Raw genomic sequence first — 57246 nt, 5'->3', positions numbered from 1 at the left:
GTTGACGACGCTGCCCGCGAGTCCGCTCGCGGCGCCGGAGATCGGCCCGCCGGGGTCGGTCACCGAGTCGAGCAGGCGGTCGCCGGAGAGGTCGACGTCGAACCGGGACGATGCGCCGTCCTTGAGGTCGTGCACGTATCCGGGCAGGGCTTTCAGCAGTGCCCCCAACTGCGCGACCAGGATGCGCCCCACGCCGAACACCAGCACCGTCGCGAGCAGCAGCAGCGCCGCCATGGCCGACGCGGTCGCCAATGGCCGCGGCCAGCGCCGCCGGGTCAGCCATTCAACGGGGGGTTCCAGGATGATGGCGACGAACACCGCGACGACGAGCATCGCGATGATGGTCCACGCGGTGTAGACCGCCCACGCCGCCAGTGCGGCCACCGCGAGGACCCCGACCACGGCGGCCGCCGCATGGACGACCGTGCGCTGGAGCAGCGGGTCGGGTGCCGCGAACCGGCCGCGGCGCGCTTCACCCGCATGCGAGGGGTCCGCCTTCGGCGGCCGCGCCGGGCTCACCGGTGCTCCCCAGGCGCAGAGCCGCTGTGCGCGCCGCGCCGCGAGTCCCGGGCCGCGCGCACGGCGTCCTCCACCGAGGGGTGCAGCAGGTCGGTCCGCCGCAACTGGTCGCGGACCTGGCCGAGGTCGCGGGCCAGCAGGAGCCGGCTCCCGTGGCGGTCGACCGACTCGGCGAGGCGGTCGACCATCCGGGCCGCTGTCGCGTCGACGAACGGGACGGCCCGCACGTCCAGCACCACGTCCCGCACGTGCCCGGGCAGGGCCGCGTCCACCACCCGGTCGTGCACGTACTCGGAGTTGGCGAAGTACAGCCCGCCTTCCACCCGAAGGACGCTCACCCCCGGTTCGGGCCGGGCGTGCTCGTCGCGTTCCCTATCGACCCACCGCGCAAGCCCGTCGTCGCCGGTCACCCGGCCGAGTTCGGCGATGTGCGGGCGTGAGGAGCGGCTCACCAGCAGCAGCAGGGATACACCGACCCCGATGAGCAGCCCTTTCAGCGTTCCCAAGAGCAGCACTCCGGCCAGCGCGGCCAGTGCGCCGAGGAAGTCGGAGCGCGCGGCCACCCCGTAGACACGCGTCGACGCCGGTGTCGCCAGCCGGTACAGGTCCCGAAGGGCCCTCAGGTCCACGAGGTCGAGCACCGCGGCGATCACCACGGCCGCCAGCACCGCCTCGGGCAGCTTCTCGAACAGCCCGGTGAGGAACAGCAGGGTGAGGACGGTCAGCAGGGCGGCGGTCAGACCCGAGACCTGGGACCGCGCTCCGGCCGCGCCGTTGACGGCGGTCTTGGACAGGCTGCCGTTGACGACCATCCCCGAGCACAGTCCGGAGGCCAGGTTCGCCCCGCCCAGGCCCAAGAGTTCCCGGTCGGAGTCGATGCGCGCCCCGGATTTCGCCGCGTAGGTGCGGGCGGCCCCCAGCCCTTCGGCGAAGCCGACCAGGGCGATACCGGCGCCCCCCGCGATCAGGGATGCGTACCCGGCCCGGTCGAGAGTGGGGAGGCCGAGGTCCGGCAGCCCGCTCGGCAGCGTGCCGACGATGTCCACACCGTGGCGGTCCAGGCCCAACACCCAGGTGGCGGTCACCGCGAGCACCACGACCACGAGGGACGCGGGCACCACCGGCAGCAGCCGCCGGAACAGCAGCAGCAGGACCAGGGCGGTCCCGCCCACAGCGAGCGTGATGGCGTCGGTCCCCCCGAGTCCGCTGAGGAACCCCCACACCTTTCCGAGGAACTCGCCGTCGCCCCCCGGGCCGCCCGTGAGCTTCGGCAGCTGGCCGACGATGATCGTCAGTGCCAGACCGACGACGAAGCCCTTGAGCACGGGCTCGGAGATGAACGACGCGACGAACCCGAGCCGGAGGAGCCCTGCCACCAGGGCGATCGTCCCGGCGACCAGGGCGAGCCCGGTGGTGAGCGCGGCGGTTTCGTGCGCGCCGCCCGCGAGGCCCGCGACGACGGCGGCCGACAGCAGGGCCGTGGACGACATGGGCCCCACCACCAGCTGCCGGGACGATCCCAGCAGCGCGTACAGCAGGAGGGCGGCGGGGGCCGCGTACAGGCCGACGATGGGCGGTACCCCCGCGATGGTGGCGTAGGCGATCGACTCGGGCACCAGCACCGCCCACACCGTCACTCCGGCGATGACGTCGCCGCGCAGCCACCGCGTCAGATCGCCGCGCAGGCCCGGCGGGGTCCACCGCGCGGAGGCGGGAGAACCGGCCGAGTGTGAGCTGCCGCGGCCCTGTACACGCCCGTCCACCGGTACCTCCATGGGTCGAGCCCTCGCGTGGCCGTCGGACTCCACACGACCACCCGGGCGTCCCGGGGACGAGGTCCGGGACCCCTCGTGTCGGAATGAAAAGGGCAAAGATTCGCTTGGCGGACAGCGGCGCCGACCCGAGAGGCGGTCTGAGCGGCGGTCCGGCGCGCGCAGAGCCGGAGTCCTGCTGAGGACGCCGCCGGCCGTCGACGGCGACGGTCGTGGTGCGAGGACGGCGATCCCGCTCGCGGCTCGCGCTTGCGCGTGGCCGCGCCTGTCGAGTCCTGGTGCGGAGTTGGCCATTCCCTGCCCAGGTGGAGCCGGGATCGGGGAAGAGGCGGTACAGCGTGCGCCCGGCCCGCGCGGAGGCGGGGTGACCGGCACGTCGGGCCCGGAGCGGTGCGTACACGGGGGGGGCGGGACCGGAGGGTCCGTCGTCCGAGACGGCCTGTTCCGCCGAGCGGACCGACCGCCCCGCTCCGGCGCACGATTCGGCGAACCGCGGTTCAGCGACGGCAGGAGGCAGTGGTGAACGGAGACAGGGCACCGGAGAAGGGCTCGTCCGCAGGGTCGTTCCCGCCGCGCATGTGGGTGGCGTTGATCCTGCTGGTCGTCGCCGTCGTCTTCGTGGCGCAGAACCGGGACGCCACGGAGATCCAGATCCTCTTCTTCGCGGTGGAGGCGCCGTTGTGGGCCGTCCTGACCGGCGCCGTCGCGCTCGGCCTGGTCATCGGGCTGCTCTTGCTGCCGTCGCGTGGCGGAAAGGACCGGAAGGCGCCGAAGAGGTGACGCGGTCGGGGCCGGCGATGCCGAAGAGGTGGTCGGCGGGTCCCGGAGTGCGTGCCGGCCGGGCCCTCGCCGCGCGCGGCCGACGCCTGCTCCCGCGCCGGCCGAACCTCGCGCGGTCCTCTGCGTGCGAAGGCCGCATCGGAGCACGGTGACCTCCGGTGCGTGCTCCGCGCTGCCGGGGCATGGGAAGGGTGGTCAGCCGCCGACCGGGCCGACGTCGAGGCGCTCGCCGTGCGTCGTCTTCACCACGACCACGATCTGGTCGGGGACCCGCCCCTCCAGGTCCGACCGGAGCGTGTCCACAGGGGGCGGGGACCCGTCGATGCGAACGTCGATGTGCATGGTCCGCGACGCCATGTACACACGGGTGACCGACGCGTCGGGCCGACCGGAGATCCACCGGTCGGCCGCCTCCTCCGCCCGATCGGTCCACGTACTGATCAGCACCGTGACCACGGTGTTGGCGGCCAAAGGCACGAGCACGAGCGTGAAGAGCACGCCCAGAACGACGCGCGCCTTGCGGGTGGAGCGCGTGTCCTCGTGCTCCGGAACGATGTGGTGCCCGGACGCGGCGAACACCACCATCCCCGCGAACACCAGAGCGAGCAGATTGGACAGGAAGAGCACCAGCGCCCCGGCGGCCGGCCACACCGCGCCCTGCCCCAGACACACCCCCGCCACCACCAGAGGCGGAACCAGCGAAATGGCGATGGCCACGCCGGGCAGGACCGCGGCCACATCGCGCCGGGCCAGGCCGACCGCGCCCGCCATACCGGTGGCCAGCGCGGCGACCAGGTCCATGAGGCCCGGCGACGTCCGCCCCGCGATCTGGCCGTTCCCGAGCAGTTCGTAGTTCCCGGGGACGACGAGGGAGAACACCGCACCGATGGCGACCACCAGCAGGCAGCCGAGGACGACCGTGCCGACCGCCCCGGTTCCGCGCTGCCGCACGATGCCCATGGCGATGTCCATGATGGGTGTGGAGAGCGGGGCGATGATCATCGCTCCGATCACCGTGGCCGTCGAGTCCGTCAGCACACCGCCGGACGCGACGACCGCGGAAAGGGCCAGCATCGTCCAGAACGCCGACTTCTTGCCCGCGCTGTCGCCCGACGACAGGTCCAGGTCGCGGGTGAGCTCGTCCGATGACCGAAGCTGCGCGGCCGGCAGGACGCGTTCGAGGACTCCACTGAGCATGGAACGAGTATCACCGTTGCCGCCCCGCGGACACCGGAGGCACAACGCGCGAGGTGCACACGAACGCGCCGGTACCGGCAGGTCCACGCTGGACCGGTTCGATACTCGGTGGCACGCCCGGTCGCCGCGAGGGCGGCATCGGCGCGCTGCCCGTGCGGGGGCGCGGCTCATTCCGTGTCGGTGTCGCTTGGTGCGGCGACCAGTTCGCAGCCTGCTCCGTCCGCATCCTCCACGCGGTCCGATGGTGCGTTCCCGACGGTGACGGACTGTTCGCGGCCGGTGCCGAGGTCCTTCGCCGTGACGGTGATGTTCTCGTGGGCGGGGATGTCGAAGGTGACCTCGATCCGCGGGACGCCGCGCGGCGACGGCGGCAGACCGGTCAGGTCGAAGACGCCCAGTTCCTCGTTGTGCCGAGCGGTGCGGCGCTCGCCTTGCAGGATCCGTATTCGGGCACGGTCCTGGTCATCCCTGGTGGTCGTGAAGGTCTCGGAGCGCTTGGTCGGGATGGTGGTGTTGCGCTCGATGACCTTGGTGGACACGCCGCCCTTGGTCTCGATGCCCAGCGACAGCGGGGTGACGTCGAGCAGCAGGACGTCCTTGACCTCGCCCTTGAGCACACCGGCCTGGAGCGCGGCACCGATGGCCGCGACCTCGTCGGGGTTGACGCCCTTGTTGGGCTCCTTGCCGCCGGTGAGCTCCTTGACCAGGTCGACCACCGCGGGCATGCGGGTGGACCCGCCGACCAGGACGACGTGGTCGATCTCGCCGACCCGGATCCCGGCGTCCTTGATGACCTGCTGGTACAGGGCCTTGGTGCGCTCGACCAGGCCGGCGGTCAGGCGCTGGAACTCGGCGCGGCTAAGCTTCTCGTCCAGGTGCAGCGGGCCCTCGGCCGATGCCGTGATGTAGGGCAGGTCGATGGCCGACTCGCCGGAGCTCGACAGGTCGACCTTGGCCTTCTCGGCGGCCTCGCGCAGGCGCTGCAACGCCGTCGTGTCTGTGGCGAGGTCGACGCCGTTGCTGTTCTTGAAGCGCTCCACCAGCCAGTCGACGACGGCCTGGTCCCAGTCGTCGCCGCCGAGGCGGTTGTCGCCGCCGGTCGCCCTCACCTCCACGACGCCGTCTTCGACCACCGCAAGGGAGGTACTGAGCGTGCCGCCACCGAGGTCGTAGACGAGGATCGTCGCCTCCTCCTCCTTGCCGAGGTGGTAGACGAGCGCGGCCGCGGAGGGCTCGTTGATGAGGCGCAGGACGTTCAGGCCGGCGATCGTCCCGGCCTCCTTGGTGGCCCGGCGCTGGGCGTCGCTGAAGTGGACCGGGACGGTGATGACCGCGTCGACGACCTCTTCGCCGAGGTAGGCCTCTGCGTCGCGCTTGAGCTTTTGCAGGATGAATGCGCTGATCTGCTGCGGGTTGAAGGTCTTGCCGTCGATCTCGGTCTTCCAGTCGAGACCGATGCGGCGCTTCACCGAGCGGATGGTCCGGTCGGCGTTGGTGACGGACTGGCGCTTGGCCGCCTCCCCGACGAGCACCGCACCGTTCTCGGCGAAGGCCACGACGGACGGGGTGGTGCGGGAGCCCTCGGCGTTGGCGACGACCGTGGGCTCGCCGCCCTCCAGGACCGCGACACACGAGTTCGTGGTACCGAGATCGATTCCGACCGGCCTCGATGAGCGCTCCCGCACGCCGTCCTGGACACGCCGGAGCCGTTCGGCGACCCGCCGGGCATCCTGCGGGCGCTCATCGGGGTCCTTGGCGAGAAGGCCGAGCAGGACGAGTTCGAGCTGTTCGGGGACATCGTCGCGGACCGAGGAGAGCGGCGGAGGGGATCCGGTCAGGTGCCCGTGGATGATGGCGGGCACCTCACCGGTGAATGGCGGCCGCAACGCCAGGAGCTCGTACAGGGTGCAGCCGAGGGCGTAGAGATCGATCCGGGAGTCCACCGGTCGTGGACCGAACCGCTCGGGTGCCATGTAGGGCAGGCTGCCGATCAATCCCCGAGTGAGTCCATGGGTGGCGTTCTCCAGCCACGCGATGCCGAAGTCGCAGATCTTCACCCGCCCATCCGGCAGTTCGACGATGTTGGCGGGCTTGATGTCGCGGTGGACGACACCCACCCGGTGTGCGGCGGCCAGCCCTTCGGCGACCTGGACACCGATGTTCACAACGGAGGCGACCCCCAGGCCGCGCGTGCGAAAGGTGAGTCTTCGGCCGAGGTCCTCCCCTTCGAGCAGCTCCAGCACCAGGTACACGTGCCCGTTGTGGCTACCGAAGTCGAACACCGTGGCGATCGACGGGTGGTCCAGGCGCGCGGCGGCGCGGCCCTCGCGCCGCAGGCGGGGCTCCAGGTTCTCGGGGTCGTCGTCGAGAACGAGTTTGACCGCCACGAACCGGTCCAGGACGAGGTCCAGGGCGCGCCACACCTGCCCCATACCGCCATGGCCGAGTCGGAAATCGAGCCGGTACCTGCCGTTGAGTACTACACCCTGCCGCATGCCCACCCCGTCCTGATCATGGGACCGATTGTGGTGCGGGAAGCGCCGTCAGGTAAGGGGGCGACGGGCTGAGGGCGGACGGGTGGGGCGCGCGACCGGACGCGGGCGGGCCGTGCGGCCGCGCTGCCGTGCGGCGTCCGCGGCGGCCCGCGCCCCATGTCATCGCGACGGCGGTCGGCAGGTCCAGGTGACGGGGAAGGCGGTGCCGCCGGAGTCGGTGGAGGTCCCCGCGACGACCTCGCCGTCGCGGCTGACCTCCGTCGCCAGCCCCACCTGGAGGGAGGCGTCCGAGGGGCGCGGCGCGATCGCCGGCAGCTCCGTGACCTCCTCGCCGTCCGCCATCGCCGGCATGTCGCCCTTGATCCCGTAGACCCGGCCGCCGCCGTCCGCGGCGCGCGCCTGGTCGAGGACCGTGCCGCCGGTTTCGTCGGCGTCGCGGTCGAACACCGGCCAGCGCGTCGACTCCGTCGCCTTCCAGTGAGGGCCGGACTCGACGTCCGGGGTGGCGTACTCACCGGGGGAGTCGACGTGCCACACCAGCGGTTCGAGGTCCTTCTGCTCGATGCCGTCGTCGAAAGCGACGGCGCCCAGGATGTGGCCGTCGTCGTTGATGGCGCTGACGGCCACGAGTTCGTGCCGACCGAGTTCCGGCACCCGGAGGTAGGTGAGCTCGCCGTCGTCGTACATCCAGGGCCGGTCGTCCCCGGTGCCCAGTTCGGTTCCGACGACGACCCCGGCGGAGTTGACGTCCTCGGGGTGGTTGAGACCGGGGATGCTGGCCAGGCTCCGGTACCTGCCGTCGTGCCACAGCACATCGTCGCGGCCGGCGTTGCCCACGACGTACTCGCCCGAGGCGCTCATCCCGGTCACCTCGCCGCCTTTGTCCGGGTCGCGGCTGTACTCCGCAGGGCCGGGCAAGGTGGCGAGCCGGCAGCCGGAGCGCGGCTTGGCAGCGGGCGGCCGCCAGTCCTGCGGGGGCCGGTGCCATTGCCCGTCCACGCGCCGGCTCTCGGCCGACTCAGATGCCGGCTCCGGGGACGACGGTGCGCAGCCCGATGCGGCCGCCGCGGCGACCAGGGTCGCCACCGCGCCCAGCGCGAGCGCGGGGACGGCCGACCGCCGTCCGCGCCATCGGAGCGCGCGCCCCGAAGGGGGCCGCCGGGGAGAGGGACCGCTGCCGCGAGATCGCCGTGTTTCCATGGTGACGCGTTGGACTCCAGTACGGGGGTGGCCGACCCGCCGACCCTACTTTCACGGCACCACCGGCACACCGCGCGCCGCACGATCAAGGCGCGGCCTCGCGGCCGCGAGGCCGTCAACCCCCGTCAGGTCCCTTGCCTCTCACGTCGCGGGCGAGCCGCCTGAGTTCACGCTTGTAGTACGGGGTACGGACCGCTTTGCGCACCCGGTCCAGTGTCGCCTGCTCCCCGTAGGCCGGCCACAGGGCGAACAGTTCGCCGTCGCGCCAGCGCATCGTGTCCTTGTCCGTCGCGGGGTCGACGGCGACGATGCGGTCCACGATCGCGCCGAGGAGCGGGGGGTCGCGTTCCGGGGCGTCCCCGGTCGCCGCGCGTACCGCCCGGGCGAGCAGGCTGAGCTCGTCCTGCTCCGGGAGGACGCCCGCCGCCTCGCCCTCCAGCAGGCGTTGCAGCCCTTCGACATCGTCCTCCGGAAGCGCGCTGAAGGAGTACCGCGCGAATTGGGGGCCGAGGCGCCTGTCGCGGGTGACGGCCAGGGCGGCTCGCCACCCCTCGTTCCGGGCGACGCCGATGACGAGCCTCCTCTTGAGGTCGGTCATCCAATCGCGCGACCGAACGGCGGCGTAGCGCTTCCAATCGGCGAAGAACCCCCGGACGTCTCCGCCGTCGGCGAGCACGGCCGCGATGTCGCGGTAGCCGGTCCACGAATACGCGCCGATCAGGTCGGCTTCGGCGCGCGCTCCCTCCAGATCGCCTGCCTGGGCCCGGTTCAGGACGAGTTGGCCGAGTGCACCCCTGTATTGTTTACCACTTAACCGTTCAGTGTTGTACATTAATGGTCGATGCCGGACGGTTGAGAGAGGCGCTGGAGAGATGTCCGCTGCACCGAAACGCCTGTTGTTCGTGGCCCTTGCCGGGCATGGGCATATCACCCCCACGTTGCCGCTGGTGGCGGAGCTCCGGCGGCGCGGATTCCGGGTCGACTACGCCACCGGGCCGGAGCACGCCGACGCGGTCGCGGCCGCCGGCGCCACGTGGGTGGCGCTGCCGCCGCTGGAACCGTTCACGCCGCCGGCCGAGATCGGCCCCGATGCCATCGCGGCGTGGTTGCGGCACTACTTCGCCGCGATGCGCGCCGCCTACCCGGTCCTGCGCGAGCGCTGCGCCGCCGAGCCGCCCGACGCCGTGTGCTACGACGAGACGAACTGGCCGGCCCGGGTCGCGGCCGCCGAACTGGGCATCCCGGCCGTGCGGTGCGTCCCCAACCTGGCCTCGAACGGGACCTACTCGGTGGACGACCGGTTGACCGCCGGAATCGCCGCCGACCACCCGGAGATGGCGGCGCTGCGTGAGGACTGCGCGCGGTTCTCCGCCGAGTACGGCGTCCACGTCGACTTCGCGGCCACGATGGACGTGACCGAGGCGCTGAACCTCGTCTTCGTCCCACGGGAGTTCCAGTTCGCGGGCGAGTCCTTCGACGAGCGCTTCCACTTCCTCGGGCCGCTGCTCGGCGACCGGGAGCAGGAGCAGCCGTGGTCCCCGCCCGGTCCGGCGGGCCCGGCGGACCCCGTCCTCTACATCTCGCTCGGCACGATCCTCACCGACCGGCCCGAGTTCTACCGCGCGTGCGTCGACGCCTTCGGGGACGGCCCGTGGCGGGTGGCGATGACCGTCGGCGGGCTCGACCCCGCCGCCCTCGGCCCCATTCCGCCCGCCGTGGACGTCCGGCCGTGGTTCCCGCAGCCGGCGGTCCTGCGCCACGCCGCCGCGTTCGTCTCGCACGCCGGGATGAACTCCACGATGGAGGCGCTGTACTACGGGGTCCCGCTGGTCACCGTCCCGCAGACGCCCGAGCAGGAGGCGAACGCCGACCGGGTGCGGGAGCTGGGACTCGGCGAGCGCCTGGACGCCGACGCCGCGACGGCCGACGCGCTGCGCGCCGCAGTGGAACGGGTCGTGTCCGACCCGGCGGTGCGCGCCAACGTCGAGAGCATGCGCCGTGCCGTGCGCGGCGCCGGCGGGGCCGCCCGCGGCGCGGACCTGATCGAGGCCCACCTCCGCTAGCGCACACCGCCTCCCGGGCCGGGGCGGCCGGGGGCGATCGGGGCCGGGAGTGGGCGGCCGGGGACGGCCGGGGGTGATCGGGGCACGCCGCGGCACCGTGAGACGGTGAGAGCATGGATCTGGAGACTGCTCAGCGTGCCACGCGTCGGGTCGGTGCGATCACCGCGGCCATCGGCGCGACCCTGGTGATCGCACCGACGCAGGCCGGCCGCGTGCTCCGCCTCGACGGCCACGACAACGCGCTGCGGGCCATCGGGGTCGCGGACCTCGTCCTGGTCCCCGGGTTGCTGGCCGGTCGGCACCAGAAGCGGTGGATGGCCGCCAGGGCAGGTCTCAACCTCGGGATCGCCGCATACTGCCTGCGCCTGGCGCGCCAGGAGGGGTCCACCACCGCCAAGGTCGCCGTGCTCGCCATGGTGGCCGCCACTGTTGCGGACGGCCGGACGTTCGCCGCCCTGCACCGCGCCGACTCGCACCGCGCCGCCTAAGCAGCGCTCCGCCGCGCGGACGGCCGTGGTTCCACGCCCGTCCCCATGGCCGCCGGCCGGTCGCGGGGCGCGACCGTGATCGGGGCCCGCCTCCGCCGGCGCGCACCGCCTCCTGCCCCGCGGGAGGACGGCGGCCCGCTCTTCCCGCTCCCGTCCCGGCTTGTGCGGTTCGCCCGACCGGGCTCCCCCTCTGCGGCCCCTGCCATCGGCAGGGGCCGCACCGCGTCATCGGGGAGCGGTCGGTACCGGCGGATCGTCCGGGCCCGGCCGTCGCCGTCCCGGCCCGGACGCCCCGCCCGCCGCGCTCCGCCGGGAGGCACCGCGCCGGAGCGGACGTGACGCCGATTCCTTGACTACCCCCCGGGGGTATGTTATTTCTATTCATATACCCCACAGGGGTATATGAATTCGGCGCAGAAAGGGACACGACCATGGGCGACTCCTGTCACCGCGAATCCGCTCCCGCGCCCGGCACGGCGGCAGCCGACCGAGCCGACGCCTAGGCGCAGCCCGCGCGATCCGCCACGGACACCCGTGGTGGGCGCGGCGCGGACAGCGCGCCCACCACGGGCCTCCCCGCCCGTGCGAATACCCCCTCCCCCTTTTACTTCTCGTGTGCCACGGGCACACACATCAAGGAGACGCAGCCATGTCCGCGATCAACCACCGCCGCTGGTGGGCACTCATCCTGCTCGCCGGGGCCCAGTTCATGGTCATCATGGACACGTCGATCATCGGGGTCGCCCTCCCCGAAATGCAGCGCGACCTCGGGTTCTCCCAGGGCTCCCTGCAATGGGTGTTCAACGCCTACGTCGTCGCCTTCGGCGGCCTGCTGCTCCTCGGCGGCAGGCTCTCCGACCTCTTCGGTGCCAGGCGCGTGTTCGTCACCGGCTGGCTCATCCTCATCGCCGGGTCCGCCGTCGCGGCCGCCGCCGGCACAGCGGACGTCGAACTGCTGGGGCGCGCGGTCCAAGGCGCCGGCGGAGCGCTCATCGCACCGGCGGCCATGACCCTGCTGATGATGCTGTTCGGCCACGACTCCCGCGAACTCACCAAGGCGCTCGCCGTCTACGGTGCCGCCGCACCGGCCGGCGGGACGGCGGGCGTCTTCCTCGGCGGCGCCATTACCGAATGGCTGAGCTGGCCGTGGCTGTTCATCCTCTACATCCCGATCGGCGTCGCCTCACTGGCGGCGGTCCCCGCGCTGCTGCCCTCCGTGAAGGGGCGCGGCGGCTCCGTCGACCTCATCGGCGCCGGGACGGCAACGGCCGGGCTCGCCCTTGCCGTCTACGCCGTGGTCCAGGCCCCGGAGCTGGGCTGGGCAGCGCCGCAGACCCTCGCAGCGCTCGCAGGAGCGGCCGCGCTGCTGACCGCCTTCGTCATCAGCCAGCGCCTGCTGCGCACACCGCTGATGCCCCTCGGCGTCTGGCGCACCCCCGGCCTGGCAGCGGGCAACCTCGCGATCACCCTGCTCGGCGCCGCGTGGATCCCCATGTGGTACTTCCTCAACCTCTACCTCCAGCAGGTCCTGGGCTACGGGGCGTTCGCGAGCGGAGCCGCGCTGCTGCCGATGACGCTGCTGATGATGGTCTTCATGACGACCATCACCGGCCGCCTCATCGCCCGGTTCGGCACCAAGCCGCTGATCGTCACGGGACTGGTCGTGCTCGCGGCCGGACTCGGCCAACTCTCGCTTATCGGCCCCGAGGGGACCTTCACCGCCGACGTCCTGCCGGGCTCGCTCGTCGCCGCGCTCGGCATGTCACTGGTGTTCATCCCCGCCACGATGGCCTCCATCGGCGGCGCCCGCCCCGAGCAGGCCGGTCTCGCCTCCGGCATCGTCAACACCACCTACCAGGTCGGCTCCGCGCTGGGGCTGGCCGTCATGACGGCGGTCGCCACCTCCCAGGGCGCCGACCGGATCGGCGACCTGCCCGCGCTGACCAGCGGATTCCAGGCGGCCTTCATCGGCGCCGGCACCGTCGCACTGGCGGGCGCGGCGCTCGGCCTGGCCACCATGCGGTCCCCGAAGCGGGCCGCGCCGGAGTCCGCCCCCGAACCGGCGGAAAGGACCGGAGTCTGACCCCCGTCCCCAGTCGGCCACCGGCGGCCGCGCCCCGAGAGGGCGCGGCCGCCCCGCGTCGCGCGCCGGTCCCGGACGCCGCGCCGGTGGACCACCGGTGTCTCACGACCCCGGAGCAGCGCGCGGCGGCCGGCGCCGTCCCGCAGGAATGGCCGAAGGCGGCCCCAGTGGCGGCCCGTTCCCGCCGCCAGGCGGCCGTTCCCGCCGGAGAGGAGGCCCGGCGGCGGTCGGGGTTCCGGTCGGCCATCTGGACGCACGGCGACACGCCGATAGAGTCTCCGGTGTTTCGCAGCATCCACCGGGAGGCGCCGTGCTCTGGATCGGTCTCATTCTGCTCGTCGTGGCGGGGATACTCGCTTGGCGGATCCGCCGGTCGAACGCGCGGCTCGAATCCTTGCAGCGCACCGAGACCGTCACCATCGGCGACCTCCGTGCGATGCAGCAGGCCGCTGCCGCCGCTGCCGGTCCCGGCCACTTCCGCCACACCTGCGAGGTGATCGGCACCGCCCAGCCGCACCGGAACGGCCTGCTGACGTCGCAGCTCAACAAGGTCGAGTGCGTCTGGCACCGCCACAAGATCACGCGGCGGTACGAGGAGAGGCGGCGCGACGGCAACGGCCGCACCAGACGCACCACCAGGAACGAGACGGTCGCGCAGCACCGGAGCAACACCGCGTTCTTCGTCGAGGGCGACGGCGGCAAGGTCGTGATCCGCCCGGAGGGCGCGGAGATCGTCGGCGCCGCCAAGCCGCTCGACGTGTTCCGGCCGCACGAGGGCGGGCGGAAGACCGTCTCGATCGGCCCGATCTCGTTCACCGGCGGCGGCGACGGCACCATCGGCTACAAGCACGAGGAATGGGTCCTGCGCGCCGGCACCAGGCTCTTCGTCCACGGCGAGGCGAACGACGCCAACGGCTACCTGGAGATCGGCCGCCCCGCCGAGAACGGCGAGTTCATCGTCTCCGGCAAGCAGGAGCAGGAACTCGTCCGGAGCGGCAACCGGGAACTCAAGATCACCGCCGTGGCATGCGGGCTGTGCGCGCTGGGCGGCGTGGCCCTGACCATCGCCGGACTCGTCCTCTGACGGCCCCGTAGGTACGGCGCACGTCAACCGATCCAGACGACGCGAACGATGAAGTTCATTCGCATCCGCTCCGGGGCGGGGTACATGAAGAACCCGCGTCCGCCGAAGATGTCGAACGTGCGGAGGCCGCCACCGTGCGACGGGCCCCGTCCGGCGGCTGCGGCATCATAGCCGAGGATCGTCGTGCCGGTTTAGGTGTTCGGCGAACGCCTCCGGGGGTCACTTCACGAGGGGTTCGCTGAATCCCGGGCGTATCGACAGGCGGCGGGGAGCGGAGGGGGCGTCCTAGCGGCGCGGGGGCAATGGGACGAATCCGCTGGTCCGCCGGGCGTACTCGGACCAGCCGGGGCGGTCGGCCATGCGGGCCTCCAGCAGCCGCTTGCCCGAGCCGACCGTGAGGAGCAGGGTCATCACGACCGGCGCGGGGACGGTGAGGACCGCCGGCCACGCCTCGGCGGCGACGAGGAAGAGGCCCCACCACACGCAGGCGTCACCGAAGTAGTTGGGGTGGCGGGTCCACGCCCACAGGCCGCGGTCCATGATGCGGCCCCGGTTCGCGGGATCGGCCTTGAACCGGGCGAGTTGGGCGTCGCCGACCGCCTCGAACAGCATCCCGACCGCCCACACCGCGGCCCCCGCCGCGGCGACCGGGCCGAGCGGCGCGGCGGAGTAGGCGGCCACCTGCACCGGCAGCGAGATCAGCCAGATCAGCAGCCCTTGGGGCAGGTAGACGACGCGCAGCGCGTAGGCGGTGCGGTCGCCCGGCGCCTTGGCGAGCAGCGCACGGTAGCGGGGGTCCTCCCCTTCTCCGCGGGAGCGCACGGCGATGTGCGCGGCGAGCCGCAGCCCCCACACCGCTGTCAGCGCACACAGCAGCCAGGTGCGGGCGGGGTCGCCGTGACCGGCGGACAGCACCGCTGTCACGGCCGCGACCAGGGCGAACCCCGCCCCCCACGCGACGTCGATGACGGAGTGGCGGCCCAGGCGCAGGGCGACGGCGAGCGTGGCGGCGAGAAGCGCGGCGACCGCCAGCGCGCTCACTCCGAGGTTCACCGCGACCATGGCCCCGGCCCCCTCTGCCGCGGTCACCGCCACTCCCCCGCCCCTGTGCCGCGCACCGGCGCCATGCCGCTGCCGCCGCCGGGATCCGGCCGGACGGCGAGGATCTGGTCGACGCCCATGCGGCCCTCCTCGAACGCGAGCGAGCCGCCGACGAAGTACAGCCGCCACACCCGCGCGGTCTCCTCGCCCACCAGCCGCACCGCGTCGTCCCAGCGCCGCTCGAACTCGGCGTGCCAGGCGGCGACGGTGCGGACGTAGTGCTCGCGCAGCGCGTGCACGTCGCGGACCTCCAGCCCGGCGTCCTCCAGCAGGGCGATGGTGTCGCCGACCGGCCGCATGTGCATGTCCGGCGCGATGTAGGACTCGATGAACGGACCCCCGCCGGGGCTCGCGCCGCGGCCGCGCGACATCTGCTGGAGCAGCAGCCGCCCGCGCGGGCGCAGCAGCGCGTGCAGCCGGGACGCGAACACGGGGAAGTTGCGCGCGCCGACGTGTTCGCCCATCTCCACCGAGGCGACGGCGTCGAACGGTGCGTCGCCGATCGCGCGGTAGTCCTGGCGGCGCACCTCCACCAGGTGGGACAGCCCGCGTTCGGCGATGCGCTTGCGGACGTGGTCGCGCTGCTGTTCCGAGAGGGTCACCGCTGTGACCCGGGCGCCGTGGTGCTCGGCGGCGTACAGCGCCAGCGACCCCCATCCGCAGCCGACGTCGAGCAGCCGGGTCCCCTCGGTCAGCGCGAGCTTGCGGCAGATGAGGGCGAGCTTGTCGGCCTGGGCGTCCGCGAGCGTGTAGCCGGGTCCATCGCCGGTCCAGTAGGCGCACGAGTACGCCATGGACGGGTCCATGAACAGGGCGTAGAGCGCGTTGGACAGGTCGTAGTGGTGGGCGATGGCGTCGGCGTCGCGGCCGGGGGTGTTGACCCCGCCGCGCAGCCGCGCCTCACTGGCGGGCGGGGACGGCGGCCGACCCACCGCGCGCAGCGACACGGCGATCCGCGCGGCGGCGGCCCAGTCCGCCGCGGTCAGTCGGCCGGTGCCCCGTTCCCGGACCGCCGCCCGCACGCGGCGGAATCCGTCGCCGAGGTCGCCGGCCACGTCGATGTCGCCGGTGATGTAGGCGCGGGCCAGGCCGAGTTCGCCCGGGCGTGCCAGGAACCGGCGCAGCGCCTCAGGGCGGCGCAGGACGAGCGCCGGGGCGTCGGCGGGGCCTGCCTCGCTGCCGTCCCAGGCGCGCAGCCGTACCGGCAGCGCGCCGTTGAAGAACCGTTCGGCGAGGGGGGCGAGGAAGTGCGCGGCTCCGCGCGGGTACGCGTGGTGGGTCATCAGGCACGCTCCAGAACGATCTGTTCGACGTCGATGAGGCCCGAGCGGAACCCGGCCTCGGAGTAGGCGAGGTAGAACGACCACATGCGGTGGAACACCCCGTCGAAGCCGAGCGCGGCGGCCTGCTCCCGCCCCGCGTCGAAGGCGGCGCGCCACAGGCGCAGGGTCTCGGCGTAGTCGCCGCCGAACCGGAGGCGGTCGGCGACCCGCAGGGCGGTGCGGGCGCGCACCTGCTCCTCGATCGCGCGCACGGACGGGATCAGCCCGCCGGGGAACACGTACTTGTGCATCCACGTGTACGCCGAACGGGAGGCGCGCATCCGCGCGTGGTCCATGGTGATGGCCTGGAGGCCGACCCGGCCGCCGGGCGCGGTGAGGCGGTCGAGCGCGGTGAAGTACACGGGCCAGTAGCGCTCGCCGACCGCCTCGACCATCTCCACGCTGGCGATCGCGTCGTAGCTCCCGCGGAGTTCGCGGTAGTCGGCGACGCGCACGTCGGCGCGGTCGGCCGCGCCCGCCGCTGCGACCCGGGCCCGGGCGAGGTCGCACTGCTCCCGGGACAGGGTCACCGAGTCCACGCGGGCGCCCCGCTGCGCGGCGCGGATCGCCAGGGCGCCCCACCCCGTGCCGATCTCCAGCAGCCGGGTGCCGGGGCCGACGCGGGTGCGGTCGAGCAGCCGGTCGATCTTGCGGTGCTGCGCGGCCGCCAGGTCGGCCCGGTCGGCGGCGGGGCCGCCGTCGAACAGCGCGGCGGAGTAGGTCATCGTCTCGTCGAGGAAGAGCGCGAACAGCTCGTTCGACAGGTCGTAGTGGCGGCGGATGTTGCTGCGCGCGCCGCTGCGGGTGTTGCGCTCGGCGCGCGGCTGGGTCGGCAGTGCCAGTGCGCGCAGCGGCCGCAGCGGGCGCGGCACGAGGTCGGCGAAGCCGCCGCCGAACGCGGTGAGCAGCGCGACCAGGTCGGGCGCGTCCCAGTCCCCGGCCATGTAGGACTCGCCGAAGCCGATCAGCCCACCGGCGGCGAGCCGCCGGTAGAACGCGTCGGGCCGGTGCAGCTCCAGCACCGGTGTGCCGGGCCCGCCACCGGACGGGAGCGGCCCGCCGGGTGTGCGCACCCGGATCGGCAACCGGGCGAACGCCCGCAGGGAGATGGCCCGGGCGACCGTCCCGCGCACGCGGGAGGGCGGCACGCGCGCGACGTCGGGCCAACGGGCCGCGTCCACGGCGGTGGTACCAACAGGTTCGGCAGTGGCGGTCATGACAGGCTCCTCGTCTCCTCTCCTCGGGCCCCGGCATCGGGCGGGCGGCCGCACGGTGCGGGTGGCCGCGGAACCAGCGGCAGGCCGCGCAGCAGCAGCCGGACGCCCTGCCACCGGATCCGCGCGGCCCCCACCAGTGGTGTCACCGGGTGCCGGGCCGCCAGCCGCAGCAGCGCGCCGAGTGTGGCCGGCCGACGGCGCCCCCGGACGCTCGCGGCGAACGGCGCGCACCCCGGCCGGTGCAGGGTGATGGCGAGGTCCAGCCGCTCCCCCGGCTCGGGCAGCGCCAGCCGGTACTCGCCGTCGACGGCGTTGAACGGGGAGACGTAGAGCGCCTTCGGCACCCGCGCACGGCCGCGCGCGTCCACGTCCAGCAGGTAGCGGTGGCCGTCCCCGTAGGTGTTGTGGACCTCGGCGACCACGGCCCGCAGGGTCCCGTCGGGGCTGTGGCACCAGGAGACCGTGAGCGGGTTGAACACGTGGCCGAGGACGCGGCCGTGCGCCAGCGTCAGGATGCGGCCGCCGCGGAGGTCGATGCCGCTGCCGCGCAGGAACGCGTCGATCGGCGCGCGCATCGCGTCGCCCCTGCCGCCGCCCATGTCGCGCGGGTCGAACCGGGTGAGCCAGCCCAGTCCGCGCGGCAGGCGGGGCGGGTCGTCGAGGTCGATGAGCCAGTAGTAGCCGCCGTAGGCGAACGTGTTGCGCACGGGTTCGGAGCGCGCGTGCCGGACGGTCGCCTCGTACAGCGCCGCGGTCGGCCAGGACGTCGCTCCCCTCACCAGTCGGCCCCCAGCGCCCTGGCCGCCGCGACGCCGGACCGGCAGCCGTCCTCGTGGAACCCCCAGCCGTGGTGGGCGCCCGCGAAGGCGAGCACGCCGTCGCCCAGTTCCGGCAGCCGCCGCTGCGCCGACAGCGACTCGGCCGTGTACACCGGGTGCTCGTAGGTCATGGCGGCGAGGACGTGCTCGGGGCGCACCTCGTCGGCGGCGTTGAGGCTGACCACGAAGTCGCGCCGCGCGTCCAGGCCCTGGAGGCGGTTCATGTCGTAGCTCACGCGCACCGCGTCGGCGGTGTCGGAGCAGCGCGCCATCCGGTAGTTCCACGCCGCCCGCGCCGAGCGCGCGCGGGGCAGGCCGCCGGGGTCGGTGTGCAGCACGGCGGTGTTGCGCGAGTAGCGGAACGCGCCGAGGACCTCCCGCTCGGCCGTCGTGGGGCGGTGGAGCAGGCGGAGCGCCTGGTCGGCGTGGGTGGCGACCACGGCGCCGTCGAAGCGGTGGCGCGCGCCGCCCGCGTCGATGCGCACCCCGCCGGCGGCGCGCCGGAGGGACTCGACCGGCGTGCCGGTGCGCACCGCTGTCAGGTTCTTCGCGACGCGGTCGACGTAGGACCGCGACCCGCCGGCCACCGTGTACCACTGGGGGGAGCCGCCGACGGACAGCATCCCGTGGTTGGCGAGGAAGGCGAAGAGCGAGCGGGCGGGGTAGGCCATGGCGGTCTCGGGCGGGCAGGACCACACCGCCGCGACGAGCGGGGTGATGAAGTGCGCGGTGAAGTAGGCCGAGTACCCGCCGTCGCGCACGAACGTGCCGAGCGCGACGGCACCGGCGCCCGGCGCGGCGTCGGCGAGCAGCGCGCGGGCGGCCCGGTGGAAGCGCGGGATCTCCGAGAGCATGCGCAGGTAGGCGGGTTTGGCGAGGTTCCGCGGCGTTGCGAACAGGCCGCGGACGCCGCGGGCGCCGGCGTACTCCAGTCCGCATCCGGCGCAGCTCACCGACAGGCTCATGCCGCAGGGCCGGGTCTCCACACCGAGCTCGTCGAACAGCCGGACGAGCAGCGGGTAGGTCCGCCTGTTGTGCACGATGAACCCGCTGTCGACGCCCAGCGGCGCGCCGTCGGTGTCGGCGACGTCGTGGGTGTGCGCGTGCCCGCCGAGCCGGGTGTCGGCCTCGAACAGCGTGACGTCGTCCCCCGCGCGTTGCAGGACGTGCGCCGCCGCCAGGCCGGACACTCCGCTGCCGACAACCGCGATCGAGCGCCCGCCGGGCCGCGCTCTTGTGCCCCTCATCCGGCTCCTCCCGGTCTCCGTGCGCTCCGCACACCCGTGATTCGGCACCGGCGCGCGCCCGGATTGGTGCGGATGCCGGACGGCGTGCGCAATGCCCGCCGCGGTGCGGTGCCCGCCGCGGGTGCGCGGCAATGGGCGGCCGGGGCGGCGGTTCCCTGCGGAGTCTTCCGGGAGGCGCTGGCGGATCCAGCACAGGCGGCTGTCAGCCGGCGGCCGACGACCGCCCGCCACCCCCGCCGCCTCGAAGGCCGCCGCTCCGCGCGAAGCGCGAGCGGGCACGGAGCACCGCGCCCCGCTTCGACCACCGGATCCCGGAACCGGCACAACCGGTCGCGGCGCACAGGACCGGCGGGAACACTCCAGCGTGGTGCTTCGCGCCGCCGGGTGCTCCGCGACCGCGGCGGCGGCCGACCCGCGGTCGCCCGGGTCACCTGGACCATGCGGACGTCGGCGCGGCCGGTGCCCCGGGGGACGGGCACCGGCCGCGCGTCTCCTCCGCAGTGGTCAGGCGTTCAGGGGCATCGCCATGATGGGGTCGGCGGTGGGCGCGGGCGAGCCCCCGGCGGGTTCGATGGTCACCGCGACGTCCTCGGCGTCGCCGAGCCCCGTCGCGAGCAGCGGGGTCGTCGCGCCGTCGGCGCGCAGCCGGACCAGCCCGCCGGACCGCGGGTCGCCCTCGCCGTCGAGCAGCCAGAGCTGGTAGTCCCTGCCCTCGACGGGCCGCAGCCCTTCGGCGCTGAACACCAGTTCACCCCGCTGTCCCGAGGACACCACGGTCGCCGAGACCCCGTTGTCGAGTTCGGCCCCGTTGAACTCCGCGTCGGGCGCCGCCATGACGGCGGCGACGGCGCTCTGGTCCCGCCGCAGCTCCTCGACCTGCTGGGCGAGGCGGTAGGCGAAGCCGCCGAGCGCGAGCGCGGCGACGACGCTCGCCGCGAGCGCGACGACCAGGGCCTTCTGCCGCCATCCGGAACGGGTGATGAACACGGGTTCGGGTGCCGGTGTGAGCTGCCGGGTGCGCGCGACCTCGGCGAGAATTCGGCGCCGCATCTCCTCGGGCGGGGTGGTCGCCGCCGCGGACCCCAGCACCGCCGTGGTCTCGACGAGGCCCCGCACCTCCTGGACGCAGGCGTCGCAGTGGGCGAGGTGCTCCTCGAACCGCCGCAGTTCATCCTCCGGCAGTGCGTTGAGCGCGTAGGGACCCGCAAGCGTGTGCAGATCCTGGCGGAGTCTCCGCTTCACCACTCCACCCCCAGGCAATCGCGCAGGCGGATGAGGCCATCGCGCATACGGGTCTTCACGGTTCCCAGCGGCACGGTGAGCAGCCGGGCGACGTCGCGATAGGTGTATCCACCGTAGTAGGCGAGCTTGACCGACTGCCGTTGCAGTTCGGTGAGCGATTCGAGGCAGCGCCGGACCCGTTCCCGTTCCAGCCGGTCCGTCGCCTCCTCCGCCACCTCGTCATAGGGCGTCGTGGCCTCGGCCGCCGCCGCGCGCGCCTCGCGGTCCGTTCCCGCCTGCTCGGAGCGGACCCGGTCGACGGCGCGCCGGTGCGCGAGGGTCAGGACCCAGGCGTGCGCGCTGCCGCGGTCCGGATCGTAGCGGCACGCGCTGCGCCAGACCTCGACCAGCACCTCCTGCGCGACCTCCTCGGACTGGGCGGGGTCGCGCAGGACCCTGCGGACCAGGCCGAACACCGACGGGCTCACCTGCCCGTAGACGTCCTCGAAGGCGCGCTCGTCGCCACGCGCGACCTGCCGCAGCAGATCCGCGAGCGCCGGCGGCGGCGCCGGCTCCGCTGCGGGCACATCGGCCCGGCGTTCGGCGAATCGATCGTCCATCCCACTCTTCTCCCCAGCCACAGCACCATGAGTCCGGACGGGCCCGCATCATCGGCAGGGCCCGCCCGGACGCCCTGTGGAGCCGGCGTCCCCGCGCGGACGCGGGGACGCGCCGGCGCCCTGCCGTCACTTCTCCGGCGGCATCAGCACGGAGTCGATGATGTACACAGTGGCGTTCGAGGTCTGGACGTTGCCGCAGGCGACGGACGCCTCGTCGTTGACCTTGAAGTCCTCGCCGGACCCCGACGTCGCCACCTTCTCACCCTGGAGGCTGGTGAAGTCGCCCTTCTCCAGGTCGGCCGGGGTCTGCTTGCCCTCCACCACGTGGTAGGTGAGGACCTCGGTGAGCATTTCCTTGTCGTCGAGCAGCGCGTTCAGGTCCTTCTCCGGGACCTTCTCGAACGCGGCGTTCGCGGGCGCGAACACGGTGATGTCCTCGGCGCTGTTCAGCGTGTCGCCGAGCTCGGCCTTGCCCACCGCGTCGACCAGTGTCGACAGTTCGGGGTTGTTCCCCGCTGCGGTCGCCACCGGGTCCTGCGCCATGCCGTCGAAGCTCCCGGCGCCGTCGGCGGGGACATCGGCGCAGGCGGGGCCGAACGGCTCGTCCATCGCCGCCTTGCCGCCGTCGGCCTCCGAGCTCTTGTCGGCGGCAGGGGAGGCGTCCTTCTCCCCGCCGCCTTCGGAACCGCCGCCACCACAGGCGGCGAGCCCGAATGCGAGGGTCGCGGCGGCCGGGATCAGCATCAGTTTCTGCGCGGTGCTTGCGGTCATGGCAATCGCTCCTTGTGTCGTCGTACTTCCGGGTCGTCCGGCGGCCCCAGGGCGGGGACGCCGCGGTTCGGTCAGGTCACTCGACGAGGACCTGCACGGAGTGGTGGCCGCTCGCCCCGTTGGGGATCGGCTCGGCGCGCCCGGCGGTCTGGGTGCGGCCGGACGCGTCGGTGGCGCGGACCCGCAGGGTGTGGCGGCCCGGTTCGGCCCGCCAGTCCCAGGTCCACTGCCGCCACGTGTCGATGCCGGGGACCTCGGCGAGCGCCGCCTCGCGCCACTCCCCGTCGTCGACCCGGACCTCGACCGCGTCGATGCCGCGGTGCTGGGCCCAGGCGACCCCGGCCACGGTCCGGGCGCCGGGCTCGACGCGCTCCAACGGGCCGGGGACGTCGATGCGGGCCATGGTCTTGATGGGCGCCTCGACGGCCCAGTCACGCTGCGCCCAATAGGCGCGCTCGTCGGCGAACCGGGTCAGCTTGATGTCGGTGACCCACTTGGTGGCGCTGACGAAGCCGTAGAGGCCGGGCACGACCATGCGCACGGGGAAACCGTGGACGCCGGTCAGCGGCTCGCCGCCCATGGCGACGGCGAGGATCGCGTCGCGGCCGTCCATGGTGATCTCGGTGGGGGTGCCGCACGTCCAGCCGTCGGCCGAGGTGCTGAGGATCTGGTTCGCTCCCCGTTGCACGCCCGCCTCGCTCAGGAGGGTGTCCAGCCGCACGCCGAGCCAGCGGGTGTTGCCGGCGAGCTCGCCGCCCACCTGGTTGGAGACGCAGGTCAGGGTGATGTCGGCTTCGACCATGGGGCGCTTCAGCAGCTCCTCGAAGTCGAGCTCGACGGGGCGGTCGACCAGCCCGTGGACGCGCAGCAGCCACTCGTCGGGCCGGACTCGGGGGACCGACAGCGCGGTGTCGATGCGGTAGAAGTCCTTCGCGGGCGTGCTGAAGGGGGTGAGCCCGGGGAGCTTCAGGTCGGACCCCTTCGGCAGCGGCGGCAGCGGTTTCGCCGCGGCGGGCAGCCGCACTCCGGCGCGGCCGTCCGACGATCCGGCGAGCGACCACCGGCCGATCCCGCCCCCGGCCGCGGCCGCCGCGAGCACTCCGGCCCCCATCAGCAGGAGTGGGCGGCGCGCCGGGCCGGAGGGGGGCGCGGTGCCTGAGGCGGCCGAATCGCTGCCGTCCTCGGGCCCGGGGCCGGGGGCCCGCGGCACCGCGCTGTCCTTGCGGGCCTCCGCCGCGGCGAGGGCCGGGGCCGCCCTGGCGGCGAGCAGCGCCAGCGCGCCGGCTCCGGCGGCGGCGCCGATCAGCACCGGGAGCACCGCGAGCGGGGCGAAGTCGCGCCGCAGGAACACGGCGAGCACCCCGGCTGCGGCGAACACGGCGAGGCCGATATGGCCCAGCGCGGGCCTGCGCAGCGCGACCGAGCCCAGCAGCACCGCCGAGAGGGCCAGGACGGCGACGATGCCGCCGACCAGGACCGCCTTGTCGTACAGCCCGAATGCCGCGATGGCGAACTCCTTGAGCGGAGCCGGGCTGTAGTCGACCGCTGCGTCGCCGACCACGATCACCGGCGACGCCTGCGGCGAGTCGAGCAGCCCGGCCACCGCCTCGGCCACGCCGAGGGCGAGCGCCGTCACCGGCAGCCCGACAGCGGCCCCGAGCAGCAGGCGGCGCGTCGCGCGGCGGATCCTCGTCTCTGTACTCACACCGGGCATTCGCCGCCGCGGGCCCGCCGGATTGGTGCCGGATCCGGGAAGTTTCCGGGCGGGCCGGGCGGCTCGCGGTGCAGCGGGCGGACGGCGGGGGGCCGCGCCCGGGCCGCGGGCCGCCCTCGGCGCGCGGAAGCCGGGCCGCGCCCTTGGTCAGGGGCGCGGCCCGGGCCCGGCGTTCAGAGGGTCAGGGGGCCGGCGAGACCCATTCGGCGGCGGGGGTGGTCAGGTCGCGGCCGCGGGTCTCGCGGGACGCCCACACCGCGACCACCGTGAGCGCGCCCGCGGCGGTGACGTACACGGCGATCGGGACGCTGCTGCCGAAGCCCGCCAGCAGCCAGGTGGCGATGAGCGGCGCGAGGCCGCCCGCGACGATCGACGCGAGCTGGTAGCCGATCGACGCGCCCGAATAGCGCGCCCTCGTGCTGAACAGTTCGGAGAAGAACGCCGCCTGCGGGCCGTACATCGCGCCGTGCAGCACCAGCCCGACCGTCGCCGCCGTCGCCACCGAGCCGAACGTTCCGATGTCGATCAGCGGGAAGAACGCGAACGACCAGGCGGAGACCCCGATCGCGCCGATCGCGATGACGGGGCGCCGGCCCCACCGGTCCGACAGCGCGCCCCACAGCGGGATCACCACCAGATGCACCGCCGAGGCGAGCAGGACGGCGTTGAGCACGGCCCCTTGGTCCATGTCCGCCTGCTGCGTGGCGTAGACCAGGATGAACGCGGTGATCACGTAGTAGGAGATGTTCTCGGCCATCCGCACGCCCATGGCAACGAGCACCTCGCGCCAGTGGTGGATGATCACGTCGATGATCGGGATGGTCTCGCTGCGCGGGTTCGCCGCGGCGCGCGCCGCCGCGTCCTTGAACACCTGCGACTCGTGCACGGCGAGGCGGATGTACAGCCCCACCAGGACGAGCACACCGGACAGCAGGAACGGGATGCGCCACCCCCACGCCACGAAGTCCGCGTCGGACTGGACCACCGACAGGACGGCGAGGACCGCTGTCGCGAGGAGGTTGCCGCAGGGGACCCCGGCCTGCGGCCACGACGCCCAGAAGCCGCGGTGCCGGTCGCTGCCGTGCTCGGAGACGAGCAGCACGGCACCGCCCCATTCGCCGCCCAGCGCGAAGCCCTGGATCAGCCGCAGCGTGGTGAGCAGGATCGGGGCCGCCGTCCCGATGGCGGCGTAGGTAGGCAGCAGCCCGATGGCGAACGTCGCGATGCCCATCATCAGCAGGCTGATGATCAGCAGCTGCTTGCGGCCCACCCGGTCGCCGAAGTGGCCGAACACCAGGCCGCCGATGGGACGCGCGATGAAGCCGATCGCGTAGGTGCCGAACGCGAGCAGGGTGCCGACGAGCGGGTCGGACTCGGGGAAGAACACCGCGTTGAACACCAGGGCCGCGGCGGAGCCGTACAGGAAGAAGTCGTACCACTCGATCGTGGTGCCGATGAGGCTCGACAGCACGACCCGGAAGAACGGGGTGCGGGGCTCAGGGGCTGCCATGTGGGTCACCGTTTCGTCGGGGGGACGCGGAGCAGGCCGTTGTTGCCGCACACGCTAGGCAGCGAAGGTGATCCGGGCCATGTCCGACGGACCCATGCACGCGGCCGCCCCTGTGGGCATCCGGCACATGGGGGCGGCCGGCGGCGCGGAGCACGGCCGACCGGGCACCGCCAGCGGGCGGCCCGGGCCCGGCGGCGGGCGCGGCCCGGCCCTGATGCGGCCGCCGGTCGGCGGGCATGGGAGCGCGGCACATGACGCGGGCCGCGGTTATGGGGGGCGGCGCCATCCGGCCGCGCCGGGCGCCGATCGTAGATTGGGCGCATGACGACGCGCGACGCACCGCCCGGCCCGCCGGTCCCCGCCAACGGTTCGCTGACCGGCCGGACCGCCGTGGTCACCGGTGCGGGGAGCGGGATCGGCCGGGCGTGCGCGCACACGCTGAGCGCCGCGGGGGCCGACGTCCTCCTGGTCGACCGCGACGGCGGCGCGGTGCGCGCGCTCGCCGCCGCCGGGACCGGGCGCGCGCACGTCGTGGACCTCACCGACCTCGACGCCGCGGCCGAGGTCGCCGTGCACGCCGACATCATCGTGAACAACGCGGGCGTCCAGACCGTCGCCCCGGTGCAGGACTTCCCGCCCGAACGGTTCTCGCTGATCTTGCGGCTGATGGTCGAGGCGCCGTTCCGCATCGTGCGCGGCGCGCTGCCGCACATGTACGCCCAGGGCTGGGGCCGCATCGTCAACGTGTCCTCGGTGCACGGGCTGCGCGCCTCGCCGTACAAGTCGGCCTACGTCACCGCCAAGCACGGCCTTGAGGGGTTCTCCAAGGTCGTGGCGGTCGAGGGCGCACCGCACGGGGTGACCTCCAACTGCGTCAACCCCGGCTACGTCCGGACCCCGCTGGTCGAGCGCCAGATCGCCGAGCAGGCCGACACGCACGGCATCGGCCCCGAGGAGGTCGAGGAGCGCGTGCTGCTGGCCCGCAGCCCCATCAAGCGGCTGATCGAGCCCCGCGAGGTCGCCGCCATGGTGGCCTACCTCTGCGGGCCCGACGCCTCCTTCATCAACGGGGCCTCACTGACGATCGACGGGGCGTGGAACGCGAGTTGACCGGACCGGACCCCGCCGACGCGGGCCACGCGCAACGGCAGTTCCTGGAACTGCTGCTGCGCGACGCGCCCGCGGTCGAGTACGAGCGTCCGCTGGTGGAGGCCAGGGCGGGCGGCGGCGACCCGGCGGCGCTCGCCGCGCTGGAGCAGGCGAAGGTGCTGGCCCTGCGGGTGCGCACCGTCCTGGCGGACCGGCGGCGCCGCGAGTCCGAGCTCAGCGCGCTGTTCGAGACGGCCAACGACCTCGCCGGGATGCGCAACCTCGACCAGGTGCTGCACGCCATTGTCGACCGCGCCCGCAACCTGCTGGGCACCGACACCGCGTACCTGTCCCTGAGCGACCCGGCGTCCGGGCGGGGCGACACCGTCATGCGGGTGACATCAGGCTCGGTGTCGGCGCGCTTCCAGCAGCTGCGCCTCGGCGCGGGTGAAGGGCTGGGCGGCCTGGTCGCGCAGACCGTGCACCCCTATGTCACCTCCAACTACCTGACGGACACCCGTTTCACGCACACCGAGAACATCGACGGCGGGGTGCGGGAGGAGGGCCTGGTGGCGATCCTCGGCGTCCCGTTGCAGTTGAACGGGCAGGTCATCGGCGTGCTCTTCGCCGCCGACCGGCGCGAGCGCCCGTTCGCCCGCACCGAGATCGCGCTGCTGGGCTCCCTCGCGACGCACGCGGCGATCGCCATCGACAGCGCGAACCTCATCGACGACACCCGTACCGCGCTCAGCGAGCTCAACAGCGTCAACCGGCGGCTGACCGAGCACAGCTCCGCCGTCGAGCGCGCGGCAGAGGCCCACGACCGGCTCACCGACCTGGTGCTGCGCGGGGGCGGGATCGAGGAGGTCGCAGCGGCCGTGAGCGGCGTGCTCGGCGGAACGGTCGACATCGTCGAGGGCGGTGTCCCCGCTGCCGAGCCCGAGCGGGCCGCGGCGGTGCGCGCCGCTCTGGCGCGGGGGCGCGCCGTGCGGACGGACGGCGGCTGGATCGCCGCCGCTGCCGCGGGGCCCGAACCGCTGGGGACGCTCACGCACACCGGCGCCGAACTGGACGACGCCGACCAGCGAATCCTGGAACGCGCGGCGATGGTGACGGCCCTGCTGCTGCTGATGCGCCGGTCGGCGAACGAGGCCGAGCACCGGGTCCGCGGCGACCTGCTGGACGAGCTGATCGACTACCCCGACCGGGCCCCCGCGTCGCTGCGGCGGCGCGCCGCCCGGCTGAGCGCCGACCTCGACATCGCGAACGTCGTCGTTGTCGCCGAAGCGGGCGACGGCGACGCGGCGCGGCTGCGCTCGGCGGCGATGCACATCGCGGAGACGTCCGGCGGGCTGGCCGGCACGCGGGCCGGCTCGACCGTGCTGATCCTGCCGGGTTCGGCGCCGGCCCCGATCGCCCGCAGGGCGGCGGCCGACCTCGCGGCCGCGGCGAACGGGCCGGTGACGGCGGGCGCGGCCGGTCCCAGCGACGGTCTGGCGTCGTTCCGCCGCTGCTTCGCCGAGGCGCGCCGCTGCCTCCAGACCCTGCGCTCACTGGGCCGCGCGGGCGAGGTCGCGGCACCCGGCGACCTCGGCTTCCTCGGCCTGCTGCTGGGCGAGGACCGCGACGTCGACGGGTTCGTCACCGCGACCCTGGGTCCCCTGCTCGACTACGACGCCCGGCGCGACACCGCCCTGGTGCGGACTCTGCGCGCCTACTTCGCGTGCGGCGCCAGCCCGGCCCGCGCGAAGGACGCGCTGCACGTCCACGTGAACACGGTGGCGCAGCGGCTGGACCGCATCGGCCTGCTGCTCGGCCCCGACTGGCAGGAGCCGGCGCGGGCGCTGGAGCTGCAATTGGCCCTGCGCCTGCACGGGCTCCTGACCGGCGGGGTCGACCTCGGCGGCCCGGGCGACCGCCCCGCCGCGGCGCCGCGCCCGCGCGACGACAACGGCGGCCTCGACTCGACGGCCGCCCCGGACTAGGTCGTGTTTAAAAAGTCATTTCGGGCTCGCGGCCACCAGACACCGCCTCGCGGCACCGATGTCACTCGAACAGCCAACCAGGCTGAACTTCGTGAATCGGCTTGCGACGCGGCGCCTGGACGGCCGCTCGCTGACCCGAAAGCACTTTCTAAACACTCCCTAGCGGATCGGCGCGCCGGTGGCTAGTACAGCTTCTCGGCGTAGGCCGGGCCGTAGTACTCCTCCAGCTGCTCCAGGGGGACCTCGGGTGCGTCGAGGCTCTTGGCGATGCGGGCCCGCGACGGGATGCCGCCGGGGTTCCACGTCTCGGGCCGCCACAGCTCGGAACGGAGGAACGCCTTCGCGCAGTGGTGGAACACCTCGTCGATCTCGATGACCATGGCGAGGATCGGCCGGTGCCCCTTCACGATCATCGCGTCGAAGAACGGGGCGTCGCGGACCAGCCGCGCCCTGCCGTTGACGCGGAGGGTGTCGCCCCGCCCCGGGATCATGTACAGCAGCCCGACGTGCGGGTTGGCGAGGATGTTGCGGTAGCCGTCGGCGCGCCGGTTGCCGGGGCGCTCGGGGACCGCGATCGTGGCGTCGTCCAGCACCATGGTGAAGCCGGCGGGGTCGCCCTTGGGCGACACATCGCAGTTGCCGTCGGCGTCGGACGTCGCCACCAGGCAGAACGGCGACTGTGCCAGCCACTGCCGGTCGAGGTCGGTGAGCGCGGGGCGGGCCTTCGCGGCGACCCGCGGCAGCGGTTCACCGATGAGTTCGCGCAGGTCCGCCTCGCTGTCGATCCCCACCTGCTCCGTCGTCCCCATGGGCACTCCTTCGTGTCGGTATCGCGGTGTCCAGCGTGCCGTGCCCGTTCGGTCGGCGCCATAGCGGGGCCACCCGGGGACGCGGCACCGTTGGCGTCGGGCCGCGCCGGGCGCGCCGCGCTCCTAAGGCCGGCGGGATGGCGCGGCGACGGTCTCAGGCGCCGGACCGTTTCGGATGCACGGGAACGTCCACGTCGAACCGGACGTCGTGGGCCGCGTCCGGGGCGATGAAGCGCAGCAGCGCGGCGCCTTCCGCGGCGACCGCATCAGCGTCGCGCGCCGGCAGGAGGGCGTCCGGCGTGATGACGTTCAGGACAGCGGTGCCGCGGGCACGCTCGACCGTCCACACGGCTCCGGTGAACCCGTCGATCAGCACGGTGCCCGGCACCGGGCCGTGCTTGGTGAAGAAGCGGGCGACCCGGTTGTCGCCCTGGACCCGGGTGCGGTCGGCGTGGGAGAGCAGCAGGTTGTCGTAGTCGTAGAGGAAGCGCACGGGGGCGGGGGTGTCGGCGCCGGGACGGGGCGCCTCGGGCAGGTCGAACAGTTCGCGGCCGTTCTCGTCGGCGAACACGGCCAGTTCCGGCCGCAGGCGCTCGAACACCGCCGAAAGCCGGGTCAGGCCCGACCACACCTGTGCGTCCTTGACGCTCGCCGGTCCGAACGCGCCGAGGTAGCGACGGACCAGGTCGGCCAGGTCGAAAGGGTCCTCGTCCGGCCGCCCGAGCCAGTGCTCGGCGGGGACGTGGGCGGCGGGCCCGCTGCGCCCCCAGAGTCCGCGCGGCGGCACCTGGACGAGTGGGATCCAGGTGCGCGCGGCCTGGGAGAGGGAGTGGGCGTCGTTGTCGGGCCACGTCTCGGCGAGGCGACCGCCCAGCGCGTTGAAGGTCAGCGGCTCCGCTTCGAGCAGGGCGCGCCCCGCCGCGACGAGCTCCGCCCGGTCCACCCCCGAGAGGTTGCGGCCGAAGTTGCCGGCGAGGCTGCGCTCGTGGACCGGCTCCACCAGCGGGCGCAACCGGTGGCAGTCGCGCGCGGTGACCAGGTGGATCGTGGAGCGCATGAGCGCGATGCGCACGAGTTCGCGGCCGCTGAGCCGGGCCGCGATCCCCTCGGTGGTGACCCCGTTGAGCCTGCCGAACAGTCCGGCGTACCAGGAGTGCGGGGTCTGCGCCTGAAGGCCGCCGAGGTGTTCGACCGCCGCCGCCACCGGCATCGAAGAGCGCTCGAGCAGCAGCTGCCGCGCCAGCACGGCACGGTTCAACGCGCGGCGGTCGAGCGTGGTTCGCGCCTCTGCTGCCATCGGGACTCCTCATCAGCGATCCGGTGCGTCACACGCACTCTAGGCAGCAATTAGGAAGAGACCGCTCCTATTCGAGCGCGCGGGCGCAGGTTTCCAGGCCCCGCCGGTGGCGCCCGCGGCGACACCGCCACTACCCATGGGTCGGGGTCGAGGTCGGGATGGCGGTCTTCGCCTGGGCCGGGACTCGGGCGCGGCGGGGAGGCGCGTGCCGAGGCGCCGGCTCGGCACCGGCCGGGTGGGGACCGCTGTGGTGCCGGACGTCGCGGCGCCCGCGGCCGGCGGCCGTGCCGAGGGCGGCCGTGATCTGCCGCCGGGACTGCTCGATCCCGTCGGCGGGGGTGCCGAACCGCACGGCCACCGGGGAGCGGCGCAGCCCGCCGCCGACGGGCAGCAGGGTCCGCGTCCCGGTGATGGCGGCGGGCACCAGCGGCACCCCCGCCTGCGCCGCGAGCCGCGCCGCGCCGGAGTGGAAGCGGCCGACCGCGCCATCGCGCGACCGGGTGCCTTCGGGGTAGACGATCACGGCGTGCCCGGCGCCGAGGAGGTCGGCGGCGCTCAGCAGATCGGCGCTGCCGCCCCCGCCCCTGCGCACGGGGAAGACCCCCACGAGCGACCGGCCGGCCCATTCGCGCAGCGGGGCGCCGAACCAGTAGTCGGCCGCAGCGGCGGCCTTGGGCCGCGAGCGGGCGGGCAGCGCCGCGAGCAGCGCCACCGTGTCGGCGTGCGAGGAGTGGTTGGCGACCACGACGCACGGGCCGTCCGGGATCCCGCCTTCGACCCGGAAGCCGCCGGTCGACCGGAGGACCGCGCGCCAGAGCGCGCGCCGCACACGCGCCCCGATCATGGCGTCGCCCCGTGCGCCGCCCCGCCCGCGCGGGGGGTCCTGATGGCCTTCCGTACGCATATCGCGCACATCTCCTGCTCCTTTCGTCGGTGTCCCGGCTCCGTCCCGGCCCGGCCGCCGCATCCCGCTGCCGTCCCGGCCCCGCCGCGGCGCCCCCGCCCGCTCACGACAGCACCATGGCCACGGGCAGCGCGAGCAGCAGCGAGTCCAGCCGGTCCAAAAGGCCGCCGAACCCCGGCAGCCACGTCCCCGTGTCCTTCACCCCGGCGCCGCGCTTGAGCATGGACTCCAGCAGGTCGCCGAGCGGCACCGCGACCGCGACCGCGATCACCAGGCCGGGGGTGAATGCGCCGAGCAGGGCCAGCGCCGCCGTCCCGGCGATGGCCCCGCCCAGCACGCCGCCCCACCGTTTGGCGGGCGACAGCGGTGACAGCGGCGGCCCGCCGAGGAACCGTCCGCCGCACCACGCTCCGACGTCCGCGACGGCGACCGCCACGCACAGCGCGAACGCGTGCTCGCCGAGCAGGACGAGGCCGCTGAGCCCGCCCAGCCAGGCGACGCCGAAGACGCCGGCCGCCGCCCGCCGGGCCCCGCCCTCGGTGTCGCCCGCCAGAACGGGGACGATCGCCGCGGCCAGCACCGCCGCCGCGGCAAGCCGCCACATGCCGCCCGGCGCGAGCCATGCCGCGAGCGGCAGCCCGGCGGCCGCCGCGGCGACGACCGCCTTCTGCGCGGCGGAAAGGCCGAACAGCCTGCCGTACTCGGCGGCGGCGACGATCCCGAGCGCCGCGGCGAGCAGCGCGGCACCGGCCGCGCCGAAGTACAGCGCCCCGCCCACGACCGGCGCGATCAGCGCCCAGGTGCACCAGCGCCGGACGAGTTCGCGGCGCCGCGACACCCACACGCCGATACCGCCGGCGCCCAGGGCCCCGGCGACGAACGGGGCGGCGTCCACGATCGCGCTCATGCCGCACCGCCGTGGCCGGTACCGGCCGATCGCGCCGCCTGCTCCCCCGCGTCCCGCCGGCCGGCGCACTGGTCGAGGACGCGCAGCGCGCGCGTGACCCGCACCAGCCGCCACCCCGCCGTGAGCACCGACCCGGCCGCGATCGCGGCGAGCACCGGCACCGCTGCCCCCGGCACCGCGGCGAGGACCACCAGGAGCAGGCACCGCTCGGTCTTGCCGACCGGGCCGCCCTGCGGGCGCGGCGCCCCCGCTGCCGCGCCCGCCAGGGCGATCCAGGACGGCAGGGTCGCCGCCGCGGCGGCGCCCAGCACCCACCCCGCGGGGGCGACCGCCAGGCACCCCGCGAGGACGGCGAACTCGGCGAGGCGGTCGCCGAGCTCATTGCGCACGGCGCCGTTGCGGGTCATCCGCCCGCTGTCCCGCGCGACCCCGCCGTCGAGGTTCGCGCAGGCCAGCCGCGCGGCGAGCAGCACGGCGACGGCGGCCCCCGCGAATGGCCCGGCGGGCAGCAGCGCGACGGCGCCGCCCGCAGCAGCGCCGAACAGCACACCGGACCAGGTCAGGGCGTCGGGCGAGACGCCGTGGGCGACGAGCACCCGGCGCAGTCCCGCCAACCGCGCCGCGTACCAGGGCTTGAGTGCGTAGAGGCCTTTCATGCCCGCCAGCATCGCCGCGGCACAGGGGGCGGCACATCCGTACGGATACTCGCCCCGGCTGAGTATCCGGTCCCGGCCACATCGGCCCTGCGGGCCCCGGCATGCCCGTTTCCGACCTAGACTTGCCATATACGCCCGCTTCCTCCCCAAAAGCGGAACGCACAGGTTTCCAGCGGTCTCGCTCAGGATCAGCACGGTGCCCGCCCCGTCCCGCCGCACCGGTCGCGGCCTGAGCCTTCGGAGGTACACCATGCCGAGCAAGCCCCCCAGACCCACGTCGGCGTTGCGGATCGCGGTCCTCGCCGGGGCCGTCGTGCTCCTCGCGAGCGCATGCACCGGTGGCGGCGGGGGCGGGGGTACCGGCGGCGGCGAGGACGCGCCCGCCGCCGTCATCGCACCGAAGGACGGCGCCACCGAGGTCCGGCCCGACCTGCCCATCACGGTCAAGGCCGCCGACGGCACGGTCAAGGACGTCGAGGTCGAGGTGGTCCCCCCTGAGGACGCCGAGGACGGCTCCGGCGAGGAGAAGAAGAAGGACAACCCCGCCGACGAGATCACCGGTTCCCTGAACAAGGACAAGACCACCTGGACCAGCGACTGGACGCTCACCCCCGGCGCCAAGGTCACGGTCCGGGCCGACATCGCCACCGGCGGCGGCGCCGAGAAGGTCGAGAGCTCCTTCTCGACCCTGCCCGCCACCGAGGGCAAGCGCCTGGAACTGGAGTCGAACTTCCCGTCGAGCGGCGACGAGGTCGGCGTGGGCATGCCGGTCATCGTGAACTTCGACCTCCCCGTGGAGAACAAGGAGAAGGTCGAGGCCGCGATGAACGTGACCTCGGAGAAGCCCGCCGTCGGCGCCTGGAACTGGTTCGACGACAAGACCGCCGTGTTCCGCCCCAAGGAGTACTGGGAGCCGAACCAGAAGGTCACCGTCGACATGCACCTCGCAGGGGTGCCCGCCGCCAAGGGCGTCTACGGGCTGCGCAACTACCGGCTCGCGTTCGAGGTGGGCCGCTCCCAGATCAGCACGGTGAGCAACAAGTCCCACCGCATGGTCGTCGAGCGCGACGGCAAGGAGATCAAGGACTTCCCCATCAGCAACGGCGACGGCACCAAGCCGGAATTCCGCACCACCAGCGGTACGCACGTCACCATGGAGCGGCACACCAACTACAAGATGGACTCCGCCACCATCGGCATCCCCGAGGGCAGCCCCGGCGCCTACAGCCTGACCGTCGCCTACGCCGTCCGGTTCTCCAACAGCGGCGAGTTCGCGCACACCTCCGCGGGCAACCCGTCGCTGGGCTCCGACAACGTGAGCCACGGCTGCACCAACATGAACCTCCAGGACTCCAAGTGGTTCTACGAGAACACCCTGATCGGCGACCCCTACATCGTCACCGGCACCACCCGCGACCTTGAGGTCGACAACGGCTGGGGCTACTGGCAGCGCCCCTGGGACGAGTGGTTGAAGGAGAGCGCGCTCGGCGAGCCCGACACCACCGACAAGCCGGGCTCGCCCGGCTCGCCGCACGGCTCCGCGTAACCGCCCCTCTGCGTCCGCGGGCGCCGCCCCATTGCCCGGGGCGGCGCCCGCGCGTCGTCACACCGCCGGGCCGCGGGGCGCCGCCGTGCCGCCCGGACGCGGCCGACCGGTTTATCCGGCGATTCCCGGCGCACCGGCGGCCCCGTCTCATAGCCTGGGCGCAGGGCCCCGGCCCGCACACCGGGGATCCGCCGCGTCGAGCGATCGGAGTCGTCATGGCCGCCCCCCAGGTCTGTTCCCTCATCACCACCGGCCCGCAGCTCATCCCCGCGGGCGAGGCGTACACCGTCGTGCGCTTCCCGTTCGGCACCGAGTCCTACGACGAGCACGGGATGCACGACCCCGCCCAGCCCGACGGCGAGACCGCCACCGACGGCCACCCCCGCGCGGGCCTCATCTGGCCCTCGGCCGACGGCTGGGCCGACCTCTACGCGATGCTGTTCTGGCCCGACGGCGGCTACAACGAGGTGCGCGACCGCTTCGTCCGCGACCCGCTCGACCTGTCGACCGGCCACGACTCCACCTGCACCCAGGACCACGCCCCGACACCCGGCGGCCAGTACCTCGCCAAGACGTGGGGCATGTTCGTCAAGGTCGGCACCCCGGTGTCGGTCATGGTGCGGCACAACTCCGGATCCGGCGTGAACCTGGACTTCGCCGAGTTCAAGCTCGCCATCCACGTGTGACCCGCGCGGCGGCGCACGGCGGCAGCGGCAGCACTGTCGTCCGCGGTGCGCCGATAGGGGGCGGCGCCCCTTGGCCGCCGCGGCCCGCATGGTCGAAAATGGAGTGAGGCAGCTCACACCAAGGAGGCCGCATGCGTGCCGTACGGGTCCACGGGTACCACCGCCCCCCGTCCATCGACGACATCGCCGAACCCGAGGTCCACGGGCCGATGGACGTGCTGGTCGAAGTGAACGCCGCCGGAGTGTGCCGCACCGACCTGCACATCATCGAAGGGCAGTGGGCCGAGAAGAGCGGGGTGCGGCTGCCGTACACGATCGGCCACGAGAACGCCGGGACCGTGCTCGCCACCGGGTCCGCGGTGACCAACGTCGCCGCGGGCGACACCGTGATCCTGCACCCGTTCGTCACCTGCGGGCTCTGCCGCGCCTGCCGCGCGGGCGACGACGTCCACTGCGCCGACTCCAAGTTCCCCGGCATCAACCGCGACGGCGGCATGGCCGAGCGCATGGTCACCAACGCCCGCGCCTGCGTCAAACTCGCGGCCGGACTCGCGCCCGCCGAGGTCGCCGCGCTCGCCGACGCCGGGCTCACCGCCTACCACGCCGTCCGCAAGGCCGCCCCGCTGCTGTACCCGGGTGCGCACGTGGTCCTGATCGGCGCCGGCGGCCTGGGCCACATCGGACTCCAGTCGCTCGCGGCCCTCACCCCCGCCGACATCACCGTTGTCGACCGCTCCGAGGACGCCCTGCACCTCGCGGCCGAACTGGGGGCGCGGCACACGGTCGCGGCCGACGGCGCGCACGTCGACGCGGTCCGCGACATCACCGGGGGCAGCGGCGCGAACGTCGTCCTCGACTTCGTCGGCGAGCAGGGCACCGAGGCCGACGGCGTGGCCATGACCCGCGACGCCGGCAGCTACTTCGTCATCGGCTACGGCGGCCGGGTCGACATCCCCACGATCGACGTCATCTCGCGCGAGATCAGCGTCATCGGCAACCTGGTCGGCTCCTACAACGACCTGGACGAACTCATGACCCTCGCGGCCCAGGGGAAGGTGCGGCTGCGCACCAAGAGCTACCCGCTCGACGCGGCGCTCGACGCGCTCGCCGACCTCGACGCCGGCCGCCTGCCCGGCGGGCGCGCCATCCTGGAACCCGTGAAGCGCTGACGCCGGGCCACCCGCCTCCTCCACCTCTTCCGCGAATCCCCTCGTGCGCCACGGAGGCCGAAATGTACGAGAAGGACGGCGAGCGCTACTTCATCGTCGACGGACACATCCACTTCTGGGACGGCACCCCCGCCAACCAGGCGAACCGCTACGGCACGGGCTTCATCAACTGCTTCTACGACTACCACCGCAACCTCAGCCCCGAGCACGCCACGTGGGACCTCGCGCACTTCCAGCGGCAGAGCGAGGCGGACATCCTGCACGACCTCTTCGAGGTCGGCCACGTCGACAAGGCGATCTTCCAACCCACCTACCTGACCGACTTCTTCGTCAACGGGTTCAACACCACCGAGCAGGACGGCGTGCTCGCCGAGAAGCACCCCGACCGGTTCATCGTCAACGGGGCGTTCGACCCGCGCGACGGCGAGGCCGGGCTGGCCGCGCTGGAACGCCTCGCCGAGCGCTGGCGGCTCAAGGGGGTCAAGCTCTACACGGCCGAGTGGAAGGGCGACTCCAAAGGGTGGCTGCTCTCCGACCCGTGGTCCTACCGCTACCTGGAGAAATGCCAGGAGCTGGGCATCAGCAACATCCACGTGCACAAGGGCCCGACCATCTACCCGTTGAACCGCGACGCCTTCGACGTCGCCGACGTGGACGACGCCGCCTCGGCGTTCCCCGAACTGAACTTCATCGTGGAACACGTCGGCCTGCCCCGGCTGGAGGACTTCTGCTGGATCGCCACCCAGGAGCCCAACGTCTACGGCGGGCTCGCCGTGGCCATGCCGTTCATCCACACGCGGCCGCGCTACTTCGCGCGGATCATCGGCGAACTGCTGTACTGGCTGGACGACACCCGCATCACGTTCGCCAGCGACTACGCCATCTGGACCCCGAAGTGGCTGGTCGAGGCCTTTGTCGACTTCCAGATCCCCGAGGACCTCCAGGGCGAGTACGGCACGCTGACCCCCGACATCAAGCGCCGGATCCTCGGCCTGAACGCCGCCCGCCTCTACGACATCGAGGTGCCGGCCGGACTCGGCCCCGCGACCCCCGAACCCCTCGGCCCGCCCACGGTCGCCGCCGAGCGCAACGAAGCGGTGCAGCGGTGACCGCCGGGGCCGGGCCGCCCGTCCCGATCACCGCCGTATGGCAGGCGCTGGCGACGGTGCGCGACCCCGAACTCGACGAACCGATCACCGACCTCGGCTTCGTCGCGTCCGTCGACCTCGACCGTACCGGCGCCGTGACCGCGGAGCTGCGGCTGCCCACCTATTTCTGCGCGCCGAACTTCGCCTTCCTCATGGTCGCCGACGCCCACGACGCGCTGCGCGCCCTCCCCGGCGTCGCGGCCGCCCGGGTGCGGCTCATCGACCACTTCGCCGCCGCGGAGATCACCAGCGGCGTCGCGGCGGGCGGCGGGTTCGGCGCCGCGTTCCCCGAAACGGCGGCGGACGGCCGCGACGGCCTGGACGACCTGCGCCGCACCTTCTGGCGCAAGGCGCACGCCGCCTGCCAGGAACTCCTCGCGTTCGGCCTGCTCACCGCCGGTTCCGACCACGCCGAACTGGTGCGGCTGCGGCTGGGCGACCTCGCCGGCCGGGTCGACCGGGCCGGCCTCGACCGGCTCCGCCGCAGGCGCGCCGACCTGGGCCTGCCCGACGGCGACGGTGCGCCGCTGCTGCTCGGCGACGACGGCACCCCGCTCACTGCGGCGGAACTCCCGATCCGGCTGCGGATCGCCCGCACCACCCGCCTCAGCATCGAGGGCAACGCCGACTGGTGCCGGGGGCTGCTCCGCACCCGGTACCCGGAGCGGAGCACCGGAACGGCCGGCTGAGCGGCCGGCCCCGCCCCCGCCGCGTCCCGCCATCAGGGCCGCGCGCGTGGAGCGGGCGCCGTCCCCGGCCTGCCGGTCCCGTGCACGCGGGGCCGGCAGGCCCGGGAACGCCGGGATCCCGGGCCTTCCGCGCCCCGGTGTTCCGGGGCACAATCGGTGACTCCGGGTGGTGGCCGGTTCGTGCCACCACCCCGCATCGGCGATCCGGGTACCGCCCCGGTGCGTCCAACACCCGTGCGGACGGTCGCCCGCCGCATCCGCCGAGTGACGGGTGCGGGGCGCGGCCGCCAGGTCCGCCGTCGACTGGACGGGAGCCGGTGATGCTGCGAATCCACTTCGGACCTGAGGACATCGCCCGGCTGCGCGTCGCCTCCGAGCCCGACCCCATGTGGGAGCTGGTGGTGAGCCTGCACCGGTTCCAGACCCGGCGCGGGCGCGCCGTGGTGCTCGACTGGTTCGACGAGGCGCGCCGGGAGGTCCCCAGGCGGGGCCTTGCCGACACCGTTCGCACGACCCTGCTGCCCATCGCCCCGTTCTCGGCGTACTTCCCCGACTTCCTCACCCCCGACGAGGCCCGGCACGGGTTCGACGCCGCGCTCGACGCCATCTCGGCGACCCCGCCGGCCCGCCTCGACCACGAGATCGGCAAGCTGGCCCGCTACCGCGAGGTCCCGACCTGGGCCAAGGGGCTCGCCTCGGGCGAGCGCCGCCCGCGCGAGGACCTGCGCGCGGCCATGCGGAGCTATCACGACGTCGCCATCGCCCCGTACTGGGAGGACATCCGCGCCGACGTCGACTCCGACCGGGTACGCCGCTCCCGCGCCATCCTCGACGGCTGGACCCACGGGCTCCTGAGCTCCTTCGAGCCGCTGATGCGCTGGGAGCCCCCGGTGCTGAGCGCCGCCTACCCGGTCGAGTCGGATCTGCACCTGAACGGCCGCGGCCTGCGCCTGGTGCCCTCGTACTTCTGCTGGAAGCACCCGGTGGCGCTGGCCGACCCCGGACTGCCGCCGGTGCTGGTCTACCCCCTGCACAACGGGATGGTCCGGGCGCGCAGGGGCGGTGCCGCGGACGCCGGGAGGGTACTCACCGCGCTGCTGGGCGCCACCCGCGCCGCCGTCCTCGACGCGGTGGCACTCGGACTCACGACATCCGAGCTGGCCGCACGGCTCGCGGTCTCCGACAGCGTGGTGAGCCACCACACCCGGATCCTGCGCGACGCCGGGCTCATCGTGAGTACCCGCGACCGGCAGAACGTGCTGCACACGATCACCAGACCCGGCCGAGAGCTGTTGAACACGAAGTCCCCGGACTGGCAGGTCTGACCGGCCGGGCGGCGTCCCCATCGCCGCCCACGCCGCCCTCCCTCGTTCGGGGCGGGCGCCGGTCGGACCGTGCCCGTACGCGCGCCCCCATCATCACGTGCGGCGGGCGCGCGCCGCCACACCTTTCGATCCTGATCAAAGTGCGCCGGTCAGGGCGGCGACGGCGGGGCCGGAATGCGTGATCGGCGCGCGCCGGGGCATATCGAGGGTGTCGGCAGTTCATCCTCAAGGAGGTGCGGACATGGAGATCACCGGGATTATCAGCGCGCTCGTGGTCGGCCTGATCATCGGTGCCATCGCCCGGCTCATCATCCCCGGCAAGCAGCAGATCCCGATCTGGCTGACCATCGTCATCGGGATCGTCGCGGCGTTCCTGGGCGGCTGGGTCGCGGCGTTCTTCACCACGATGTGGCTCATCGTGCTCGTCGTGCAGATCCTGATCGCCGTGGCGGGGGTCTACCTGACCGCAGGGGTCTGGGGCAGGTCGCACCACTGATCCGGCGCGCGTCCCCGCGCCGGGCGGTACCGGTGCGGGGTCGCCGCACCGGTACCGCCCGATGCCCCCGGCAGGGCCGCCCGCCCGTGGAGGGCGCCCGGACTCAGCCGAGGTCGTAGACCCGCACGTAGTCGATCTTCATCTCCTGCGGGAAGGACGTCGAGCCGTCGGGGTCGCCCGGCCAGGCTCCGCCCACCGCGACGTTGAGGATCAGGAAGAACGGGTGGTCGTAGACCCACGGGTTGCCGCCGGTGTCGGCGGGGGTGAAGCTCTGGTAGGCGACGCCGTCGACGAACCAGGTGATCTTCTCGGGGCTCCACTCCACCGCGAAGTCGTGGAAGGTGTCGGTGAACGCCCAGCCCTGCGGGTGGTTGTAGGAGCCGGTGATCCCGTTGCCGCCGGAGTACCCCGGCCCGTGCAGGGTCCCGTGCACGGTGGCCGGCTCATGGCCGACGTTCTCCATGATGTCGATCTCGCCGCTCGCCGGCCAGCCGACGTCGCCGAAGTCGTCGCCGAGCATCCAGAACGCCGGCCAGACGCCCTTACCGGTCGGGATCTTGATGCGGGCCTCGAACCGGCCGTACTCCTGGGTGAACTTCCCGGCGGTGTTCATCCGGCCCGAGGTGTACTGGCAGGTGCCGTAGTGGCACTGGTGGGCGCCGGAGTCGTCCTTGCGCGCCGTGATGACCATGTTGCCCGCGCCGTCGTGGGCGAGGTTGTCTCTGGAGTCGGTGTAGTACTGGCGCTCGTTGTTGCCGCCGCCGTCGCCGTTGACCTCGATGTTCCATTTCGAGCCGTCGGGGGCGGTCCCGGCGTCGGCGTTGAACTCGTCGGACCACACCAGCGCCTTCGCCGAGGGGTCCGCCGCGGCGTTCGCCGCGGGTTCGGCCGATGCGGTCCCTGGTCCGCCGCCGGGGATGCCGTAGGCGAGTGCGGCGGCGGCCATTGCCGTCGCGGAGGCGACGGCGGCGGTTCGCAGCACGCGGGTGCGGGTGCGGCGGGGTCGTCGGGGTGCCGTGTTCAACATGTGCGCATCCGATCCGGGCGTCGGCAGCGGACCGGCGCGCGGTCGGGCGACCGCAACGGGGTGACACGGGTCCGGCCGATGCCCTTGGGGGGGAGGGACATGACCCGGTCCGCGTCCGCGACCGCCGCCGACCCTGCCGGTCGGACATCGGCGCCCGAGGGCGAGAGACCCGGCATGCACTGATGACGGAAAATAACGAATCGTCACCCTTAGTATTGGAAAGGGACTTTACTTAATCGTCGTTCCTGCCACAAGGGGGTTTCGACGGCTTTTGGGAGCGCTCCCGTTGATCACGGGAACGACCAGCGGCGATCACACAGAGGAATGCCGCTCCCGGCGCCAGGGGCCCGCACCCGCTGCCCGGCGGCGCCGACGGGCCGCCGGGTGCTCAGCCCTTGATCCCGGTCTCCGTGACCCCTTGGACGATGTAGCGCTGGAAGAACAGGAACACCAGCACCAGCGGCGCGACCGACACCATCGCCGCGGCGAACAGCTCCTGGAGCTCGATGGTCTGCGCGGTCAGATAGGTCGACAGCACGATCTGCACCGTCCACGCCTGGGAGTCCTGCGCGATGACCAGCGGCCACAGGAACGCGTTCCAGCTCCCGATGAACGTGATGAGCCCGATGGCGGCGAAGAACTGGAGCGAGTTGGGCACCACCACCCGCCAGTACGTCCCCCAGTACCCGAGGCCGTCGACCCGGGCGGCGTCCTCCAGCTCACGCGGGAAGTTCAGGAAGAACTGCCGGAACAGGAACGCGGTGAACCCGCTGAACAGCATGGGGACGACCAGGCCGCGCAGGCTGCTCACCCAGCCCAGTGAGGAGACCATCACGAAGGTCGGCACGAACGTCACGGCGGCGGGGATCATCAGCGTGGCGACGATCGCGTAGAACACGGCGTCGGCGTGGCGGTAGGGGATGCGCGCGAGCGCATAGCCCGCCAGCGAGCACACCAGGAGCTGGCCCCCGGTCTGGAGGACCGCCACCACCGCCGAGTTCCGCAGTCCGGTCGCCATCTGCGACCCGGCCCCGGTGAACAGCTCGGCGATGTTGCCCCATTGCAGCGCAGCGGGGAACAGGGTCCACTCGGGCGACGTGATCTCCGCAGGGGTCGAGAGCCCGTTGCGCGCGATGAGGTAGTACGGCAGCAGGAAGACCGCCGCGACCGCCACCAGCACGATGTACAGCACCACGCCGGCGGCGAGGGTGCGGGTGCGGCGCCGCCGGTGCTCGGCGGACCGCTGCGCGGCGGTGCCCGTGCCGCGCGCCGCCCGCCGCGCCGGGTTCGCGTCGGAGGTGCTCACGTGCGGTCCCGTCCGAATCCGAGCAACCGCCCCTGGATCAGGGTGACGATCGCGATGAGCAGGGCGAGGATGACCGCGCCCGCGGTGCCGCGGCCGAAGTCCTGCCCGGAGCCCAGCGCCGTGTAATACAGGAACACCAGGGGCGGGCGGGCGTAGGGCGGGTAGGCGCCGTCGCTGCCGAGGACGTTGTAGAACTCGTCGAACGCCTGGTAGGCGGCCACCAGGTTGAGCAGCAGCACAGCGGCGGAGGTGGTGCGCAGCTGCGGCAGCGTGATGTGGCGCAGCGTCGTCCAGCCCTTCCGCGCGCCGTCGACGTAGGCCGCCTCGTAGAGGACCTTGGGGATCCGCTGGAGCCCGGCGAGGAAGATCAGCATGTAGAAGCCCACCTGGAGCCAGAGCCGCAGCGTGACCAGCACCAGCCAGTACCAGGGCGGGTCGGTGACCGACAGCCAGGCGACGGTGTCGCCGCCGAACCAGCCGAGCACGGTGTTCGCCAGGCCGAACCGGACCCCGTTGAAGATGGACAGCTTCCAGATGAGCGCGGCCACCACGTAGGAGCACGCCGCCGGCAGGAAGTACACCGAGCGCAGCAGCGGCTGCGCCCAGCGGGCCTGGTTCACCAGCAGCGCCAGTGCCAGCGAGCAGGCGAACGTCGTCGGCACGATGAACAGCGCGAACAGGGTGAACGTGAGCAGGCTGTCGAGGAACGCCGGCGAGGTCAGCATCTGCGCGTAGTTGCGCAACCCGACGAACTCGGTCGGCGCGACCGTGTTCCTGGCCTCGAAGAAGCTGAGGTAGACGCTCCACAGGATGGGGATGTAGCTGAACACGCCCAGCCCGATGACGAACGGCCCCGCGAACAGCCAGAACGCCCACGCGGGGCGGTCGAGGAGCATGCCGATCCGGCGGAGCGCCGTCGGCCGCGCAGCCGGGTCCCGTTCCGCCGCCACCGCTAGCCGAACAGCTTGTCGAGCTCGCGCTGCACGGTCTCCGCCGCGGTCTTCAGCTCGGTCTCGGGCTTCTTCCCGCTCTTGATGATGTTGGACAGCGCGTCCTTGTAGGCGCTGTCCATGGCGGGGGTCCACTCCGGCGGGGTACTCGGGCGGCCCAGTTCCTCGACAAAGCCCACGACGTCGGCCGCCGGGCCGGACGAGAGCTTGTCGGCCTTGGCGGCGATCGTCGTGCGCGGCGGGATGTGGAAGCCGTAGCCCAGGTTGAAGTCCTCCTGGTAGTCGGTCTTGTCGATCCACAGCCACTTGACGAAGTCGCGGGCTGCGTCGGCCTGCTCCCCCTTGGCGTAGACCATGGCGCCGAACGCGCCGACGGGGACCGACGCGGCGCCGTCGTCGGTGAGCTTGGGCCACGGCAGCACGCCGAAGTCGTCGCCGAACTCCGCCTCGATCTGCGGCAGCGCCCAGAGCCCTGTCCACTGCATGGCGGTGAGCTCCTGGAGCAGCGCGGAGGGGTCCGACCAGTCGGTGGGCGCGCCGAGCAGCAGCGCGTCGCTCTCGAAGAGCGTGTGCAGGCCGCCGAACGCCTTGGCCGCCGCCGGGTCGTCGAAGCCGACCTTGTGGTCGTCGGTGACGTAGCCCAGGCCGGCGGAGAACAGCGGGACCGGGCCGAGGACGTCGGCGCCGCCGTTGTTGCCGAGGAACAGCCCCTTGCGGTCGCCCTTGGTCAGGGCCTCGGCCGCGTCGACGAGGGCCTCGAAGGTCTTCGGCGGTTCGAGACCGGCGTCGTCGAGCAGGCTCTTGCGGTACACGAGCACCTGGGTGTCCACAGCCTGTGGAATGCCGTAGACGGACCCCTCGAAGGTGTGCGAGGCGAGCGACGCCGCGGAGAAGTCGTCCTTGACGTCCTTGATGATGTCGTCGAGGGGTTCGAGCTGCCCGGCGCGCACGAGGTCGGCCTTCGTCTGGTACTCGAACACGTCGGGCGGCGCGCTGCCCTGGAGGGCCGAGAGCAGCTTGGTGTCGTAGTTGCCGGGCGTCCACTGGACGCTGACCTCGGCCTTGTCGTAGGCGGCGGCGTAGCGCTTCACGGCCTCCTCCACGCCGTCCTCGCCGTACTGGTGGTACCACTGGGTGAGCGTTCCGGCGGCGCCGCCGCCGCGGCCGGTGTTGCCGCCGCAGGCCGCCGCGACCAGGGCCGCCGCACCGATGCCCGACGCCTGGAGGAACCGGCGCCGCGACCATGGGGGCACCCCTCGTCTCGCCATCGTCGTGCGCTCCTCTCCTCGGTGGACATCCGCCCCGGGCCGGCGCCGCCGCCCCGATTTCCTACGAATTCAGTGTGACTTTAGCGCTCCCGCGCATCGGGACGACACCATCACCCCCCGCCCCGCGGGGCAAGGAGCCGGGCGCCGGCGGCGTATCGCTGCGCACGCCCAACCGTGCCCCGGCGGGAACTTCACGCGAACGAAACATGCCCCACCGGTATCCTTAGGCGGAACGATCGTGCAAATCCGGCGCCGCGAGTGCGCGATTCCGCCGTCGTGCTCGTTAGGATCGCAGCGGACAGGACAACCCGCACCCCCGCCGCGCGTCGTATGGGCACGTGGAAGTGCCTTGGCGCCGAGTCCGGAGCCGCGCGGCCGCACCGGCCGCGTCTCCCCCTCTGTCCCGTCGACCCTGGCACCCGTCGAGAAGAGGCGTCCCCTCATGTCCGATGCCGCCGCACCGAACGAGAACGAGCCGCACGAGGCCGCGCCGGACGAGGGCGCCCCGGCGTCCCCTCCCCCCGCCCGGCGCGGCCGCTGGCGCCGCCCGCTCGCCTGGACCGCGGCCGTCGTCGCCGTCGCGCTGATCGCCGCGGCGGGCACGGCCTACGGGTACTACCGCTCGTTGCGCGGCGACATGGTGCAGCACGACCTCGGCTCGGCACTGCCCGAGATGGAGCGGCCGCCCAAGATCGGCGACGACCTCAACATCCTCTTCATCGGCTCCGACGTCCGCACCGGCGACAACGCCGAGTACGGCGGCAAGGACTTCGTCGGCGAGCGCTCCGACTCGCTGATGCTCGCGCACATCTCCCCCGACAAGGGGGTGACCATGGTGAACTTCCCGCGCGACTCAGTGGTCGAGCTGCCCGAATGCACGCCCTACGGCAAGACCGAGGGCACCCCCGGCTACTACGGGATGATCAACGCCGCCCTGTTCCACGGCGGCCCGCCGTGCGCGGTCAAGGCCGTGGAGTCGCTCACCGACATCCGCGTCGACCACTTCGTCCACCTCAGCTTCGTGGGCTTCCGCGACATGGTCGACGCCGTCGGCGGCGTACGCATGTGCATCCCCGAACCCATGAAGGACGAGCGCTCGCACCTCGACCTCGACGCCGGCCGGCAGACCCTCGACGGCAGGGAGTCGCTGGCGTTCGTCCGCGCCCGCTACGAGATCGGCGACGGCGGCGACATCGGGCGCATCGACCGCCAGCAGATCTTCCTGTCCGAACTCGCGACCAAGGCGACCAGCAGCGACGTCCTCACCGACCCCGCGAAGCTGACCGGCCTGCTCGAAGCCGTCTCCAAGCACACGTCCACCGACGACGACCTGACACTCGACACCATGCTGTCGCTCGGCAGCACACTCGGCGACACCGACGTCAAGGACATCACCTTCTACACCGTCCCCTGGGAGCAGGCCCCGTTCGACCCCAACCGGGTCGTGTGGAACGAGGAAAAGGCCGACCGGCTCTTCCACGCCATCAACAACGACCGGCCGCTGGACGACGCGCAGCTCCAGACGGGCCGCCCCGAGCCGTCGGCGTCCCCCTCGGGCAAGGGCGGGCCCTCGGCGACGCCGTCGTATCCGGCCGAGCCGCCGGAGCGCGAGACCGGCGGCAAGCGCGGCCAGGCCGACCCCGACGAGATCGAGGGCCGCGACGCCACCTCCGACGCCTGCGTCAACGGCCTCGGCGAGGGCACCGGCGACGACTGAGGCGCCGCGGCGGCCCCGGCGCGGGTCGCCGGAACGGGGCACCCTGGCCGTTCCCGCCCGGAGGACCGCTCTGTACAGTGGCGCCCGTAACCACGCGGGGTGTCCCACACCGGCCCGAGTCCGGCCCGGGACTGAGATGAGCGGGGGAGGCCCGCATCCGGCAGCGTCCTCGACGCGGCCCGGATGCCGAGCCGGAACCGCCCGGACCCGTCGAACCTGATCTCGTTTGCACGAGCGGAGGAACGGTGGAGATGACTGCTGCCGCCACCACGGACACCGGATTCACGGCCGAGCTGGGGCGGGCCAACGCCGGCCTGTTCGACGCCTTCTACGAGCACCCCTTCCTCGCGGGGATGCGCGACGGCACCCTCGCGAAGGAGAAGGTGCTGCACTACGTCGGCCAGGACCACCAGTACCTGAGCGCCTACATCCGCTGCTACGGCCTGGGCATGGCGATGTCGCCCGACCGGCGGTGGATGCGGCACTTCCACGACAGCGCGGCGTTCATCCTGGACGACGAGACCCACCCGCACCACGTGCTGTGCGACTACGCCGGCACCTCCTACGAGGACGCCCAGGTCGACCGGCTCGCGCCGACCGCCCAGGCGTACATCGACCACATGATGGCGGCCGGGCGCGACAGCCTCGGCGTGCTGCTCGCCGCCCTGCTCCCCTGCCCGTGGACCTACACCTGGGCGGCCGACCGCTTCGTGACCGAGGAGCGGCCGCCCGCCGACCACCCCCTGCTCGGCTGGTGGGAGTTCTACGCCACCCGCGACACCCAGGGCGTCACCCACAAGCTCCGCGGCCTCCTCGACTCCCTCGCCGAGGACGCCGGGGCCGGGGAGCGGGCGCGCATGGCGCGGGCGTTCGAGGACAGCTGCCACCACGAGATCCGGTTCTGGCAGATGGCGTGGTCGCTGGAGACCTGGACCGCGCCGGACGGCTGAGGCGCGGCACCCGCCGCCCGGCCGCGGGCGCCGCCGACCCCGACGGCGCCCGCGGCCGCCCCCGGACCGATCCGGGCGCCGCACCGCACGAGAACCTCCGTTTCGCCCGCATTTCCGCCGCGCGCGCACTACGGTTGACATCGGAGGTGGCGTCCATGCACAGGCCAGTGGAACCACTCGACCCCCCGACGGTGCCGCAGGTGCGGCTGGACGAGCTGCGCAGCCGGCTGGAGGACGCGCTCTCGACCCGCGACCGGGTCCACTCCCTGCTGGAGGCCGTCCTCTCCATCGGCAGCGACCTGGAGCTCGGAACCGTGCTGCGCCGCATCACCGAGGCGGCGGCGCACCTCGTCGACGCCGAATACGCGGGGCTCGGCGTCGTCGACGGCAGTGGCACGTTCACCGAGTTCATCCCCGTGGGCGTGCCCGCGGGCGAGGCGCTGCGGATCCCCCGGTTCCCGCACGGCGAGGGCGTGCTCGGCTACCCCACGCGGGAGCGCCGCCCGCTGCGCATCGGCGACATGCGCCGGCATGCCGACTTCAGCGGCTTCCCCCCGGGCCACCCGGCCATGACCAGCTTCCTCGGCGTGCCCATCCAGGTGCGTGACGAGGTGTTCGGCAACCTGTACCTCGCCGACAAGAACGGCGGCGGGGAGTTCGACGCCGACGACGAGGCCGTCGTCACCGCGCTCGCCACCGCCGCCGGCGTCGCGATCGAGAACGCCAGGATGTACGAGGACTCCCGGCAGCGTGAGCGCTACCTCACCAGCTCAACAGAGATCAGCACCCGGCTGCTGTCGGGCGAGGCCGCCGAGGACGTCCTCGGCTACCTCGTCCAGCAGGCCCGCCAGATGGCGGGCGCCGACCTCGCCGTGCTGCTGCTCCCCGACGCGGCCGACAGCGAACTCACCGCCGAGATCGCCGACGGCGAGGGCGCCCAGGTCTTCGTCGGCGCCTGCATGCGCATGGCCGACTCCCCGTGCGGCCAGGTGTACCGCCTGGGGAAGGGCGGCATCGTGCCCGACCTGCGCCACGCGGACTGCCCGATGCTGACCGGCCACGAGTTCCGGCCCGGCCTGCTCGTCCTGCTGGGCACGCCCAACCAGAGCCGCGGCGTACTCGTCCTCGGCAAGATCGGCGCCGCGGCCCCTTTCACCGACGTCACCAAGCGGATGCTCGACGCGTTCGCCGGGCAGGCCGCCGTCGCGCTGGAACTCGCGGAGGCGCGCAGCGACGCCGAGCGGCTGGTGGTGCTGGAGGACCGCGACCGCATCGCGAAGGACCTGCACGACATCGTCATCCAGCGGCTGTTCGCGTCGGCGATGACGCTGATGAGCGCCCGCCGGATGGTCGCCGACCCGGAGGCGGGCGAGCGCATCCAGCGGACCATCGACGACCTCGACGTCACCATCAGGGAGATCCGCTCCACCGTCTTCGCGCTCCAGCACCCGCCGAACGCCCACGCGCCGTCCCTGCGGTCGCGCATCCTGGCGTCGATCGAGGCGACGACGCGCACGCTGCAACGGCGCCCCGGTGTGCGCCTCGACGGCCCCCTCGACAGCGACGTCCCCGAGGAGCAGGGCGAGCAGCTGCTGGCGGTGCTGCACGAGGCGCTGTCGAACGTCGCCCGGCACGCCGAAGCCGACGAGGTCCACGTGTCCGTCCAGGCCGACGCCCGCCTCACCCTGGAGGTCACCGACAACGGCGTCGGGATCGCCGACGGCGGCCGCAGCAGCGGGCTGCGCAACATGGCGGAGCGCGCGGCGGCGCTCGGCGGCGGTTTCCGCATCGGCCGCCGCCCCGACCACGGCACAGAACTCCACTGGAGCGTCCCCCTGCCCACCCATCGCGCACCGGCCTGAAGCACCCCACGCCCACGTCGACCGGTCCCGCGGGACCGCCTCAGGGCTTGGGCGGCCAGGCGAGGCAGAACTCGTTTCCCTCAGGGTCGCGCAGCACCTGGAACGTGCCCTGCTCGTCGGTGACCTGCGCGCCGACCGCGATCGCGCCCGCTGTCACCAGTGCCGCGGTCGCGGCGGGGATGTCGGCCGCGGCGATGTCGAGGTGCAGCCGGTTCTTGCGCGCCTTCGGCTCGGGGACCGGTTGGAAGGACACGCGCGGGCGTCCGGGGCCGCCGCCGATGACGGACCAGCCGTCGTCCCGGTCGACGGGTTCACCGCCGAGCAGCACCGCCCAGAATCGCGCCAAGGCGGCCGGATCGGCGGCGTCGACGACGATCTGCTCCACTGCTCCCCATGCCATGAGGACCAGCGTAGGCCGAGCAGGGCACCTCAGCGCCTTCTGCCGCGCAGTTGGGCGACGAGGACGGCGGCCTGCGTGCGGCGCTTGAGGTCGAGTTTGGCGAGGAGGCTCGACACGTAGTTCTTCACGGTCTTCTCGGCGAGGTAGAGGCGATCGCCGATCTGCCTGTTGGTCATGCCCTCCCCGATCAGGTCGAGGATCTGGCGTTCCTGGGCGGTGAGGGCGGACAGCGGGTCGGGGGCCGCGTCGCCGCCGCGGAGCCGCTCCATCATCCGCTCGGTGCTGCGCGCGTCCAGCAGCGATCCGCCCGAGGCGACGGTGCGGACCGCGCCGACGAGGTCGGCGCCGTGGATCTGCTTGAGCACGTACCCGGCCGCCCCGGCGAGGACGGCGTCGAACAGCGCCTCGTCGTCGGCGAACGACGTCAGCATCAGGCACGCGACACCGGGGGCGGCGGACCGGACCTCGAGGCACACCTCGACGCCGGTCCCGTCGGGTAGCCGGACGTCGAGGACGGCGACGTCCGGCCGTACCGCGGGGATGCGGGCGATGGCCTGCTCCGCGGTTCCGGCCTCGCCGACGACCCGCATGTCGGCCTCGCTTTCGAGCATGGCCGCGACGCCTCGCCGCACGACCTCGTGGTCGTCGACGAGGAACACCGCGATCGTGCGCCCGCCGCCGTTGCCGGTCGCCATGGCCGTCCTCCTCCCGCACCCCGCCGGGTCCCGCGGACCGGAGGGGGAAGGTCCGCGGGCGGCCCGCTGGCTCGACGGTAACCCCGCCGCGAGGGTGCAACCGCGCCGAAGGTCCCCCCTCCGCGGGACCAAGGTCCCGCCCGCCGCCCGGACCGCTCGCCGCGTGCGCGCGCACAGGACCGCGCCGGGGCGCATCGGGGCACGTCGCCGCGTGCGGGGCCGCGCCCGGCCCGGCGCGCCGCCCGCGGCGGATCGGATCGCCGGGACCGGTGAGAATCCGAGCGATCTGTGGGAATATCGTTGGCAGTCCTCCCGTTGGGAGGGTTGTGGGTCGGCGCGGTAGCAAGTGTCCCCCGGGCTCCATTCAAAGCCTTCGCGGAATACCGCGCCGGTACGGCCACCTCGGTGGCCGATCCGGCGGTCTCGGAGCCGCGTTGTGCGCCACGCCGTGAGGCGACCGCCGTGCCGGCCCATGCGAACGGCTCCGCCGGGATTTCGATCCCGGCGGAGCCGTTCGCTTTTCCGTGCCTTGCTGCGTGCCCGCCTACGGCCAGATGTGCGCCCAGGGCCGCGCCTGCTCGAAGGCGCGGCAGGCGGCGAGAACCCGCTGGTCGGCGTGGCGCGGGCCCACCACCTGGAGCCCCACGGGCAGCCCCGCTTCGGTGAACCCGCAGGGCACGCTAGCGGCGGGCTGCTGCGTCATGTTGAACGGGTAGCTGAACCCCGCCCAGCCGGTCCAGCGCTCGTCGGCCGAGCCGGGCGGCACCTCCAGCCCGGCGTCGAACGCCGCGATGGGCATGGTCGGGGTGATCAGCAGGTCGTAGTCCTGGTGGAACCGACCCATGGCCTCGCCCATGGCCATGCGGGTGGCCATGGCCCGGAGGTAGTCCTGCGCCGAGTAGCCGAGGCCCTCCTCGATGATGGTGCGCAGCCCGGGGTCGAGGAGTTCGCGCTGCTCCGTTGTCAGCGCGTCGGTGGCCTTCGCCGCGCCCGAGTACCAGAGCACGTGGAAGTCGGCCACCGGGTCGTCGAACGGGGGGTCGACCTCCTCGACGTGCGCGCCGAGCTCCGAGAAGGCGCGCACCGCCTCGGCGACGACCGCGGCGACCTCCGGGTCGACCGCAACGTGGCCGAGTGTGGCGCTGTAGGCGATGCGCAGGCCGGCCACGCCGTCGCCCAGTGCGCGGGTGAAGCCGTGCGGCGCCGGGGGCGCGAGCGCCATCCAGTCGCGGGGGTCGGCCCCGCTGATGACGTCCATCATCAGCGCGGCGTCGGCGACCGTGCGGGTCATCGGCCCGGAGTGGGCGAGGCTGCCGAAGGCGCTGGCCGGCCAGTGCGGGACCAGCCCCCAGGTGGGCTTGAGCGCGAAGATGCCGGTGAAGCTCGCCGGGATGCGCACGCTCCCGCCGCCGTCGGTGCCGGTCGCCAGCGGTGCGAGGCCGGCGGCGACCGCCGCCGAGGCGCCCCCGCTCGACCCGCCCGGGGTCTTGGCGAGGTCCCACGGGTTGCGGGTGATGCCGGTGAGCGGGCTGTCGGTGACGCCCTTCCAGGCGAGTTCGGGGGTGGTGGTCTTGCCGACGAACACCGCGCCGTTCTCGCGCAGCCGCGCGACGACCGGGGAGTCCTCGTCCCACGCCTGGTCGGTGGCTGTCGTGCGCGACCCCTTGAGAGTGGGGCGCCCCCGGGTGTACATGATGTCCTTGATCGACGTGGGCACGCCGTCGAGCAGGCCACGCGGTTCGCCGCGCGCCCAGCGCTCGGCCGAGCCGCGCGCGGACGCGATGGCTTCGTCCGGGTCGACCTGGCAGAACGCGTTCAGCGCCGGATTCTCGCGCTCGATGCGGTCGAGGACCGCCGTGGTGGCGTCGACCGGTGACAGCTCGCCGGCGGCGTAGGCCGCGAGGAGCTCGACGGCCGACAACGCGGCAGGGGAGTCCTCGGCAAGGGGGTCGGTGCGGTCGGCGGACACGGGCTGCTGTGCCTCAGTACTCAACGGGCGACCTTCTCGTTACTCGTGCGGCGCGGGCTGATCGGTACTGCGGAGCCGGGGCACGCGGCGGCTCATGAGCCGCTGACGTAGCCGCGTTCCTTGTCGACGACGTTCGCGGGGGTCCGGCCGGACAGGAACGCGTCGAGGTTCGCGAGGAAGAGCTCGACCAGTTCGTCGCGCCAGCCCACGACGTCGCCGGACATGTGCGGGGAGATGATGGCGCCGGGCAGCTCCCACAGGGGCGACTCGGCCGGCAGCGGTTCGGTCTCCAGGACGTCGAGCGCCGCGCCCGCGATGACGCCGTCGCGCAGCGCGTCGGTGAGGTCGGCGGTGACGACGGTGGGGCCGCGCCCGACGTTGATCAGGCGCGCGGTGGGCTTCATCCGCGCGAGGGCCGCGGCGTCGATGAGGCCCCGGGTGGCGTCGGTCAACGGGGCGGCGAGCACCACGTAGTCGGCGCGCGGCAGGGCCTCGCCGAGGCGGTCGGTCGCGGTGACGGTGCCGAAGTCGGGGTCGCCCGCGCGGTCGGTGCGCCCGCCGCCCTCGACGACGAGCCCGGCGGCGCGCAACTGGCGTGCGATGGCGCGGCCGATGGGGCCGGTGCCGACGACCAGGGCGCGGCGGCCCCCGATGCGCTCGGTCTCGCGGTGCCGCCATTCGCGGGCGCGCTGGAGGTCGTGGCTGCGCGGCAGGTCCTTGGCGAAGCTCAGCACCAGGCCGAGGACGTACTCGGCGATGGGCTGGTCGAACACCCCGCGCGAGTTGGTGACCAGGACGTCGCTGCCGACCAGGCCGGGGAACATGAGGTTGTCGACGCCCGCGGTGGCCGCGTGCACCCAGCGCAGGGAGTCGGCCTTGGGCCAGGCCGCCGCCAGCGCCTCGGAGAAGAGGTCCCACACGAGCAGCGCGTGCGCGCCGGGCAGGGCGTCGCCGAGGTGTTCGGCCGTCGTGTAGCGGACGCCGGCCAGGCGGGGGTCGGCGTCGATGCGCTCGCTGCCGGGCGGCAGGTCGGCGCCGTGCAGGACGACGAGCTGGATGGGTTCTGCTGAGGGCACGGGTGCGGCTCCCGATTCAGGGCGTGGACGTCCGGACGGCCTGACCCGCGGTCGTTCCCGGCGCCGCGGACGAGTACGGCGGCCCGGCACCCCGAAGTCAGTGAAACGCTAGGCAGCACCCGTAGGATTGTCAACAATCAGCTTCGGCCCGGCCCGCGGGCCCGGCCACCCGCCCCGCGGGGGTACGGTCCCCTGAGGGAGCGGGACACCCGGACGTAACACTCCGGGCGTTCACGACCATTGAACAGCCGCCTCCCCCAATCGTATGATTGTCAACAATCCGCGGATCGCCTCCGCAGGGGTCACACTCGACAGTGCGCACGGCGATCCGTCCGCCCCGCCCGGGCGACCCGGGCGGGTACCCCGATCGCGCCGACCCGGCGGCCCGCCCGCCCGGCACCCCAGCAGGCACGGCCGTCCGCGGCCCCCGCACGCCCCGCCACAGGAAAGGGCCCTACTCGACGATGCCCAGGTACATGACCATCAGCTTGGAGAAGCGCGGCGTGAGCTGCGTCGCCGAACTCCTTGACAAGGACGCCCCGCGCACCTGCGACGTGGTGTGGAACGCGCTCCCGCAGGCCGGCGACATCTACCACGCCAAGTACGCCCGCAACGAGGTGTACGCCATGGTCCCCCGGTTCGCCGAAGAGGAGCCCGGCCAGGAGAACCCCACGGTCACACCCATCCCCGGCGACGTCGTGTACTTCTCCTTCGACGGCGGGATGCTCGACCGCCGGTTCAAGGAGGAGAAGGGCATCGACGCCCTCCCCGGGGTCATCGACCTCGCGATCTTCTACGGCCGCAACAACCTCCTCCTCAACGGCGACGTGGGCTGGGTCCCCGGCAACGTCTACGCCACCATCGTCGACGGCCTCGCGCCCATGGCCGAGGCGTGCAACGACGTCTGGCGGTCCGGCGGCGTCGGCGAGCGGCTCGTCTACCGGCGGCTCGAAGAGTAGCGGGCCCCCACCGCACACCCGCGACGGCGGCCGTACGGCGGGCCGCCGTCCCGATGGAGAAGAGAAGGAGGTGAGTGACCAATGCGGACCGATCACGGGGTTTCCGGCCCCTCCCCCGGCGACGGCAGGCTCACGCCGGTCGGAGCGGTCGACAACGGCACCGATCCGAGCGCGCAGTCCGACACCCTCGACAACGTGGTGGAGATATCCGCTCTCACGGCGCCGCCCGGCCAGTCGGGGGTGGGCGTGGTCGCACCGTTCGATTTCGCGCTCGACCGCGAACTCTGGCGATGGGCGCCCGACGACATCTCGCTGTACGTCACACGGCTGCCGTTCGTGCCCGTTCCCATGACCGTCGACATGGCCGAGGAGCTGTGCGACGGCGCGAGCGTCCGGAACGCGACCCGCGACCTCCTCGCGCCCGAGCCGCTCGTCGTGCAGTACGCCTGCGCGTCGGCGAGCTTCGTGCACGGCGCCGACGGCGAACGGCGCCTGCACCAGACCATCATCGACGCCGGCGCCCCCGCCGCGGTCACCACCTCCGGCGCGCTCATCCACGCGCTGGCGGCGCTCGACGCAAACCGGATCGCCGTGGTCACCCCCTACGTCGACAGCGTGACCGAGCGGCTGCTGTCGTTCCTCGGCGAGCACGGCACCGAGACCGTCTCCAGTGTCGGCCTGGGCCTGCTCAACCACATCTGGAAGGTCAGCTACCCGGAGGTGGTGCAGGCGGTCCGCGAGGTCGACCACCCCGATGCCGAAGCCGTCTACATCAGCTGCACCAACGTCCTGACCTACGACATCATCGCGCCCCTGGAGCGCATGCTCGGCAAGCCGGTCATCACCGCGAACCAGGTGGGCATGTGGGGCGCGCTCAACGCCATCGGCCGCGACCCGGTTGCGCACGGCCAGCGCCTCATCGAGGCGACCCGGCGCTCCACGCTCGCCTGACACCCGCCCGCGATATCCGCCCGACCCCGCTCCGAGAGGAGTCGTGAACCACGTGACCACCGCCGGATTCCTGTACCCCGGGTACAGCGCCGAGGACGACTACCCGCTGTTCCAGCGCCTGCTCGGCGACGACGTCACGCTGCGCCTGGTGCACACCCTGATGCGCGAGGACGCGCACCGGGTCGACGCGCTGCTCGACGTCGGCGGGCCCGACGTCCTCGGCGACGGCGCGCGCGAGCTGCGCGCCCAGGGCATCGACGCCATTGTGTGGGCCTGCACGAGCGGCAGCTTCGTCTTCGGTTGGGAAGGCGCGAAGCAGCAGGTCGAAGGGGTCGCCGAGGTCGCGGGCGTCCCTGCGTCCAGCACGTCGTTCGCCTTCGTCAACGCGATCCGGCACCTGGGGCTGACCCGGGTGGCGCTGGCCGCGACCTACCCCGAGGACGTCGCGGGGCGCTTCGTGGAGTTCCTTGGCGACGGCGGCTCCGAGGTGGTCTCGGTCGCCAGCCGCGGGATCGTGACGGCGGCCGAGGTCGGCACCCTGCCGGCCGCCGACGTCCTCGACTTCGTCGCGGCGAACGACCACCCCGACGCCGAGGCCGTCCTGGTCCCCGACACCGCCCTGCACAGCGCCGCTGTGCTCGACGCCCTGGAGGACCGGCTCGGCAAGCCCGTGCTCACCGCCAACCAGGTGAGCGTGTGGGAGGGCCTCCGCCTCGCGGGGGCCGTCGCACCGCGCACCGGCCTGGGATCGCTGTTCCGGGCCGGGGCCGACCTCGCGTCCGCACCCGCCGGACAGGGGTGACCGCTACCGCCCGAACGCGGCCGGGCCCGACCGGCCCGGCCGCGGCCCCGCGGCCGCCGCCGCGGGGTCCGATTCAAGAGAGGCGAATATTGACATGACCGTCCCCGGCGAGCTCGAACCCGTGCCCCGGCGGTCCACCGCCGCCCTCATCGCCGACCAGCTGCGGTCGGCGATCATGTACGGGTCGCTGGCGCCCGGCGCCCAGCTCGGCGAGACCGACCTCGCCGGCCGGCTCGGCGTGAGCCGCGGCCCGCTGCGCGAGGCCATGCAGCGCCTGGTCCAGGAGGGCCTGCTGCGCAGCGAGCGCCACCGCGGCCTCTTCGTCACCGAGCTGACGGCCGCCGATGTGGAGGACGTCTACCTCGCGCGGCTCGCCATCGAGCGGGCCGCCTGCGAGCAGATCATGACCGGCAACCGGGGCGAGGCCGTCGCCCGGCTCACCGTGGCGCTGAACCACCTGGTGGAAGCCGCCGCGACCGCCGACCGGGTGGCCATGAGCGACGCCGACCAGGCGTTCCACCAGGCCCTGGTGAGCTGCTCCGGCAACTCCCGCCTGGAGCGCATGACCCAGACCCTGCTGGTCGAGACCCGCATGTGCCTCACCGTCATGCAGGACGCCTACCCGGAGCCGGCCGAACTGGTCGACGAACACCAGAAGCTCCTCGACGCCATCACCGACGGCGACGAGGAACTGCTGATGCGCCTGATCGACTCCCACATGCGCGACACCGTGCGGCGCATCAACACGCCCGAGACCGGCTCGGACACCGAGCGCCCTACGTCCGTGCGCTGAGCAGGTCCGTCAGCCCGGCGCCAGGGCGCCCGGCGCGGGGCCGCCCCGCCGTCCGATCCTCCTCGGGGCGGTCCCGCGCAGTCTCGGCCGCAGCGAGCGCGCCCCGCAGCCGGTCGCGCGCCGCGGCCTGGGGCATGCCGGTTCCACGCTGACCCGCGCCGCCCTCCTGCTCTCCTGGTGCGCGGGGGTTCCGTCAGGGGACAACTCTGCCGACCCAAGGTCGCGGTACGTGCGGCCGACTAGGGCGTGTTCCGTGGTTGCTTTCGGATCAGCGAGCGGCCGTCGCCCCTACTGCGCCGCTTCGCGATGGTCGCGCAGCGGGGGCCCGCCTGGTTGGCTGTTCGAGCCGATCGGCGCTTGCTACGCATCGTCCGGGCCCCCGCTGTGCGATGCTGCGGAGCTTGCGGAGCTTGCGGAGCTTGCGGAGCTTGCGGAGCTTGCGGAGCGCCGCACAGTAGGGGCGTGGCCGCGAGCCCGGAATGGTCCGCGGAACACGCCCTAGATCGTTGATGGGTTATTGCGGAGCCCGGTCTAGACACGGCGAAGGGCGCCCATGATCGAGGTGTGAACAAGAACCTGGACGCCCTTCTCAC

The 57246-nt window shown here is 73.2% G+C and carries 49 protein-coding genes and 2 pseudogenes (1 of these 51 only partly in view); 21 read left to right on the top strand and 30 right to left on the bottom strand.

Features of this window, described 5'->3' with window-relative positions; all coding sequences use genetic code 11:
• Both CLV63_RS30275 and CLV63_RS30270 read right to left on the bottom strand, forming a co-directional pair.
• Positions 1 to 519 carry the 5' portion of an AI-2E family transporter gene (locus tag CLV63_RS30275; protein WP_106586660.1) on the bottom strand. 621 nt of this gene lie to the left of the window's left edge, so 519 of the gene's 1140 nt are visible here — the first part of the coding sequence; its start codon is at positions 517 to 519; its stop codon lies off the left edge, out of view.
• Positions 516 to 2282, bottom strand: coding sequence for a SulP family inorganic anion transporter (locus CLV63_RS30270; RefSeq protein WP_245929204.1), 1767 nt, complete (start codon positions 2280 to 2282; stop codon positions 516 to 518). Before CLV63_RS30270 ends, CLV63_RS30275 begins: the two co-directional genes overlap by 4 nt.
• 528 nt (positions 2283 to 2810) lie before the next feature.
• Here CLV63_RS30270 and CLV63_RS30265 point away from each other — a divergent pair.
• On the top strand, positions 2811 to 3071 hold the full coding sequence (locus CLV63_RS30265; protein WP_245929202.1) for a lipopolysaccharide assembly protein LapA domain-containing protein: 261 nt from the start codon (positions 2811 to 2813) through the stop codon (positions 3069 to 3071).
• A gap of 195 nt (positions 3072 to 3266) precedes the next feature.
• Here CLV63_RS30265 and CLV63_RS30260 read toward each other — a convergent pair whose 3' ends face one another.
• From CLV63_RS30260 to CLV63_RS30245, 5 genes and pseudogenes are all read right to left on the bottom strand, one after another.
• Positions 3267 to 4268, bottom strand: a complete 1002-nt coding sequence (locus CLV63_RS30260) for a DUF389 domain-containing protein (RefSeq protein ID WP_106586658.1) — start codon at positions 4266 to 4268, stop codon at positions 3267 to 3269.
• Positions 4269 to 4486: 218 nt separating this feature from the next.
• Positions 4487 to 5953: pseudogene (dnaK, locus tag CLV63_RS34820) on the bottom strand (molecular chaperone DnaK); the annotation flags it as partial.
• A gap of 57 nt (positions 5954 to 6010) precedes the next feature.
• A pseudogene (locus CLV63_RS34815) lies at positions 6011 to 6763 on the bottom strand (serine/threonine-protein kinase); the annotation flags it as partial.
• A 159-nt stretch (positions 6764 to 6922) separates the two neighbouring features.
• Positions 6923 to 7762, bottom strand: coding sequence for a hypothetical protein (locus tag CLV63_RS30250; RefSeq protein WP_106586656.1), 840 nt, complete (start codon positions 7760 to 7762; stop codon positions 6923 to 6925).
• Between the two features lie 316 nt (positions 7763 to 8078).
• On the bottom strand, positions 8079 to 8795 hold the full coding sequence (locus CLV63_RS30245) for a hypothetical protein (RefSeq protein ID WP_106586655.1): 717 nt from the start codon (positions 8793 to 8795) through the stop codon (positions 8079 to 8081).
• A gap of 40 nt (positions 8796 to 8835) precedes the next feature.
• On the opposite strand from CLV63_RS30245, the gene CLV63_RS30240 reads away from it, so the two are divergent.
• The 4 genes from CLV63_RS30240 to CLV63_RS30225 all read left to right on the top strand — a co-directional run bounded on the left by CLV63_RS30240 (position 8836) and on the right by CLV63_RS30225 (position 13681).
• Entirely contained in the window at positions 8836 to 10026 is a 1191-nt protein-coding gene (locus CLV63_RS30240) for a macrolide family glycosyltransferase (protein ID WP_106586654.1), read from the top strand.
• A 113-nt stretch (positions 10027 to 10139) separates the two neighbouring features.
• The gene (locus CLV63_RS30235) at positions 10140 to 10514 is read left to right on the top strand and encodes a hypothetical protein (protein ID WP_106586653.1); all 375 of its coding nucleotides are present in this window, start codon (positions 10140 to 10142) and stop codon (positions 10512 to 10514) included.
• A 649-nt stretch (positions 10515 to 11163) separates the two neighbouring features.
• Complete coding sequence (locus CLV63_RS30230; protein WP_106586652.1) at positions 11164 to 12597, top strand: MFS transporter; 1434 nt, start codon at positions 11164 to 11166, stop codon at positions 12595 to 12597.
• A 310-nt stretch (positions 12598 to 12907) separates the two neighbouring features.
• Positions 12908 to 13681 carry a GIDE domain-containing protein gene (locus CLV63_RS30225; RefSeq protein ID WP_106586651.1) on the top strand — a complete coding sequence of 258 codons (774 nt, stop codon included), beginning with the start codon at positions 12908 to 12910 and terminating at the stop codon, positions 13679 to 13681.
• Between the two features lie 285 nt (positions 13682 to 13966).
• Here the strand turns inward: CLV63_RS30225 and CLV63_RS30220 are convergent, their stop codons facing one another.
• From CLV63_RS30220 to CLV63_RS30175, 10 genes are all read right to left on the bottom strand, one after another.
• Positions 13967 to 14743 (bottom strand): DUF1295 domain-containing protein, encoded by a 777-nt coding sequence (locus CLV63_RS30220; protein WP_106586674.1) that lies wholly within the window; start codon positions 14741 to 14743, stop codon positions 13967 to 13969.
• Between the two features lie 23 nt (positions 14744 to 14766).
• Positions 14767 to 16065, bottom strand: coding sequence for an SAM-dependent methyltransferase (locus CLV63_RS30215; protein ID WP_106586650.1), 1299 nt, complete (start codon positions 16063 to 16065; stop codon positions 14767 to 14769).
• Positions 16065 to 17321 carry an SAM-dependent methyltransferase gene (locus tag CLV63_RS30210; protein ID WP_106586649.1) on the bottom strand — a complete coding sequence of 419 codons (1257 nt, stop codon included), beginning with the start codon at positions 17319 to 17321 and terminating at the stop codon, positions 16065 to 16067. Before CLV63_RS30210 ends, CLV63_RS30215 begins: the two co-directional genes overlap by 1 nt.
• Complete coding sequence (locus CLV63_RS30205; protein ID WP_245929200.1) at positions 17318 to 18100, bottom strand: DUF1365 domain-containing protein; 783 nt, start codon at positions 18098 to 18100, stop codon at positions 17318 to 17320. The genes CLV63_RS30210 and CLV63_RS30205 overlap by 4 nt, the downstream gene beginning before the upstream one ends.
• Entirely contained in the window at positions 18097 to 19386 is a 1290-nt protein-coding gene (locus CLV63_RS30200) for an NAD(P)/FAD-dependent oxidoreductase (RefSeq protein ID WP_106586648.1), read from the bottom strand. The genes CLV63_RS30205 and CLV63_RS30200 overlap by 4 nt, the downstream gene beginning before the upstream one ends.
• Positions 19387 to 19890: 504 nt before the next feature.
• Positions 19891 to 20628, bottom strand: a complete 738-nt coding sequence (locus CLV63_RS30195) for an anti-sigma factor (RefSeq protein ID WP_106586647.1) — start codon at positions 20626 to 20628, stop codon at positions 19891 to 19893.
• Positions 20625 to 21227, bottom strand: coding sequence for an ECF RNA polymerase sigma factor SigK (gene sigK / locus CLV63_RS30190; RefSeq protein WP_106586646.1), 603 nt, complete (start codon positions 21225 to 21227; stop codon positions 20625 to 20627). The genes CLV63_RS30195 and sigK overlap by 4 nt, the downstream gene beginning before the upstream one ends.
• Before the next feature lie 126 nt (positions 21228 to 21353).
• Entirely contained in the window at positions 21354 to 21998 is a 645-nt protein-coding gene (locus CLV63_RS30185) for a fasciclin domain-containing protein (RefSeq protein ID WP_106586645.1), read from the bottom strand.
• A gap of 76 nt (positions 21999 to 22074) precedes the next feature.
• Positions 22075 to 23712, bottom strand: a complete 1638-nt coding sequence (locus CLV63_RS30180) for a molybdopterin-dependent oxidoreductase (RefSeq protein WP_106586644.1) — start codon at positions 23710 to 23712, stop codon at positions 22075 to 22077.
• 181 nt (positions 23713 to 23893) lie between these two features.
• Positions 23894 to 25222, bottom strand: a complete 1329-nt coding sequence (locus tag CLV63_RS30175) for an MFS transporter (protein ID WP_106586643.1) — start codon at positions 25220 to 25222, stop codon at positions 23894 to 23896.
• Between the two features lie 321 nt (positions 25223 to 25543).
• On the opposite strand from CLV63_RS30175, the gene CLV63_RS30170 reads away from it, so the two are divergent.
• Positions 25544 to 26332: a 3-hydroxybutyrate dehydrogenase gene (locus CLV63_RS30170; protein WP_106586642.1), complete on the top strand. Its 789-nt coding sequence runs from the start codon at positions 25544 to 25546 to the stop codon at positions 26330 to 26332.
• Entirely contained in the window at positions 26317 to 28296 is a 1980-nt protein-coding gene (locus CLV63_RS30165) for a helix-turn-helix domain-containing protein (RefSeq protein WP_106586641.1), read from the top strand. The genes CLV63_RS30170 and CLV63_RS30165 overlap by 16 nt, the downstream gene beginning before the upstream one ends.
• 182 nt (positions 28297 to 28478) lie before the next feature.
• On the opposite strand, the gene CLV63_RS30160 is transcribed toward CLV63_RS30165, so the two are convergent.
• The 5 genes from CLV63_RS30160 to CLV63_RS30140 form a co-directional block, all read right to left on the bottom strand.
• A complete protein-coding gene (locus CLV63_RS30160; protein ID WP_106586640.1) occupies positions 28479 to 29105 on the bottom strand; it encodes a pyridoxamine 5'-phosphate oxidase family protein in 627 nt (208 codons plus the stop codon).
• 154 nt (positions 29106 to 29259) lie between these two features.
• Positions 29260 to 30402, bottom strand: a complete 1143-nt coding sequence (locus tag CLV63_RS30155) for a winged helix DNA-binding domain-containing protein (RefSeq protein ID WP_106586639.1) — start codon at positions 30400 to 30402, stop codon at positions 29260 to 29262.
• Positions 30403 to 30532: 130 nt separating this feature from the next.
• On the bottom strand, positions 30533 to 31246 hold the full coding sequence (locus CLV63_RS30150) for a lysophospholipid acyltransferase family protein (RefSeq protein WP_106586672.1): 714 nt from the start codon (positions 31244 to 31246) through the stop codon (positions 30533 to 30535).
• Positions 31247 to 31409: 163 nt separating this feature from the next.
• On the bottom strand, positions 31410 to 32213 hold the full coding sequence (locus tag CLV63_RS30145; protein WP_106586638.1) for a phosphatidate cytidylyltransferase: 804 nt from the start codon (positions 32211 to 32213) through the stop codon (positions 31410 to 31412).
• A complete protein-coding gene (locus tag CLV63_RS30140; protein WP_245929198.1) occupies positions 32210 to 32869 on the bottom strand; it encodes a CDP-alcohol phosphatidyltransferase family protein in 660 nt (219 codons plus the stop codon). Before CLV63_RS30140 ends, CLV63_RS30145 begins: the two co-directional genes overlap by 4 nt.
• 250 nt (positions 32870 to 33119) lie before the next feature.
• Between CLV63_RS30140 and CLV63_RS30135 the strand changes: the two genes are divergently transcribed.
• The 7 genes from CLV63_RS30135 to CLV63_RS30105 all read left to right on the top strand — a co-directional run bounded on the left by CLV63_RS30135 (position 33120) and on the right by CLV63_RS30105 (position 39928).
• Positions 33120 to 34415: a L,D-transpeptidase gene (locus tag CLV63_RS30135; protein ID WP_106586637.1), complete on the top strand. Its 1296-nt coding sequence runs from the start codon at positions 33120 to 33122 to the stop codon at positions 34413 to 34415.
• 215 nt (positions 34416 to 34630) lie between these two features.
• Positions 34631 to 35101 carry a hypothetical protein gene (locus CLV63_RS30130; protein WP_106586636.1) on the top strand — a complete coding sequence of 157 codons (471 nt, stop codon included), beginning with the start codon at positions 34631 to 34633 and terminating at the stop codon, positions 35099 to 35101.
• A 131-nt stretch (positions 35102 to 35232) separates the two neighbouring features.
• The gene (locus CLV63_RS30125) at positions 35233 to 36270 is read left to right on the top strand and encodes an NAD(P)-dependent alcohol dehydrogenase (RefSeq protein ID WP_106586635.1); all 1038 of its coding nucleotides are present in this window, start codon (positions 35233 to 35235) and stop codon (positions 36268 to 36270) included.
• Between the two features lie 62 nt (positions 36271 to 36332).
• Positions 36333 to 37379 (top strand): amidohydrolase family protein, encoded by a 1047-nt coding sequence (locus CLV63_RS30120; protein ID WP_106586634.1) that lies wholly within the window; start codon positions 36333 to 36335, stop codon positions 37377 to 37379.
• Positions 37376 to 38107 (top strand): metal-sulfur cluster assembly factor, encoded by a 732-nt coding sequence (locus CLV63_RS30115; RefSeq protein WP_106586633.1) that lies wholly within the window; start codon positions 37376 to 37378, stop codon positions 38105 to 38107. The genes CLV63_RS30120 and CLV63_RS30115 overlap by 4 nt, the downstream gene beginning before the upstream one ends.
• Positions 38108 to 38427: 320 nt before the next feature.
• Positions 38428 to 39432, top strand: coding sequence for an ArsR/SmtB family transcription factor (locus CLV63_RS30110; protein ID WP_106586632.1), 1005 nt, complete (start codon positions 38428 to 38430; stop codon positions 39430 to 39432).
• A gap of 241 nt (positions 39433 to 39673) precedes the next feature.
• Entirely contained in the window at positions 39674 to 39928 is a 255-nt protein-coding gene (locus CLV63_RS30105; protein WP_106586631.1) for a GlsB/YeaQ/YmgE family stress response membrane protein, read from the top strand.
• 103 nt (positions 39929 to 40031) lie between these two features.
• Here the strand turns inward: CLV63_RS30105 and CLV63_RS30100 are convergent, their stop codons facing one another.
• From CLV63_RS30100 to CLV63_RS30085, 4 genes are all read right to left on the bottom strand, one after another.
• The gene (locus CLV63_RS30100) at positions 40032 to 40955 is read right to left on the bottom strand and encodes a glycoside hydrolase family 16 protein (RefSeq protein WP_170134381.1); all 924 of its coding nucleotides are present in this window, start codon (positions 40953 to 40955) and stop codon (positions 40032 to 40034) included.
• A gap of 388 nt (positions 40956 to 41343) precedes the next feature.
• The gene (locus CLV63_RS30095; RefSeq protein ID WP_245929196.1) at positions 41344 to 42261 is read right to left on the bottom strand and encodes a carbohydrate ABC transporter permease; all 918 of its coding nucleotides are present in this window, start codon (positions 42259 to 42261) and stop codon (positions 41344 to 41346) included.
• A complete protein-coding gene (locus CLV63_RS30090; RefSeq protein ID WP_106586669.1) occupies positions 42258 to 43157 on the bottom strand; it encodes a carbohydrate ABC transporter permease in 900 nt (299 codons plus the stop codon). Before CLV63_RS30090 ends, CLV63_RS30095 begins: the two co-directional genes overlap by 4 nt.
• Positions 43158 to 43213: 56 nt before the next feature.
• Positions 43214 to 44479 carry an ABC transporter substrate-binding protein gene (locus CLV63_RS30085; protein WP_106586630.1) on the bottom strand — a complete coding sequence of 422 codons (1266 nt, stop codon included), beginning with the start codon at positions 44477 to 44479 and terminating at the stop codon, positions 43214 to 43216.
• Positions 44480 to 44921: 442 nt separating this feature from the next.
• Here CLV63_RS30085 and CLV63_RS30080 point away from each other — a divergent pair, with 442 nt between their 5' ends.
• From CLV63_RS30080 to CLV63_RS30070, 3 genes are all read left to right on the top strand, one after another.
• Positions 44922 to 46196 carry an LCP family protein gene (locus CLV63_RS30080; RefSeq protein ID WP_106586629.1) on the top strand — a complete coding sequence of 425 codons (1275 nt, stop codon included), beginning with the start codon at positions 44922 to 44924 and terminating at the stop codon, positions 46194 to 46196.
• A gap of 251 nt (positions 46197 to 46447) precedes the next feature.
• A complete protein-coding gene (gene tenA, locus CLV63_RS30075; RefSeq protein WP_106586628.1) occupies positions 46448 to 47146 on the top strand; it encodes a thiaminase II in 699 nt (232 codons plus the stop codon).
• Positions 47147 to 47301: 155 nt separating this feature from the next.
• Positions 47302 to 49008 carry a sensor histidine kinase gene (locus CLV63_RS30070; RefSeq protein ID WP_106586668.1) on the top strand — a complete coding sequence of 569 codons (1707 nt, stop codon included), beginning with the start codon at positions 47302 to 47304 and terminating at the stop codon, positions 49006 to 49008.
• 40 nt (positions 49009 to 49048) lie between these two features.
• Here the strand turns inward: CLV63_RS30070 and CLV63_RS30065 are convergent, their stop codons facing one another.
• From CLV63_RS30065 to CLV63_RS30050, 4 genes are all read right to left on the bottom strand, one after another.
• Entirely contained in the window at positions 49049 to 49408 is a 360-nt protein-coding gene (locus CLV63_RS30065; RefSeq protein ID WP_106586627.1) for a VOC family protein, read from the bottom strand.
• A gap of 29 nt (positions 49409 to 49437) precedes the next feature.
• The gene (locus CLV63_RS30060) at positions 49438 to 50103 is read right to left on the bottom strand and encodes a response regulator (protein ID WP_106586626.1); all 666 of its coding nucleotides are present in this window, start codon (positions 50101 to 50103) and stop codon (positions 49438 to 49440) included.
• Positions 50104 to 50647: 544 nt separating this feature from the next.
• On the bottom strand, positions 50648 to 52096 hold the full coding sequence (locus tag CLV63_RS30055; RefSeq protein ID WP_106586625.1) for an amidase: 1449 nt from the start codon (positions 52094 to 52096) through the stop codon (positions 50648 to 50650).
• A gap of 68 nt (positions 52097 to 52164) precedes the next feature.
• Positions 52165 to 53148 (bottom strand): D-2-hydroxyacid dehydrogenase, encoded by a 984-nt coding sequence (locus CLV63_RS30050; protein WP_106586624.1) that lies wholly within the window; start codon positions 53146 to 53148, stop codon positions 52165 to 52167.
• 476 nt (positions 53149 to 53624) lie between these two features.
• On the opposite strand from CLV63_RS30050, the gene CLV63_RS30045 reads away from it, so the two are divergent.
• The 4 genes from CLV63_RS30045 (at position 53625) to CLV63_RS30030 (ending at position 56653) form a co-directional block, all read left to right on the top strand.
• On the top strand, positions 53625 to 54107 hold the full coding sequence (locus tag CLV63_RS30045; protein ID WP_211301552.1) for a DUF3830 family protein: 483 nt from the start codon (positions 53625 to 53627) through the stop codon (positions 54105 to 54107).
• Positions 54108 to 54188: 81 nt separating this feature from the next.
• Complete coding sequence (locus tag CLV63_RS30040) at positions 54189 to 55058, top strand: maleate cis-trans isomerase family protein (protein ID WP_170134380.1); 870 nt, start codon at positions 54189 to 54191, stop codon at positions 55056 to 55058.
• Positions 55059 to 55110: 52 nt separating this feature from the next.
• Positions 55111 to 55860, top strand: a complete 750-nt coding sequence (locus CLV63_RS30035) for a maleate cis-trans isomerase family protein (protein WP_106586666.1) — start codon at positions 55111 to 55113, stop codon at positions 55858 to 55860.
• 94 nt (positions 55861 to 55954) lie between these two features.
• On the top strand, positions 55955 to 56653 hold the full coding sequence (locus tag CLV63_RS30030) for a GntR family transcriptional regulator (RefSeq protein ID WP_106586622.1): 699 nt from the start codon (positions 55955 to 55957) through the stop codon (positions 56651 to 56653).
• Positions 56654 to 57246: the final 593 nt, after the last annotated feature.

This window comes from Murinocardiopsis flavida, assembly GCF_003014485.1.
GTDB classification, from domain to species: Bacteria; Actinomycetota; Actinomycetes; order Streptosporangiales; family Streptosporangiaceae; genus Murinocardiopsis; species Murinocardiopsis flavida.
The sequence above is the reverse complement of the archived record's forward strand: the minus strand, read 5'-3'. Positions and strand labels throughout refer to the sequence as shown.

Coding starts and splice junctions, on each gene's coding strand:
- tenA (WP_106586628.1), top strand. CDS start 46,448: ATGACTGCTGCCGCCACCACGGACACCGGATTCACGGCCGAGCTGGGG.
- CLV63_RS30045 (WP_211301552.1), top strand. CDS start 53,625: ATGACCATCAGCTTGGAGAAGCGCGGCGTGAGCTGCGTCGCCGAACTC.
- CLV63_RS30215 (WP_106586650.1), bottom strand. CDS start 16,065: ATGACCCACCACGCGTACCCGCGCGGAGCCGCGCACTTCCTCGCCCCC.
- CLV63_RS30145 (WP_106586638.1), bottom strand. CDS start 32,213: ATGAGCGCGATCGTGGACGCCGCCCCGTTCGTCGCCGGGGCCCTGGGC.
- CLV63_RS30200 (WP_106586648.1), bottom strand. CDS start 19,386: ATGAGGGGCACAAGAGCGCGGCCCGGCGGGCGCTCGATCGCGGTTGTC.
- CLV63_RS30170 (WP_106586642.1), top strand. CDS start 25,544: ATGACGACGCGCGACGCACCGCCCGGCCCGCCGGTCCCCGCCAACGGT.
- CLV63_RS30080 (WP_106586629.1), top strand. CDS start 44,922: ATGTCCGATGCCGCCGCACCGAACGAGAACGAGCCGCACGAGGCCGCG.
- CLV63_RS30110 (WP_106586632.1), top strand. CDS start 38,428: ATGCTGCGAATCCACTTCGGACCTGAGGACATCGCCCGGCTGCGCGTC.
- CLV63_RS30240 (WP_106586654.1), top strand. CDS start 8,836: ATGTCCGCTGCACCGAAACGCCTGTTGTTCGTGGCCCTTGCCGGGCAT.
- CLV63_RS30120 (WP_106586634.1), top strand. CDS start 36,333: ATGTACGAGAAGGACGGCGAGCGCTACTTCATCGTCGACGGACACATC.
- CLV63_RS30150 (WP_106586672.1), bottom strand. CDS start 31,246: ATGATCGGGGCGCGTGTGCGGCGCGCGCTCTGGCGCGCGGTCCTCCGG.
- CLV63_RS30235 (WP_106586653.1), top strand. CDS start 10,140: ATGGATCTGGAGACTGCTCAGCGTGCCACGCGTCGGGTCGGTGCGATC.
- CLV63_RS30185 (WP_106586645.1), bottom strand. CDS start 21,998: ATGACCGCAAGCACCGCGCAGAAACTGATGCTGATCCCGGCCGCCGCG.
- CLV63_RS30065 (WP_106586627.1), bottom strand. CDS start 49,408: ATGGCATGGGGAGCAGTGGAGCAGATCGTCGTCGACGCCGCCGATCCG.
- CLV63_RS30125 (WP_106586635.1), top strand. CDS start 35,233: ATGCGTGCCGTACGGGTCCACGGGTACCACCGCCCCCCGTCCATCGAC.
- CLV63_RS30210 (WP_106586649.1), bottom strand. CDS start 17,321: ATGACCGCCACTGCCGAACCTGTTGGTACCACCGCCGTGGACGCGGCC.
- CLV63_RS30070 (WP_106586668.1), top strand. CDS start 47,302: ATGCACAGGCCAGTGGAACCACTCGACCCCCCGACGGTGCCGCAGGTG.
- CLV63_RS30085 (WP_106586630.1), bottom strand. CDS start 44,479: ATGGCGAGACGAGGGGTGCCCCCATGGTCGCGGCGCCGGTTCCTCCAG.
- CLV63_RS30175 (WP_106586643.1), bottom strand. CDS start 25,222: ATGGCAGCCCCTGAGCCCCGCACCCCGTTCTTCCGGGTCGTGCTGTCG.
- CLV63_RS30180 (WP_106586644.1), bottom strand. CDS start 23,712: ATGCCCGGTGTGAGTACAGAGACGAGGATCCGCCGCGCGACGCGCCGC.
- CLV63_RS30135 (WP_106586637.1), top strand. CDS start 33,120: ATGCCGAGCAAGCCCCCCAGACCCACGTCGGCGTTGCGGATCGCGGTC.
- CLV63_RS30060 (WP_106586626.1), bottom strand. CDS start 50,103: ATGGCGACCGGCAACGGCGGCGGGCGCACGATCGCGGTGTTCCTCGTC.
- CLV63_RS30260 (WP_106586658.1), bottom strand. CDS start 4,268: ATGCTCAGTGGAGTCCTCGAACGCGTCCTGCCGGCCGCGCAGCTTCGG.
- CLV63_RS30130 (WP_106586636.1), top strand. CDS start 34,631: ATGGCCGCCCCCCAGGTCTGTTCCCTCATCACCACCGGCCCGCAGCTC.
- sigK (WP_106586646.1), bottom strand. CDS start 21,227: ATGGACGATCGATTCGCCGAACGCCGGGCCGATGTGCCCGCAGCGGAG.
- CLV63_RS30100 (WP_170134381.1), bottom strand. CDS start 40,955: ATGTTGAACACGGCACCCCGACGACCCCGCCGCACCCGCACCCGCGTG.
- CLV63_RS30155 (WP_106586639.1), bottom strand. CDS start 30,402: ATGGCAGCAGAGGCGCGAACCACGCTCGACCGCCGCGCGTTGAACCGT.
- CLV63_RS30090 (WP_106586669.1), bottom strand. CDS start 43,157: ATGCTCCTCGACCGCCCCGCGTGGGCGTTCTGGCTGTTCGCGGGGCCG.
- CLV63_RS30230 (WP_106586652.1), top strand. CDS start 11,164: ATGTCCGCGATCAACCACCGCCGCTGGTGGGCACTCATCCTGCTCGCC.
- CLV63_RS30040 (WP_170134380.1), top strand. CDS start 54,189: ATGCGGACCGATCACGGGGTTTCCGGCCCCTCCCCCGGCGACGGCAGG.
- CLV63_RS30160 (WP_106586640.1), bottom strand. CDS start 29,105: ATGGGGACGACGGAGCAGGTGGGGATCGACAGCGAGGCGGACCTGCGC.
- CLV63_RS30140 (WP_245929198.1), bottom strand. CDS start 32,869: ATGAAAGGCCTCTACGCACTCAAGCCCTGGTACGCGGCGCGGTTGGCG.
- CLV63_RS30105 (WP_106586631.1), top strand. CDS start 39,674: ATGGAGATCACCGGGATTATCAGCGCGCTCGTGGTCGGCCTGATCATC.
- CLV63_RS30245 (WP_106586655.1), bottom strand. CDS start 8,795: ATGTACAACACTGAACGGTTAAGTGGTAAACAATACAGGGGTGCACTC.
- CLV63_RS30220 (WP_106586674.1), bottom strand. CDS start 14,743: ATGGTCGCGGTGAACCTCGGAGTGAGCGCGCTGGCGGTCGCCGCGCTT.
- CLV63_RS30030 (WP_106586622.1), top strand. CDS start 55,955: ATGACCGTCCCCGGCGAGCTCGAACCCGTGCCCCGGCGGTCCACCGCC.